Consider the following 57671-nt stretch of genomic DNA (forward strand, 5'->3'; position numbering starts at 1 on the left):
ATTGTCTTTCTTTGTGCAGACGCAGTTTGGCTAAGTAAAACGTATCAAAACCTTGTATTTCCTAGTAAGATTGCCAATCTTTTAACGAGCGATCCAAAATCTTACCGAAAGAATATTGAGAAGTTACACCATTTATCACAAACATCACCTGAGATTGAAATTGTACCAACTCATTGTGAACATACATGGGATAAAATTAAAGCAGGGGTGTACTATGAATAAACTTCGAATTCTCAAGCAATACTTGAAAACAAAATATGGCTCGAGATTTTCAAATCGTGAACAGTTGGAACAGTTTCATAAACGACAAATAGAAAAACAACTTTTGTTCACAATAGAGGCGTCTCCTTTTTATCGCCAGTTATATACGCCGTTTTTACGTGAAATTCAAAAGGGGAATTTGTCTGCACTCCCTATTATTGATAAAGAAGTAATGATGGAACATTTTGATACATTAAATACAGTTCATATTTCAAAGGAAGAAGCGTTTCATGTAGCATTTGAAGCAGAAAAGACCCGGAATTTCTCACCAACCATTCGCAATATAACTGTTGGTTTATCATCAGGAACTAGCGGAAATCGTGGGGTTTTTCTCGTTTCCGAGGAAGAACAAACGTTATGGGCTGGCTCGATTATTGGAAAGGTGCTTCCTTCTAGCATTCTACATAAACACACGATTGCTTTTTTCTTACGTGCAAATAGCAATTTATACGAAGCGACAAAAAATAAGCGAATCTCATTTCATTTTTTTGATTTACTAGATTCGTTTCAACAGCATATCACGCGATTAAATGAAATACAGCCATCTATTTTAATTGCACCTCCGTCTATGTTACGGAAAATCGTTTACTGGCAGCAAGAAGGGCTCATTACGATTTGTCCCCAAAAAATTATCTCTGTAGCAGAAGTGCTTGAAGATATTGATAGAGAGTTTATTTGTGCAACTTTCAAGCAGACAGTACACCAAGTTTACCAATGTACAGAAGGTTTTCTTGCTACCACCTGCAAGGAAGGGACGTTACACATGAATGAAGATCTCGTTCATATTGAAAAAGAATACTTAGATCAAGAGAAGGGGATATTCGTTCCTATTATTACTGATTTCATGAGGAAAACACAGCCGATTATACGCTATCGTCTCAATGACATATTAATTGAGAAAAAAACGCCGTGCAGCTGCGGCTCACCTTTCTTAGCATTAGAACGAATTGACGGTCGATGCGACGATATATTTATTGGAATAAGTGAATTGGATAATAAAGAAATATCTATTTTTCCTGATTTCATTAGAAGAGCAATTTTGTTTGCATCCAGTGACATTCAAGAATTTAAAGTGATACAACATAGCATAGACAAAATTGAAATTAAACTTAAAGCACTACCTGAAAATCTCGAATTATGTCAATCAAAGGTAAGGCAAGAATTGCATACACTGTGGGCTACTAAAAAGTGTGCGATACCACAGTTCTTCTTTTCGCATTACGATATTCAAGTATATGATAAAAAATTAAAAAGAATAGAAAGTCTTGTAAGGCTTGGTGAACATAAATGATTCAGCTACATGATGTTCATTCTTTGCATAGCATTGATTGGGAATCCAAAAAAGATGGAGCATATGTACGGGACAGTTTTCTGCCACTGTTTCAAAAGGGCGTTACAGCATTTATTGAAAATGTTAACACGCAGCTCTTTCTATTAGAAATTGATGATCTCATCTTGCCAGTTACTCTTAATAACGCAGAGTTCGAAAATTCATATGTATGTTCTCCTTATACACATTACGTATCTTATGCGTTAGAAGAGCTATGGGAGTTGAAAAAACCATGGCTAGAGAAGCTATTAACCTATCCAATTCATCTTATGGGAAGTTGGTTACGACGAACGAATTTGAATAGAGTAATTGTTGTAAATAATTGGATGCTTTCAACGAACCTTTATCACTCTATCAACGAGCAACAAATCGAACAAATTACGAATCTACTTGTTGAGAAATTTCCAGAGCATACCATTCTATTTCGCTCTTTAAATAACGAATTATATCCCGTAACGACAGAAGCGCTATCTACAGTAGGTTACAAGAAAATTATGTCTCGTTCTATATACTTATTTGATCCGAAACACTACAAAAAAATGAATCGGAAAAAACGAAAAGACTTATTAAACGATAAAAGTTTATTAGAGAAAAGCAATTATGAAATCATTACAAATGAAGAATTAACAAAGGAGGATATTTTACAAATTTCTGATTTATACAACCAACTATATATCGAAAAATATTCTGCACATAACCCAATGTTTACACCCGCTTATTTATGGAATGCTCTTCAGCATCGTTTATTTGAGATAAAGGCCATAAAAAAAGGGGATACAATTGATGGTGTTATTGCTTATTTTATAAGGGATGGAGTTATGACAACGCCGATTCTTGGCTATAATACAAACTCTGACCAGCAACAAGGTTTATACCGTATACTTTCCCTCCTTATTACAATGGATTCTATCGAAAAGGATTTAATTTGCCATTGTAGTGCTGGGGCTGGAGAGTTCAAACGAAATCGTGGTGCAACACAGCAAATCGAATACAGTTATGTATATAACGATCATCTACCACCTAGCCAACAAAAGGTATGGAAAGTATTAATGTGGATATTAAATACATATATAGAACCGATGGCAAAAAAACATCGCTTTTAAACAAAAAGACTTTTATGACTGCTTGTTACTTGGAACTCTTTATTTAAGTGTAGCTGCAATACCTACGTTATAGAGTTAATATAGTGTATTTTTTTATATGTATCGTTTGGATGAAAGAGAGAAGTGCTTGAAGAGTAGTTCTCTTTTTTATTAAGTTTTTGAAACAGCGCATTATGTACATATAGTAAAGGAGTAGAAGATTAGTAGGCATGGAGAGAAATCTTTATGTCCTTTTTTATGAGGATTTTTAATTTTTAAAATATATTGCAAGAAATAATTTACAATTTGTAAAAAATAAATTACAATTATCTAAAGAGGTGTTACTATTGTTGCATAATAAAATTGTAGTTTGTCGAGCAGAAAAAGGTTGGACCCAAGAAGAACTGGCAACAAGAGTGGGAGTTAGTCGTCAAACTATCGCTACTCTTGAAAAGAATAAATATAACCCTTCTCTAATTCTTGCCTTTAAAATCGCAAATGCATTTGAAAAGCCGTTAACCGACGTATTTGATTATCTAGAGGAGTGATACATATGTTGTTGTTAAAAATTTTATTATTTGGTTTAATAGTGATAAGTAAGATGTATGTAATAAAATTTCAATCAAGTGATGAAGCAAATGACGAACGAGGAAGAGAAATTCTATATAAAACAAATAATGTTTTGTACAATATTCTATATTTGGGTATCCTTGCTATTATTGTTTTACAATTAATTGATATTATTCCTTTGAAATTTCTACCTGACTTGTTATTATATTTTGCACTTTCATTAAGTGTGTTAGGCAGTATTTTTATATTTATCAACAGAAACAGTAAAAATTACTAATACGAGTTAAGTGTTTAATCTTGTTCTGTTAGTTGATTAAACAAAATGTTTTTTAGTAAGCTACATAAAATAATCAATCTTTTTCATAAAAATTTAAGGAAGCCAAAAGAACCCCACACATTTTAATCAAAATGTGTGGGGTTCTTCTTTTTATAGAATAAATATTTGTAGCAATACTTTGTTCAAATTCTAATTAAAACTAAAATCCACCTTTTCTATTATCAATTTTTTAAGTGTGAAATATCTCTATTTAATTAAACAAACTAGTACTTTAAGGGCTTTAATTTAAACAATCAATATAACCTTATATCATCTTGTTGATGAAATTCATTGTGAGCAGAGAAAAAGTAATTCCATTACATCAATTGTTATTGGAGCTATACTTAGTATATATTTGCTACTATTTGTAATTAGATTGTACAAAGGTAGAAGAACTTTCATTTTTAAGCAAGAGAAGAAATCCTACATCGGATTAGTAGTTAGTACATTTTTACTTATTATTACTGCTATCCTCGTTTTTTGTGTTGCCTATTTGTGGAGAGTTTTCAGCTTGAATTCCGGTAATACAATAAATTTTATTGGTATGGATTATAACATTATTAATTAGTGGATTTTTCCCGGAAATTAGAAGTAATAAAAAACAACGTATGAAAATAAAAGATTTAACATCAAAATTTACATGTATGTAATGTTAAAGGCTAGAAAGCTAGATTGGCGTGAATCGCTAATTGTGGTTTGCAAAAAACGACAAAATCTCTTAAAAAACAATTAACTTTTAACGTCATCTATCTTTACAATCCCTCCTTATAATGTGAAGTGGACAAGCACCTAAGAGAAAACAAAACATGTCAGTTTATACATTTTATTATTAAGGGGAGAATTTGTATGAAAAAGACAGTTGCTTCGTTAGCAGTTATGGCGGCATTATTGCCGACGTTTTCAGCACATGCGGAAGGGAAAGAGCAAGTTCGAAAATCAGCTACAACTTTTAACGTTATTAGTGATATTCAAGGGGATTTAGGAGACTTTGATCATGTGTTAAAAGATATGAACAAAGTGACACCACTTTCTAGAGCGCTTATTATGAATGGGGATATAACGCCAACTGGACAGCAGTCACAATACGATGATGTAAAGCGCGTACTAAACAAAAATAAGCATCCAGAGAATGTATGGTCAACTGTTGGGAATCATGAATTTTATGCTGGTAAATGGACAGCTGATGGGAAGCTATCTCAAAGTACATGGCCAAATGGTGTAACGGAAGAAACGCTATTCAACCGCTACTTGCAATTTAGCGGGCAAGAAAAGGTATATCATAAAAAAGAATTAGACGGTTATCCGCTTTTATTTTTAGGAACTGAAAAATATATGAAATACCATGATTCAAAAATGTGGGATGAAGTATTTATGAGTGATGAGCAACTAGGTTGGTTAAAACAAAATTTAGAAGAATATAGTCAAAAAGATAAAAATAAGCCAATCTTCATTTTCTCTCATCACGTTTTACCTGATACAGTATCTGGATCGAGACAATCACCGTACTTACAAGATTATTTAAACGTCGATAAGTTATACGATATATTAAAAGACTATCCGCAAGTTGTTTTCTTCACGAGTCACACGCATTGGGATTTAAACTTACCAGATTGGGCTGGTAAAAAGAAAATTGCAGGCGGAGATGAAAAAGGATTTACTGTTGTAAATACGGGCGGAATTGAAACGGGCTGGATGTCAGCCGGACCAAATGGTGGAGAGAAGACTGCTCCTGATGGCTATTCGTTTAAACAAGGTCTACAAGTGAAAGCATACGGTAATGATGTAATTGTAACAGCTTACGATTATAAACGTGATAAGGATATAAAGAAACTATTAATTAGTGATGCGAAGGCCGCACAAATGGCACCAAATGTAACGGCAGATGATAGTAAAAATATAATCGTCGGTGCAACGGAGTATATGGAGTACTCTATAGAAGGATCAAGTGAGTGGAATTCGTATAATCCAGGGAATCCACCAAAATTTGATGGGGACAAAATTGTATACGTACGACATAAAGGCGAAATGAATTTAGAACCAGGATTAACGCAGCTACTTCAATTTTCGACAAATAAGTGATTGGAAGATGGCCTACTTTTTAATGAGTGGGTCTTTTTATGATGTCGTTTTTGTCAGTAAGTCGATATGTTCTGTCGAATCGTCGATATATTGAAAAAATCGTTGATATATTTCAAGTTATGAACGATATATTTGAAAAACCGTCGATATAAATTTCATATACCGTAATATGGTTAAAATCATTATTATAATTTCATGTACCGTATTGAAGATAAAACCTTTAATACAATTCCATTCACCAAACCGAATTTCAATACATTTTTCCACCAGAAAGATGACTTCATCATTTTTACGTGTAATAATAGTATCGTTACATACATTGTGAAAGAAGTACAAAAGGAGCGTTATTCATGAATTTAGCTAAATTTCCGAGAAAAAAATATACAGAGTCATATACACCAATTGAAAAATTAAACAATTTTTCTGAGGCACTTGGCGGGCCGACTATTTATTTTAAACGAGATGATTTACTTGGTTTAACAGCTGGTGGTAATAAGACAAGAAAGTTAGAGTTTCTAGTTGCGGCTGCACAGGCAAAAGGTGCGGATACGTTAATTACAGCTGGTGGTATTCAGTCAAACCATTGCCGTCTAACACTTGCAGCTGCCGTAAAAGAAAAAATGAAATGTATTCTTGTATTAGAAGAAGGGCTTGAGCCAGAAGAGAAGCGAGACTTTAACGGAAACTATTTCTTATATCATTTACTAGGTGCTGAAAATGTAATTGTTGTACCGAACGGAGCAGATCTTATGGAAGAGATGCATAAAGTCGCGAAAGAAGTTAGTGAAAAAGGTAATACACCATATGTAATACCAGTTGGTGGATCAAATCCTACTGGTGCAATGGGATACGTTGCTTGTGCGCAAGAAATAATGACACAATCATTTGATCAAGGAATTGATTTCAGTTCAGTCGTTTGCGTAAGCGGTAGCGGCGGTATGCACGCTGGTTTAATTACTGGTTTTTCTGGAACACAAAGTAACATTCCTGTAATCGGAATTAACGTAAGTAGAGGAAAAGCAGAACAAGAAGAGAAAGTAGCAAAACTTGTAGAGGAAACGGCAGCTCACGTTGGTATTCCGAACTTTATCTCACGCGAAGCTGTTACATGCTTTGATGAATATGTAGGACCAGGTTACGCTTTACCAACGCCAGAAATGGTGGAAGCAGTTCAATTACTTGCGAAAACAGAAGGTATTTTACTCGATCCAGTGTATACAGGTAAAGCAGTAGCGGGACTAATCGACTTAATTAAAAAAGGTACATTTAATAAAGAAGACAACATTTTATTCGTACATTCAGGTGGTTCACCAGCTTTATATGCGAATACATCTTTATTTGCGTAAGTGTAAAAAAGCATTGGGTATCCAGTGCTTTTTTGTTATATAATGGAATTATTAGGGTGAGGGGGAAGTATATGAGTTCAACCTTACAATGGATTATATACACGGTACTCGGCATTTCTAGTTTACTAATTTCATTTGTGGCGTATGGGATTTATTTGTATTTCACTTAAGTGAAATGGTAACCAAACTAAAGGAAAAATAAAATGATTGCTGTGTTACATAGAGTAAAACATAAACCGATAATGGCTAACATTTTCTTCTCAGATCGGCTATAAAAAGAGAGGACTGCTAATATGATCGCTATAATAGCGGAAGCTAATATGAAGTAGGCGAAAGGCACAACATATTCTACCCCAACTCTGTCTAAAATAGGTGTGAAGAGAAAGAGATTAATAGTAACGAATATACTTACAATGAGAAACGTATAACTCTTCCAAGTGTATGTTTTTACCTGCATGTACCGCACTCCTTCCTCTTTACTGTTTATATTTCTAAGTTTAAATTGATTACCTTTATTTTACAAATTAAAATATTTTGTATTGAAAAGAGGGTATTTATATGAGAGTTAGAAATTGGTTTCTTGTTTTTATTTGCATCTGCATATTCATAATAACCGGCTGTTCAAATACAGTAGGAAATGAAGATCAAACAATCAAAGTGCAAAAACATGTAGATGATAAATATGAAGTTTTGAGGGAAGTTACAGATAATAACGAAGTGTTGCAAGTAAAAAAATATTAAACGATACTAATTTTGAAAATAAAATAGTGGAAATGTCTCGTTCAGCTGATTATCACTTTATTTTTCAATTTAAAAATCCGAAAATAGAGGCGAAAGCTGTGTTGTATCAAATTTGGGTAAGCCCTAATAAGGATAAAGCGGAAATCATCTCGGGGGATAATCAGTACGCTCAATTAGAAGGAAAACATGCAGCGACTTTGTTGCGGATTGTTACAGGGGAGAGGTTAGCTGAATAAACGTATATGGGTTATAGAAATTCAGTTCGTATTTTTCATTTTGAGAGATAATTAGTTTTCAACAATAATAACTATATATTTATATTGGAATAAATATTGAGAATCGGATAAAATGGAAATTGACTTGATGTGCATGAATCTGCCAATGGATAATAGAGCTAGGAAATATATTGTTTTTATAAAGATTCGATGTTATGTTTAATTTTCTTAATATAATATTTCGCTTATATAGGAGTGGCTATTTGAAGAAGTTAATAGTATTAGTTTTATTGGTTACATGCTGTCTCACTATAGCAGGATGTTCTAATAATAGGATTGCAACAAAGGATGAGTCTAAAACTTCAATACCTGTAAAGATTAAACGTATTAATAAAGCGTGGTACAAACATATATAATAGTTTAAAGAATCTTAAGATTGTTGATGATAAAGATTATAAGGTGAAATTAGTTAGGCCAATAGTAGAGCTTGTGAAACCTGGTGAAAAGCGGGAAGCATAGTTCGCATTTAAATTAATAAAATATTCACCAAAAAGAGTCTACATGTAGAACCTTTTTATGGATATTTTTCATAAATAGGAGGCATTCTATGTTGCCTGCCTTTAACTTGAACCTTCTAATAATTATTTTACTAAGTTAAATATCACCCTTCAAAATTCGGGAAATGCGGAGGCACGTAATAACTCGATTGGCGTGGTCTTTTTTCACTTTATCTACCATGTTTATATATCTTTTTATTAAAAAATCTAACTTTAATAGATTAAATGAGATGAAATCTGGAAAAAACAATGAAATTTCAGGGGAAATAAGGTACACTATTCAATGGTTTTGGTTTAAAATCAATTGACGTTTATGTATACGGGGGAAAGATTGATGAACAATAATTCAGTAAATGAATCTGTTGAAGAAGTTGAGAACAAACGGGTAAGATCAAAAAAACGTTTTACAAACTGGAAGCTAATCGCTGTGGGTGGCGGTGTAATTGCACTACTTATTGGGGGATTGAGTTATTATCAAGCAACTCACTTCAATTCAAATGTTACAATTAACGATACAAATGTTGGTGGTTTGAGCGCTGATCAGGCAATACAGAAATTAAAAACGTCTGGGCTAGCAAATAAAGTCTATATTGATCAACAAGAAATTTTAGATGAACAAGATACAAAAACGGAACTGACGGAAAAAGATTTGCCACAAGTTAAGAAACTATTAAAAAGCCAGTGGACATTTTTCCCTTCTGCAAAGGAAAAAGATTATTCCTTGCTGCCGAAAGAAGTAGATCAGTATCGTAGTGAAACGATGAAAAAACTTGTAGAAGAAAAGCTTGTTTCTATGAATGAAAAATTAAAAGCGCCTCAAGATGCTATGGCGAAGCTTGAACAAGGAAAAGTTGTTATTTCGAAGAGCGTTGATGGAAAACAGTATGACGTAACGAATCTATTAAAAGATTACGATAAACAGAAGCATAAAAGCGAAATTCATCTAAAGTCTGCATACATACAGCCTATTAAAGAAGATGATCCAATTATTAAAAAAGAAGAGAAAGCATTACAAAATCTTCTGACGCAGTCTGTTGATTATAAAGTGCAGGATGAAATGTATTCATTAAAAGCAAAAGATTTAATTCAAAATGCTACTATGTCAAAGGATATGAAAGTAACAATCGATGCGAGCGACATTAAGAATAAAGTTGCTGAAATTAATAAGGCAAAATCTACATTACATAAAGACTTCGCTTTTAAAACACATTCTGGCTCAGTTATTTCAGTCAAGGGACAAGGATACGGCTGGGCACTAGATGTGGAAAAAGAAACAAAACAAGTTCAACAAGCCTTTGAGAAAGGCGAAAAATCGATTGCTGCTTCTAATATTCACGGGAATGGTTGGGAGAAGGAAGGGATCGGTTATAAAACAACATCGAATAATGGCATCGGAGACACATATGCAGAAGTATCCATTGCAGATCAACAAATTTGGATTTATAAAGATGGGAAATTAGTTGTCACAACAAATGTAGTAACGGGTAAACATAGCACGGGTGAAGATACATCACCAGGTGTATGGTACGTATTATATAAACGAACTCCATACACGCTGAGAGGAAACGCAGTAGGGAAAGCTGATTATGCAGTGAAAGTAGATTACTGGGTTCCATTCACAAATAGCGGTCAAGGATTCCATGATGCCGGTTGGCGAAAAGACTGGGGAAATAATGCCTATTTAACAGGGGGATCTGGTGGGTGTGTAAACCTTATGCCTAACGTTGCAAAAACTGTGTATGATAGTTTGAACACGTATGATCCAGTTATTGTGTACTAAAATATAGCTACGTATCAAGAAATAAATAAAGCGAGAAATCTTACTTGATGGTATAGGAAAAAACACCTCTTGAATTTGCATAGAAGTATGTAAATTCAATGGAGGTGTTTTTATTTGAAAACAAGAGTTCATTGCTTATAAGAAACAAAGTAAGAAGAGGTTGAGATGAAGTAACAGGTATTCCAAAAGTCAATAAAATTGACATTGAATATCATTTTCACTTATTATGGAATCATTGCATTTAATTAGACATGACTTTTTATTCATATAATAGATTGCTAATAAGTGTCCCATTTAAGAATTAAAACGTAGGAAAGGGAATATAAAAATGAACTGGAAAAAAGGCGGATTATGGATTATTATTTTTTTCATTGTAAAAGGTACGATTTCTACATTGTTAATCGTCACAGGTGCTAAATATTTTGATTTATCATTTATGCAACTTTTCGTACTAATACTGGTCTTATTACTGATTTCTCTCATAAGCCGAAAATTGTTGTATAGACATAAACAAAACAAAAAGCAAAAAGAGCTAAATATATAATGAAGCCCCAGAGACCTTTGGATTTCTGGGGTTTTATTTATTCAATAGTGAGTTTTGGAACCGCGATACAAATGATACACGCCATCAGTTTTACTGGTTATAAATCAAAAATGTGATAATTTTATTGAATAAATAGAAAACACTGTTCTTTTTCTTTTATTTCATTTAATATCAATAAGGGCACCAAAAAAATAGATAGGGGTGCTAGAATGTACGGTATTATTAATTATGAAGTGTTTTTATTAACAGGGATTCTACTAAATCTAATTCCTGGTGCAGACACTATGTATATTGTGGGGAGAAGTATTTCGCAAGGTAGAAAAGCAGGTGTGTATTCTGTTTTTGGTATTATTACTGGTTCTTTAGTTCATACGTTATTGGTTGCTTTTGGTTTATCTATTATACTTACAAAATCCATTGTGTTATTTAACACCATTAAGGTTATAGGTGTTATTTATCTCGTATATTTAGGAATGAAAATGATACTTGATAAGACCAATGTAGTTTTTCAAGCCTCATCCAATAAATTGAACATTGGAAAGATATACTTACAAGGACTTTTAACAAGTCTTACAAATCCCAAAGTCTCTTTATTCTTTATTGCGTTTCTTCCGCAATTTATAGATACAAAGGCTTCAGGTCCTATGCCTTTTATCATTTTAGGAATTACTTTTACAGTAACTGGACTATTATGGTGTTTATTTGTTGCTTTTTTCTCTTCATATGTCACGAAAAAATTAAGAGGAAATCAAAAGGTAGGAATGATTCTAAATAAAGTAACAGGAATCATTTTTATTGGTATGGGGTTAAAATTGCTTCAAACGAAGGCTCCACAATAAACCTGAATCATATAAAAATGCCCCCCATTCAAGAGATGTTACCTCGGATGTAAGCTAATTTCTATATACTAACAAGTCCCTTCAAAATTGGAAGGGGCTTTTTGTTTTATTAAAAATTTATCCCACATCAACTGCCCGTAAAAGCCCGCTTGGTGAGGGATGATTAAAGTTTCACTTTATTTCATCGTGCAAGATCTATTTTTAATCAATTGTGATGTATTATATGTGTCCTCCAATGACAAGGTTAAATTCGTTCAGTTTTTCATCGTAACTTCGTTATCTTGCTGTTACATTCCAAAATACGTACAACAGCGTGCCTTCAAGGTTATACTGATGCTGGAGGTGATTCAAGGTGACATACGATTGGAAAATGAGTTCGAAATATTTTTCGGAATTTGATTTTTTCATTAGTCAGAAAGCTTTTGGGTCCTAATAGTAAACATCAATTCTTCATTTTGAAACTAAAATCGTTGTTATATTAGGTTTCAAATTTTATGTGGTACAGACATTAGTTGAAAGATAGGTTTTGCCTGCTCTGACTTATATCGTAAATTTAATAATTTATAAAGATGGATTTAACGGGGGGGATATTATGAAAGATAGCAAACATTTTAATTTTCATAAGCTTTGGCTAGGACAGTCTATAAGTTTGCTAGGTACTCAGTTCACAATAGTGGCTTTGCCACTTTTTGCATTAGAGGTACTACAAATAAGTGAGGCGAATGCTGCTATGCTTCGTGGGGTTATATTCGTCCCGTACCTAATTTTCGGGTTAGTAGCCGGTGCTTTAATAGACATTTTTCGTAGGAAAAATGTCTTGCTAATTTGTAGTATATGTCAAGGAGTATTGTTTTTATCAGTATTTATAATGACTGTAACAAATATTATAACGTTCCCCTTATTGGTATTTATCATGTTTTTAAATGGAATATTCACCACATTTTACAACATCGCCATTCCTTCTTTCTTACCAGAAATAGTAACAGATAAAGATCAGTTAAAAAAAGGAAATGCTCAACTAGCACTTTCGGAGTCTCTTTCTATAGTAATTGGTCCTATGCTAGCTGGAATCGTCATTACTTTAGTTGGATTGACAGGCTCATTCACTGTTGATGCAGTAACGTATTTTGTTTGTTTTATATTTGTATTATTCATCTCAAAGTTTAAACCGCATACAGAAGGTTCTTTAAAAGATGTAAATTTAAAATCCATATACCAAAATATACATGAAGGTTTGATATATTTCAAAAAACACCCTATATTGGAGCCGATTGTAACGTGTGGTGCTGTTTACGGTTTTTTTAAATACATATTAAATAGCATTTTAGTAATATTCCTTTATAAGGTAATGGGGCTATCTGAAATTGAAATAGGGTTTGTTGTAGGCTCAGCAGCAGTGGGATTTTTAATAGGTAATACGGTTCTCATGAAAAAAAGTCAACAAATTAATAATACAAAAATGCTTATTTATAGCGCTACTGTATCAGTTACCGGTTTGGCTTTTATACCGATAATGGGATATATGGGATCAGTTTACGGTATAGTAGCCGCAAGTATCATACATGGTATGGGGGAAGGTGTATTTGGCCCTTACGCTGCAACTATACGACAACTTGTCTCACCAAATCATATGCTAGGCCGAGTAAATGCTGTACAGCGCACGCTTAATTGGGGAGCTTGGGCATTAGGAAGTTTTGCTAGTGCATTTTTAATTTCTATATTTGGGCTCCAAACTACTTTATTTATAGGAGGTTTCGGAACAACATTGTGTTTAGTGGCGTTGTTAAGACGAGGTGTATCAAAAGGAACTGACATTGAATATACGAGTTCATTTTAGAGGAGATGATTATGATGCATAAGGTATTAAAAGGAACTGACATAGAAAATAAACCACACATTTTATTTATAGCGGGATGGACAAAGCCTATACAAGATGCATTAGACAGTGGATATACTGTTTCGTATATAGGATCTTACGCTAAACACATATATTTTGATGGGGCTATCTTAGAAAAATGTTTCTATAAAAAAGAAATAGACACAACAAACATACCTTTGTCTATATACTATGCTGAAGTATTATTTAAAGAGAAACCTTTTGATGTGGTTGTATCTTTCAACGAAACAGCATTAGATACGGCTTGCATAATTGCAAAGATTTTTAATGTTAAAGGGTCTTCTTATAATGCTAATATGATAACCCGAAATAAAGATATGATGCGTGAAATTCTAGCAGATAAAGACTTTTCGATAGATTCGATAGTTTGCAATAACATTGAAGACATTAATGAATTTTTGAACAAAAAAGATAGTGTTATAATAAAGCCGCCGATTGGGGCAGGTGGTAAAGGTGTATGTAAGCTAGACAAGGGTGATGACGTAGGGATATTTATCGAAGAAAATGGAATTCAACTACCTGTTTTAGCGGAAGAGTACATTGAAGGTGATGTAGTTTATACGGTTGAAACCGTTACTTATAACAAAAAACATTCTATATTAGCTATATCAGCTGAAGTATTTGAAGAAGATACATTTATAATAAACTATACGATTATGCCGGCACCTTTAGATGAATCTCAAAAACAGTTAATTATGGAAAAAGTAATGTTATTTTTGGACGACATGCAAATGGAAAATGGCATTACTCATACAGAAATAAAGGTAGATAAACATAATAAGCCAATAATCATAGAGTCTCAAGTTAGAATAGGTGGCGGCAACATCTGGAAGATGGTGGAACTAACAACCGGTATATCTCAATTCGGATACTATTATGAGGCGTTAGCTACTGAGACTTTAGATGAATTTAGATGTGTACCTTCAAAATGTCAAGCTATGTCTTTAAGTCTGATTCCAAAGCCAGGTTGCATAAAAGAAATCAAGTATAAAGAGTTAGCTAACACATCCGAGATCGTATTAATTGATCTATTAGTAAAAGAGGGCGATATCATACCAACTATTGTAGACAGTACTCAACGTAAGGGGAGTATATTATTTACGGCTAATGATTTAGAACATATGTATGAAGTTGCAGAGAAAATATGTGACAATATAACGTTTGTTTATCAGGATTTATCAGAATGGAAACCTTCTTTAAAAAATATATGTAAAAAGAAATGTAGAAAATGACTGGTCCATATAATAAAGGACAATTTAAAACACATGTGTATGTTAATCAACAATTGGATAAGAGTGAGGCTAATGTATTAGCTAAAGCTATATTTTTCGATGAAAATGGCAAGTTTATATAACGAGTCCTTCAATGGTAATTACAATTAGCCGAATTTTATCCTTAGTGGGATAAAACTCGGCTTTTTTGTATTGAAATATGCCTAGCGTGTTTTTTTTTCGTGGCGGTACCCCATGTCCATCAAGCTAATAGTTTGATGCCCCCAAAACAAAAAATTTGTCTCTTCACAGTTAGTTGTTTATGAAAATAAAGTTCATTTTTTGTGTTTGGATATTCGCTTTTCTTAGCTTGATGGCAATGTGGCTCTACCCCTTATAAACCGTACAAAAATCTTTCAAATAGCTTTAACTTGCACAATGCTTCCCGTTAATATAATACGCTGATTCTGTGAAAACCGTAAATACAACCTCTACTTCTGGAATTCCAAAATCCTTTACATATGTAGTAATGGCCTTGGCAAATCGATCACGAATTTCCTGTCCACGCTCGAACCATTTCACTTCAATAAGAGGAAACGCTTCTATTTCTTCTCCATTGAATACAAACGTAGAACTTGGTAGTTCGAACGTAAAATTATCCGTACCACACTCACAAATCTCTGCGAGCTCTTCTACTAATGGCTTGCTTATGCGTTTTAATTGTTCAGTAGTAATTCCACGAAATACAACATGTGGCATATGAATCCCTCCGTTAGATAGCTTTATATTTGCTCACATCATAACACAATTTATTTTACTGCACTAACATCTATTGGTATATTTCAATGACATTTTTAAGAACGATAATTTTGTGTTTTGTACAGCACCGAGGTTCATCCTGTTTTACCGATCCAGATGAAAAGTTAAGTTATACTTATGCAATGAACAAAGAGAACTTGCACTAAGAAAAGCTCTTATACGGTTGCCTCTGAAAAAATGAAAATACGTAAATAGTTGGAAATATTTTTATGCTGTAAGGTTTTTAACTATGAATATTGGAATAGATATTAAGTATTCAACAGTTCAAATAAAACGAGTCATCTTTTTATTTTAAGAAAAAGATGACTCGTTTTATGCTAAAATTCACTTATTGTATATTTTCGTTAAAATGTGGGTGGGCCCCCTTTTAGCAAAACCGGAGTGGAAATGATGAGTATAAACAGTTTTGTGGGATTGATAAAGGATGAATTATTAAAAGAGGTAAGCATAAGAAGTGAGGATGAATTCGAGCCTGTAGTAGTTCAAGATATTCCTAGACTTTGGAAGTGTTTAGGGATGGGTAATTATGCCGCAGTATTTATGCATCAAGAATACAAAGATTGGGTAGTGAAAGTTTACGCGCGAGAAGGAGAAGGAATTGAAAAAGAGTCAGAAGTATACCGAAGAATCGGAAACCATCCTTCTTATTCGAAGCTTATATATAAAGGAGAAAATTTCATAGTATTGAAACGGTTAAAAGAAATTACCTTATACGATGCTATTCATAAGGGGATTAAAATTCCTAAGCAGGTGATTCTTGATATTAATGAAGCTTTAGAGTATGCAAGAGAACAAGGATTAACTCCTTGTGACGTTCACGGGAAAAATGTGATGATGGAAAACGGAAGAGGGTATGTAGTCGATGTATCTGACTTCTTAAAAACAAAAGAAGATAGTAAGTGGAGAGACCTAGAAAAGGCATATTTTACATTTTATTTGCCTCTTATTTATAAATTTCCTTTCCCTATTAAAATACCATATTTTATGTTAAACATTGTTAGACATTCGTATAGAAAATATAAGAAGCTTAAAATGAAATTCAATTTGTAAAAGGACCACATACTTATCTTTAGGTTAGATAGGTGAACCACTAGTAAACAAAAGGACCGTACATTTTAGATATGTCTAATATGTACGGTCCTACTTTTATAACATCATGAAGTAATCAGTAAGCTTTACCTTTCTTTTTTCACGCAATTACTTATTTTCTTCCTCAAACCTTCTATTCTTTTTCTTGTTTATTTCGCAAGAATTGATGCGTTATTTGAGCTCTGTATGGTTATACAGTGTGGTTTTACTACTCCGGATTCTATTTGCTACACTCTTGAAGTTAATTATATTTTTCGACGTACAAAATAAAAAGCTAAGGACCCCATAATTACAGGTGCAACGAAGTCAAAGAAATGCGAAAAATTAAAAGGAAAAAGAACAAGAAATGGTATAATTGTATAGAGAACTGCTTGTCCTATAAATACAGGGATTCCAAATTGAAATTCTCTACATCGCTTGATTTTCCTGTATAACACTTCCCCGATTAGACAAGCTATAAGAGCTGGTATACTACCATAAGTGAAGATCGTTTTAATGAATTCTAGTACAACGTTCGGGTGAATAAAGCTAGGATGAGAAATATATGAAATCAAGAACCATCCAAAAATAAAAGCAAACAGACTTGCAGCATAACTAATTACAAATTTTATCAACGTAATCATCCTCACAGTTTTCTAATGATAACTCTATTATATGACATTAAATCCTATTATTGGTAGAAAGAAAAAAGCGGATCCCTACTCTAAAAAGCATCCACTCATCCTTCTATACTTGTTTTATTTTCTTTGCTCTAGCAAACTTCCAAAAAGCTGCAAGTAGTATGAGCAGCGGTATTCCCTGAATAAAGAGAAATCCTCCAAAAAAATAAAGTGCACGACTAACTAGAGGAGGGGCTGTTGCCGACTCACCCGCAAAATAAGCTCCATAATTAGCCGCCACACCTGCATAATCAGCTATCCCACCTATAAGAAAAGCCGCTGGACTTATGATTAAATTTATCCCTAAACAGATCATTATTGAAGATAGGTTTTTAGCCTTGATTTTTGGTGAAACAGACAAGAAAAATAAGAATATTGCAGTGCCGTTTATAAGAAGTAGTGTTATTACAAAAAAAATCCCCATAATATCCCTCCATGATTTTAATTGTACCATCAGCAGGACAACTTTGTGTAAATTTGGATGAATAGGGTCTTCATGTGAGGTTAACGAAACGTCTCATTAACAGTAGTCAATGATGCATATAATTTTCGTTTTTGCTTTCTTATCTGAGCTGGATAGCGGTGGGGTGAGTCATAAATTGTGAAACACACTCTTAAGTTATTTAATATGAAAAAATGAAATTCTCCTCCCGCAATTCATTCAAATTGGCCAATCATCGCATCTTTTGAATAAAATTAAGCAACACAATTAACCATCCTATGCAAGAAAGTTGGGCTAGTTAATCGCATATGTTTTATGGAAGGGATGTGATTGACTATGGAACGGCCGAATTGGGGAATTGGAGGATTAGTATTCGTTGGCTGCATGTTTCTTGGCGGAGGAGTAGGGTCTATGTTAGGGAATGCCCAAACAGGATGGCTAATAGGAATGGGAGCTGGATTTCTTGGGATGGCTTTAACGAGACTGATTAGAAAGTAATATAACCGGATTCTGCTTCCGGTAAATAAGGAAATATGTATGTAATACATGGCATAATAGCTTTATAAATTATAGTTAGAACCTTCTCTTTTCTAAATTTCTCCATACATAGATATGATTCTCGAGTTGGAGTATGGCACCTTAGGGTGTTTTTTTATGCTTTTTAAAAATGCCTTACCATATAATAGACTTCGTTAGATTCCGATAATCTTTTTTGTAATAGTATAGATTCATTACCGTTTCAGACTTAAGTATTCATTCATAACCTAACAGTAAAAGGGGGGATGATTCAAGATATGGCGTTTAATGATGAATTAATTTGTCAACAGTTTGCAAGAATTATCGGTGGTCAAGAAGGATTCGCCGGTGGGAAATGTGTGGCAACAATAAATCGGGATGAAATACAAGCAACTATTTTAGGAAAACGTTTTAGAGTAACAACTTCTTTCTCGTTTGAATCACGAGATAATAAAACTGGACGAGCATTATGTCTAGGACGTATAGCGCTCTTGCAGAAGGAAGTCAATGGATTTGTTGCTACAATTATTAAACAAGGAATAATCGTTTCGTCTATACACAATGAGTGGTTATGTGATGATCCAAATTTGATTTACGTTAATATTGAAGATGTTGATGATCCGCTAAGTTTTGCAAGGAAAGTTAGAAGAGCGTTATGTAGTTAACCGATTTTTTTAGTTAAATGTGCAATAGAAAAGGATCTTCAATCGAAAGATCCTTTTATGCATAAGATGAATGTTTTTCCTTTTGTTTCATTAATTAAGTCTAATTGACTAGCAAACGAACGTAATTTCTGTGCACGAATCGATATAATAATCTTCGCTTTTATCCCGCATTAACGGGCAGTAAGATTCCCGCCTTAAAATTCGGCTGGAGCAAAGAAGTCAGGTGGGAGATTAATTGCCCGTAAATGCCCGATTGGTTCAACTAATAATCAGTGGGGGATGAACAAAACCCCCGCTGATTAAAGTTTTACTTTATTATAGAGTCAGTCTTTTAGTAGAAATTACATATATACGACAAATTGTGACAAAGAAATACATATACTTTTGTTATGCTATGAAAGTTATTGATTTGTAATGTATATATAGGAGGATTTTTAAATGTTAAAGAAATTGTTATTATGTGTACTTATGAGCTTGTGTGTAATGGCTTTAAGTGCTTGTAAAGGTGATGAAGAAAAAGTAAAAGTAGCATCAGATGAGCAAAAAATAGATGAAGATAAAAAAGTAGCGGAGGAAGAAAAACGTAAGCAAGAAGAGCAACAAAGAGCAGAAGAAGAGAAGCGTAAGCAAGAAGAGCAACAAAGAGCAGAAGAAGAGAAGCGTAAGCAAGAAGAGCAACAAAGAGCAGAAGAAGAGAAGCGTAAGCAAGAAGAGCAGCAAAGAGTAGAAGAAAAACGTAAACAACAAGAGCAGAAGACGCAGCAACAACAGTCAATACAGCAAGAGAGAACACAAAAACAAGAAAAAACAACACAAGTAACTGGTGGGAAACCAACAAGATCACAAATTTCAGTTGGTTCACATGTAGTTATTCAATTAGATAATGATTATAGTAAAACTGTAAGTGGCGTTGTAAAAGACATTTTGACACATAGTGAAACACATACATATGGCATTAAAGTTCGATTACAGGATGGACAAATTGGCCGTGTTCAAAGTGTTAATTAGTGAAAAAAGATTTGACTACTTTTCAAAGAAATAAACACTACAAAAAACCGGTTCTTTCGTAAAGGAATCGGTTTTTTATCATTTGATAAGGAAGGGAAACGAACTTGGAGGGAGTACTGGAACCATACAATACATACATTGAGGGGCATGTTTGAGTTATGGATCTATCCTTCCGTTCTAATGAACTAAAAGAAGAACTTCCCCATACCGATTAGACTACTAAGCATTCCGATTCCATTCATGGTGCCTTTTCCTAATGTAAGTAAGTTTCCAAACATTCCTGGCTGACCGTTATTCCCCCATCCCATAGGACTTACCTGTCCTCCCCATCCTGGAGGATTTCCAAAAACACCCCAGTTATTATTGGTATTAAATTTAAAAGCTTTAGCTGGTGGCGATAGTAAAGCGGCGAGATGACCTTGTGCGAACATCCCTGCATGATTGAATGGTTGGGCCCAGGGTAAGGGAGGTTTTTGGAAATTACCTACATGGCCTTGTAATGGCGTCCAATTAGCGGGATGTCCTTGTGGCATCATCCCTGCATAATGGATTGGCTGACCTAAAGAGAAGGGAGGAGTTTGAGGATTGAAACCCGTATAATAGGCTGGCGAATCCCAACCAAATGGATAGCCTCGACAACTCCAATTCTTAGGAATCTTCAAATCATTCATTCCCTCAGCCTTAGTGATTTGGGGCTGTAAATATAATGATGAAATTGCAATTTGGTTCGTATATTGCTCACTGTTGCCCTGTAAATTCAAATACCAACATTGGTACATAAGTTTATTCCCCTCACTTTAAAAATGTAATGTTAGACTTAGCCTATGTAATATTCCTTTTTATGGATGGTTACATAACTAGATTTACAAGCCTGTATTTAAAGGAATAGGTGTATGGTCTTGTTGATTTATCCTACTATTTGTGGACAATAAGACAACTCCACCTTAAAATGTAACCTAATTTAATTTCCGTTAACAAACGCGTTTATGAGCGTTTGATCAATAAAAAAGATTTTCAGATGTAACGTTGAGCAAGTAGAATTGCTAAAAAGAGAATATCCAGTTGAAGAGTTTGGCAAAATACTGCAAGGACAATATATTCTTGTGCAGGTATGCAAACGATTTAAACAAATCAATGGAATTTACAATGAAGGGGCAAATGAATATATGAGTGAAACATTACATAAAAGACAACCACCATATTTAATGCTTGTAATCCTTTTTATTGGAGCATTTGTTTCATTTCTAAATAACTCGCTTTTAAATGTAGCCTTGCCATCAATAATGAAGGATTTAGACATTCAAGATTATTCAACGATCCAGTGGCTGTCTACAGGGTATATGCTTGTAAGTGGTATATTAATTCCGGCATCAGCATTTTTAATAACCCGTTTCTCGAATAGGAGCTTATTTATTACATCTATGTTGATTTTTATTCTTGGTACGGGCTTAGCGGCTTTAGCACCGAACTTTGGTTTATTATTGACTGGCCGAATGGTTCAAGCAGCAGGTTCTTCGGTCATGGGGCCTTTATTAATGAATATTATGCTAGTAAGTTTTCCGAGAGAAAAAAGGGGAACGGCAATGGGGATTTTTGGGTTAGTTATGATTACAGCCCCAGCAATTGGACCAACACTATCAGGCTATATTGTAGAGTATTATGACTGGCGTTTGCTTTTTGAAATGATATTACCGTTAGCAATCATTAGCTTACTGTTAGGGATTTGGAAATCGGAAAATGTCATGAAGCAAAATAAAAATGCAAAACTTGATTATCTCTCATTATTATTATCTTCTGTCGGTTTTGGCGGTTTGTTATATGGATTCAGTTCTGCAAGTTCCGATGGTTGGACGAATAAAGTTGTTTTAACAACTTTATTGGTAGGCGCTATTGCCCTAATTGCTTTCATTATACGTCAATTAAAAATGAATGAACCGCTATTGGATTTACGTGTTTACAAGTACCCAATGTTTGCACTTGCGTCTGTAATTGCAATTGTCAACGCAGTGGCCATGTTTTCGGGTATGATTTTAACACCAGCTTATGTACAAAATGTTCGCGGTATTTCACCGCTAAGCTCTGGGCTGATGATGCTTCCAGGTGCGGTAATAATGGGGATTATGTCACCAATTACAGGTAAACTATTTGATAAATATGGCCCTCGTATTCTTGGTATAGTAGGACTTTCCATTACAGCCGTTTCAACTTATATGCTGGCAAACCTGCAACTCGACTCTAGTCACACGCATATTATTCTTATTTATACACTGCGGATGTTTGGGATGGCAATGGTGATGATGCCGCTTATGACAAATGGCCTTAATCAATTGCCAACTCGCTTAAATCCGCACGGTACAGCTGTTAATAATACAGCTCAACAAGTATCCGGTTCAATCGGTACGGCTATTCTTGTTACGATTATGAATTCTGTAACAAAAACAAAAGCTGAAAGTCTAATGGCTGATGTAGATCCAACAACCTTCACAGAAGCTACGAAGGCAATGTTAACTCAGAAGGCTTTATTATCAGGAATTCAATATTCGTTCTATGTAGCGCTTGGCATGAATATTGTTGCACTACTATTAGTTTTTTTCGTTAAACGTGTAGATACAAGTGCGGAAGCTGTCGAGAGGTTAAATCGGTAGAGGAAAATAAATCTTTAGATCATGATTCTTATAAGTTTTTACTGTTTAGTTAGACTATGAAGAAATGCGAATTTCTGTTGCTAAGGCGCTGGTCTTTAAAGCTGGAAAAGAACCACTGAAATAATTATATATAGTAAAAAGGATCTGATATTCATATCAGATCCTTTTTCATTAGCAACACAGTATACTTATTTACCTTATTTGTTTGAATTGACATGAGAAACTACTGCTTTTTCTAATACTACAACCTTTAGCTTTCAATTTCTGATAAACATTATCATAATACACTTCATTTTCATTTAGTATTTTTTCTGCAAGTTATACATGTAATAACAACAAACAACTTAGATTACCGACCTTATAAGCAATATCATAATCATGAATAGTTAGGGGAAAGATAAATTAAGGTAATTAATTACATATTTTTATCCCAGGCGATTCATTGCTAGCTTCTTTTTATTGAATGGGATATTTTATCCCGCTTTAATGGGCAGTAAGACCCCCACCTCAAAATTTAGCGAAAGCAAAGAAGTTAGGTGGGGGGGCGGGCTGCCCATAAAAGCCCGATTGGTGTGGGCTAATAATCAGGGGGGGATGAAGAAAACCCCCACTGATTAAAGTTTCACTTTATTTCACGTTTTTTGAAAGGGTGTTTTTAATGGATAAAAAAGTATCTGCCATTCCTCAGCCGAAAACATATGGACCGCTGGGGAATCTCCCATTAATCGACAAAGATAAACCGACCTTATCTTTTATCAAGATAGCGGAAGAGTATGGTCCTATTTTTCAAATTCAAACTTTAAGTGATACCATCATTGTCGTTTCTGGACATGAGCTGGTAGCAGAAGTCTGTGATGAAACAAGATTTGATAAAAGTATAGAGGGTGCTTTAGCAAAGGTTCGTGCCTTTGCTGGAGACGGATTATTTACAAGCGAGACTCACGAGCCTAACTGGAAAAAAGCTCATAATATTTTGATGCCTACATTCAGCCAACGGGCAATGAAAGATTACCATGCCATGATGGTCGATATTGCTGTACAACTCGTTCAAAAATGGGCAAGGCTGAATCCGAATGAAAACGTAGATGTTCCAGAGGATATGACTCGCCTTACATTAGATACAATTGGTCTATGTGGTTTTAATTATCGATTTAATAGCTTTTATCGTGAGACGCCTCATCCTTTTATCACGAGCATGAGCCGTGCTCTAGATGAGGCGATGCACCAATTGCAGAGGCTGGATATAGAAGATAAACTCATGTGGAGAACGAAACGTCAATTTCAACATGATATCCAATCCATGTTTTCTTTAGTAGATAATATTATTGCTGAACGTAAAAATAGTGGGAATCAGGAAGAAAATGATTTACTTTCCCGTATGTTAAATGTGCCAGATCCGGAAACTGGTGAAAAATTAGATGATGAAAATATTCGTTTCCAAATTATTACCTTTTTAATAGCTGGGCATGAGACAACAAGTGGATTGTTATCTTTTGCAATCTATTTTTTATTAAAGAATCCAGATAAATTGAAAAAAGCCTATGAAGAAGTAGACCGTGTTTTGACAGATCCTACTCCAACATACCAACAAGTTATGAAACTTAAGTATATACGGATGATTTTAAATGAATCGTTACGTCTATGGCCTACTGCTCCAGCATTCAGTCTCTATGCAAAAGAAGATACAGTGATTGGTGGGAAATATCCAATTAAGAAAGGAGAAGATCGTATTTCTGTTCTTATTCCACAGTTACATAGAGATAAAGACGCGTGGGGAGACAACGTGGAAGAATTCCAACCTGAACGATTTGAAGAGCTGGATAAGGTTCCTCATCACGCTTATAAGCCATTTGGAAATGGTCAACGGGCATGTATCGGTATGCAGTTTGCACTTCATGAAGCCACACTCGTAATGGGAATGCTTCTTCAACATTTTGAATTCATTGATTATCAAGACTATCAGCTGGACGTAAAACAAACATTAACGTTAAAGCCTGGTGATTTTAAAATTAGGATTCTACCCCGAAATCAAACTATTAGCCATACTACTGTTCTTGCGCCTACAGAAGAGAAATTGAAAAACCATGAAACCAAGCAGCAAGTTCAGAAGACTCCTTCTATTATTGGGGCCGATAATCTTTCTCTTCTTGTTTTGTATGGATCGGATACAGGGGTAGCAGAAGGCATTGCAAGAGAACTAGCAGATACAGCTAGTTTAGAAGGTGTTCAAACGGAAGTGGTAGCTCTTAATGATCGAATTGGAAGTCTACCGAAAGAAGGAGCGGTTCTTATTGTAACTTCTTCTTATAATGGAAAGCCGCCAAGTAATGCAGGACAATTTGTGCAGTGGTTGGAAGAATTAAAACCGGATGAGCTAAAAGGTGTTCAATACGCAGTTTTTGGTTGTGGAGATCATAATTGGGCGAGTACTTATCAACGAATTCCAAGATACATTGATGAGCAAATGGCTCAAAAAGGGGCAACAAGATTTTCTAAACGCGGGGAAGCGGATGCAAGTGGTGATTTCGAGGAACAGCTCGAGCAATGGAAACAAAGTATGTGGTCTGATGCGATGAAGGCATTTGGATTGGAACTTAACAAAAACATGGAGAAAGAACGCAGTACTTTGAGTCTGCAATTTGTCAGCCGTCTTGGAGGTTCTCCTCTTGCGCGAACATATGAAGCAGTTTATGCATCTATACTAGAAAATCGTGAACTTCAATCATCTAGCAGTGAAAGAAGCACGCGACATATTGAGATATCTTTGCCAGAAGGCGCTACGTATAAAGAAGGAGACCACCTTGGGGTGCTACCAATTAATAGTGAGAAAAATGTCAACCGAATTTTAAAACGCTTTAGATTAAACGGAAAAGATCAAGTCATATTGAGCGCAAGTGGACGCAGTGTAAATCACATACCTTTAGACAGTCCTGTTAGTTTATTCGACCTTCTTAGTTATAGTGTAGAAGTGCAAGAAGCAGCCACTCGAGCACAAATACGAGAAATGGTGACATTCACAGCATGCCCTCCTCATAAAAAGGAATTGGAATCATTATTGGAAGAGGGAGTTTATCAAGAACAAATATTAAAGAAACGTATTTCAATGTTGGATCTTCTTGAAAAGTATGAGGCTTGTGAAATCCGATTTGAACGTTTTTTAGAACTTCTTCCTGCGCTTAAACCGCGTTACTATTCTATTTCAAGCTCGCCACTCATTGCACAGGATCGTCTGAGCATTACGGTTGGTGTTGTGAATGCGCCTGCATGGAGTGGAGAAGGGACATATGAAGGAGTTGCTTCTAATTATTTAGCTCAGCGTCATAATAAAGATGAGATTATTTGTTTCATTCGAACGCCACAATCAAACTTTCAATTACCTGAAAATCCAGAAACACCAATTATTATGGTTGGACCAGGTACTGGAATTGCACCATTCCGTGGATTCTTACAAGCGCGTCGCGTTCAAAAGCAAAAAGGTATGAAAGTAGGAGAAGCACATCTATACTTTGGTTGTCGTCATCCTGAAAAGGATTATCTCTATCGTACAGAACTAGAAAGTGATGAAAGAGATGGATTAATCTCTTTACACACAGCTTTTTCTCGCCTAGAAGGGCATCCAAAAACATATGTACAGCATATAATAAAACAAGATAGAATCAATTTAATTTCGTTATTAGATAATGGGGCCCATCTTTATATATGTGGTGATGGAAGTAAAATGGCTCCTGACGTAGAAGCTACCCTTTGTCAAGCCTATCAAGAAATTCATGAAGTCAGTGAACAAGAAGCAAGGAATTGGTTGGATCGTGTGCAAGATGAAGGGCGATATGGAAAAGATGTTTGGGCTGGTATATGAATGTTTCTTAATTAGATAAGTAATATGTAACGAATGAACTTCTTTCGAATAAGTGAATAATTTATTTATAAAAATCCCGTATTTTATATTCAATACGGGATTTTCTTATTTTTAATAAGCTGGACTCATACTGTAGAAAAATAATAGGTAATTCATTTGACAATTAAAATGACCTACTATAATATATATGCCATAGCATGTAATTAATGAAATGAATACATTTATCGTGAATAATTGACTGGTATGCTATACTCTTTTATATATTAATTTGTAGAGGTGATACATGAACTTACATGATTTAATAGGCTATCTTGTTCATCGTACTGATGTGAAAATGACGAATTATTTTACGAAGAAATTAAAGCCTTTTGGAGTTACGCCAGAGCAGTGGGGGATTATTAGTGTTCTTTGTAGCCAAAGAGCCACTACTCAAAAAGAGTTAGCAGAAGCGATTGATAAAGATCAAACGACTGTCGTAAGAATGATACAGTCGATGGAGAGAAAAGGGATTGTAAAGAAGGCTTTGAATGAGCAAGATCGACGTTCACACAACCTTTTTTTAACTGAAAAAGGTGACGAATTAAAGAAAACAATCTTGCCTGTAGTGACAGACGCTCACCATTTCGTTACAAGTAATTTGAGCGAAGAAGAGATTAAAGTATTACAATCATTATTAAACAAATTGTATGATACACGCTATTAATATTTGTTCCTTATTGATGCTATTCATAAGGAACAAACTTTGTTTTATGTATTATATATGCTATAGCATATATTTTTGTTTCGTGTAATGGTGGAGATAGCTTTATTTTGTATAATATTTGATTCAAGATCACTTTTTGTCTAGTACCAGTCAAATTTTTTGTATTATATATGCTATAGCATGTTAATTATTAAATAAATAAGAAAGATGTGATTGCTATTTTAATATTAATCAATGTAGTAAAAGTTGTATTGTTTCTATTCTTTTTAATGACAGGAACGAAAATTATATCTGGGAAAATGGCAGAGGAGTTTAAGCGATTTGGTTTACCTTCGTTTTTTAATTTCTTAACCGGAGCTTTTGAGATTGTAGGAGCGATTGGAATGTTGATAGGAATTTGGATTCCAACAGTAGCTTTATTAGCAGGATTGTTGTTAGGTGGTACGATGCTTGCAGCTGCATTAACTCTTGTTGTATTAGCGAGAGATCCTTTTAAGAAAGCGATACCTGCACTTGTTTTGTTCGTCCTTAGTATAGGAATAAGTTGTTATCATATTTTTTAAACATAACCGAAAACGGTTAAACTTTATGCGTTCAAGCTGATATCGTTTTGTAATTATTTTATAAAAGGGGTTGTGAAAATGTAGGTGAAATTTCAAATGAGTGCAGGAATAATAGAAGCGCTCATTTAAGATATTATCTGCATTCGAATTGAAAAATATTGAAAATAGGAGTGAGCGAAGATGGCATATTTATTACAAGTTGATTTTCCGTTTGAAGGTCCTTTTGGTAAAGAAATGGAAAAAGGATTTTGGGATTTAGCAAACAGTATTAACGAAGAAGAAGGATTCCACTGGAAAATATGGACTGAGAATGAAGAAACAAAGGAAGCTGGAGGCATTTATGTATTTGAAGAAAAACAAGATGCTGAAAAATACGCGGAAATGCACAAAAATAGACTTCAAACATTTGGTGTTAAAGATATTAGAGTAAGAATTTTCGCCATCAATGAAAAGTTAACGAAACTGAATCGTGGTTATAGTAAATAATGAGGGACTCAGAATTCAAAAAAGAAGGGGATAATCCCTTCTTTTTTGAATTGATGCTACAGAAAGAATAGCGTTTTTTTATTGTAGGGGCATCTCTTTTTGATAGTTTGATAGCAATGTAACAATACCCCATTATTGTTTTTCAGACTTCCCTTGTTCTAGAATGTATGCTTCTTCTTGTTCCGGTGTCGCTAATTCGTATGCTTGACCAGTGCTGTTATTTTCCCATTCCCATAATAAATTATGCTCTGCAACGGATTGAGAGAAATCGCCTTCATACCAACGAACCAAAATCTTGAGGTACTGTTCTTTATGTTGTAAGGTTCCACTATTACTTTCATCAATTACTCGACGTATTGCTTCGATGTTTTCTGGAGTCATTTTAATAAATCCTTGCTTTTCATGAGATAATACTTTTTGATGAGTCATTTTGTGCATGGCATTGATTATATGACGATCAGAATTGAGGTCAAGTATTACCTCTTCCCCTTTAATTTTATCAGTCTGCTTTTCCTTAACGTCTGAACCTGCATATGTACCGACTTTGTAACCAGTAAAAATACCAACTGCTATAGCAATAACTAAGCTTGCTGTGATTTTAATCCACTTTTTCAAACCTCGTACCCCCTTTTATTGAAGTGTACCATAAAAGAAGAGTTATATACTCCTATCTGTCTGTATGATCTACATAAAGCAGCATTATCAGCAAATCAATGATGCAGAAAATTTTCGTTTTGGGAGTAATTAAAATTCTTAGCTTGATGGCGCTACCCTATCGCTATCAAGCTAAGCTCATACAACGTCAATTATAGTAAAGTTTGTTTCGTTTTTCTAAAGGCTAGATGTAGGGAATTGAAAGATTTTCATACGAAATAAACCCTAATGGGTTTCATTTTTTGATTTAAGTCGCTTGATTATAAGACATGGTACAATTGTAAACGACACCTAATATATCAAAGACTAATTTCTTCTCATGCCTATGAGATTTTCGTCCGTTTTGCTGTAGGAGGTTAAACAGACGAAGGAGAAGCTTTGATAATTCTTGGGTGTCTTTCTGTATAGCTTGGAAAAGAAGAAGAAAGTAATCTTTAATCATATACATGGCCTTATATTCACTCAGTTCTCGTTCCTTTTTTATCCCGCTTTAATGGGCAGTAAGACCCCCACCTCAAAATGCAGCGAAAGCAAAGAATTTAGGTGGGGGTTCAACTGCCCATAAAAGTCCGATTGGTTCAACTAATAATCAGTGGGGGATGAAGAAAACCCCCACTGATTAAAGTTTCACTTTATAAGAAGTAATTGCCATATTTGCATGCCCATCAAGCTAAGAAAACAGATGAACCCCAAAACAAAAAAATCCTTCGCAAAATTTGTGAGAGAAAAGGAGAGATAAAGGTATTTTAACCTTATCTCTCTTTTTCTATATTCATTTATTTTCAGGTAAGGAGTTGATTAGTTATTACTATTTATAAGAACGTGAAAAAGTGTTGATGCCAGTTGGAACTGTTGGAAAGGTTGAGGGGGGGAATCCAAGGAAATATGAGAGATGTGCATGATGATTTGGCGCAGGGTTATGAATCCATCTTCTATGAAATTGTGGGATTATATAAGCATTTATTATCCTGGAGATTTTAAAATAAAACCTACTTAATTATAGAAGTGATTTGAACGTAAGGAAATTGTAAGAAATGCATAAGAAAAAAGAAATTTTTATTGTGTAGGATACAAATATAGAGAAGCGCAAAAGAGGGAGGATAAATAGGATTTATTTATACGAAAACCAAACTAGTAATAAGCGCATTCTAAATAAAAAATCATTTATGGTACGAACGTACATGTGAAAAAGAGAGGTTTTACCGTTTGTTACGACAGTATGGATAAAGCCAGAATAGTAGTTTATGTGATGTTTGTAATTGAACAAATAACAGATGAAATTAATCATTTATCTAAGGAGGCATTTATTTATGGAAAATAAATTATCTGGGGTGTTAGCCGCTACTTTGGCTCTAACGATGAGCCTGCCAACAGGAGCGATAGCGTCTTCTAGTAGTAAGGCTCCAGTTGTATCTAGCCAAGAAGTTGCTAGCAAAGATTTGGAGAAGATTGCTGCAGAGAACGCTGAACTACTCACGAAGTCCTATGAGACGACTAGCGTGCAGTATGCGCTGGTTGATAATGGTAAACTTATTTTGTCGGGGCAGACAGGTAAGAACGACATAGAAGGGAAAGAACCACTAACTAAAGATACTCTATACGGAATTGGTTCAACCAGTAAAGTATATACGGCTGCGGCTGTTATGAAACTAGTAGACGAAGGAAAAGTTGATTTGGATGCTCCTGTTGTCCGCTATATTCCTGATTTCAAAATGAAAGATAAACGATATAAGCGCATTACACCGCGTATGCTGTTGAATCATTCCTCGGGTTTGCAAGGTTCGACGTTCAATAATGCATTTTTATTTAAAGATAATGATGCTTATGCCCATGATATCTTGTTGCAACAATTGTCCAACCAAAACTTGAAGGCAGACCCTGGCGCGTTCTCAGTATACTGTAATGACGGTTTTACGCTGGCTGAGGTCTTGGTAGAAAGAGTCAGCGGTATGAGTTTTACTGAATTTCTACATCAAAAGTTTATAGAGCCATTAAAACTGAATCATACGATAACATCGCAAGACAAATGGGAAGACGAAAAGCGGGCTGGACAGTATTCTCCGACATACCAGGGACAGCTTCCAAGTGAAATGGTAAATCTGATTGGTACGGGAGGAATCTCTTCTACTGCAGAAGATGTGGTGCGATTCTCACAAATATTTATGGGACAGGGAAAAGAAATTCTCTCTAATAAAGCAGTCAAGGCGATGGAACAAGAAGAATATAAAAAAGGAATGTGGCCGGGAGATAGCGGAAATGTGTTCAACTATGGTCTTGGCTGGGATAGTGTGAAACTATACCCATTCAGTGAATATGGGATAAAAGCGTTGACTAAGGGTGGGGATACGATACTGCAACATGCTACATTGGTCGTGCTTCCAGAACAGAAGATGGCAACAGCTGTATTGTCCTCCGGCGGCAGCAGCATGACAAATCAACTGTTGGCAAACAAATTACTGCTAGCTAGGCTTAAAGAGAAAGGAACAATTAAGGATATAAAACCAGATAAATCTTTCGGCAAACCAGTCAAGGCTAAAGTGCCTCAAGACGTGGTAAAAAAAGCGGGTTTTTATGGAAATAGCCGCAGCCATTTCAAAATAGAAATTACGAAGAAGGGAGAACTGTTTTTACCAACTAAACCGGAAGAAAAATATGTATATACGGCGGATGGAAGCTTTATAAATGAGAAGGGTACTTCCAAGCTTAACTTCGTTACTGAGAAGAATGGAAAAGTTTATTTGAGAGAGAGCACATATGAATTATCGCCGGGATTGGGGCAAACTGTGCTGACTCAATATTTAGCCCAAAAATTAGAAAACAATGTGTTACCGAAGAAAACAGCTGCTGCATGGGCGAAGCGTGAGGGTGGCAAGTTCTACCTCGTTAACGAAAAATTTAATTCTATGAACTATCTAGGACAACTAATACCTCTTAACACACAAATTACGATCAAGGATGGGTATTGGGACGGCAAAAAAATTACAGGTCCGAATACGGCGACGCATCAAATTCAGATTCCTGTGATGTATGGGCGGGATACGACGGAAGCTCATTTTTATACAGAGAATGATACTGAATATATGGAGATGGCCAGCTTTTTATACGTCAGTGAATCTAACGTAAAATCCCTTGATGCAAGTCAATTATCGAAAGTTACACTGCAAAAAAATGGGCATGCGAAATGGTTTACGATTCCGCAAGAGGTAGCAGGGAAAACGATGAATGTGGAGTTGCCATCAGGAAGTTCATTCGCGGTGTATGATGAGAATGAAGTATGCGTCAATTTTAGCGTTGTTAGTAATAATAACAAAGTGAAACTACCAGAGAACGGAACGGTTGTATTTGCTGGCGCACCGAACTCCGAATTTACAGTTGCATTGAACTAGCTACAACTCGGGATAGACTTCAATAAAACAGTGCGACATGGAAAAGATATTTTATTTGTATCTTAAGTATTCCCTTAAATGCTATTACACTTAAATTCTTAGCTTAACAGCAATGGGATAGCACCACATGCCTATCAACTTAAGAAAATAAATCAATCCCATGTCCATCAAGCTAGTAAAAATAAATACCTAAAAAATAGTAAAATTGACATCCCTAGAGTAAAAATGTAAAAAATTATTGTTTAGGGACAGCATAAAACCTTAGTTTGATAACGATATGATGCTACTAATAAAAAAGAAATAGGAGAGAATATCCTATTTCTTTTTATTGATATAATAAAATGTAATGAATAGATCTAAAGTAATGATAATAATTAGAAGTAACAAGTGTATAAGTGCATCAGTTTTTCCGTTTAGTAAAGACTTTACAAAGAAATCCCATTCTGTTTCATAGGGAGGTTCTACCCAATTTCGTTGCAGTCCTAACATCATTCCATTTATGAAATAGACAATGCTTAATAGAATCCTTCCAACAAATAAAGCAGCTACTTTTATATTCCACTTCTTTATTAGGATTATATAAAGAAGTGGAAATAGTATAAGTGCCCAAAAAATGATAATAAAAACTGTATTCATCAGTTTCTACTCCTTTTGTGGATAATAAAGTTATGATCCCGCTATTTGTGGGCTGATTAAAGTTTCACTTTATCTCTCCGTCTCGAAAAACTCAATCCATTCTCCATCAGGACCAGCGAAGAATATGTAACGTGTTCCATCTGGTAATGTTTCGATTTCTTCTCCTAGTAAAAAGGTTACTTTATGTTTCCTTAGTCTTTCGATTTCATCCTCTAATGAATCTACCTTAAAGCAAATGTGATGTACTTTTCCTTCTGCCGGAAGAGAAGAGTTGTAGCCTTCAATTAATTCGAGTATCGTTTCCTTCGATTCTTCCACACCTAAAAAAGCGAGTTTTAAGTCTGGATTCGGGTGCCCCATACGTTTAATGAGATGTAAGCCAACTACTTCTTCATAAAATGAAATAGATGTTTCTAAGTTTGCAACCATAAGTCCAACGTGTTCAATTCTTCTAACTGGCATGTAGATTCCTTCTTTCTGAAAATTATATACAATATGTTATTGAAAATTAAGAAAATAAGCAAGATAAAAACCTTACAAATTTTAGCGTGTTATATGGTATAGTGAGAAAGTATGTTTGGGGAGAAGGAAGGAGATTATACGATGAATATACCTACTCAAACTCCTTCATTATCGGAAACGATGAAAGAGTGGCATTATGCATTAGCGTATGAAATTAAACATTGGAAAACGATAGGTGGTAGTAAAATTTCTATCATGAACGGTCGTTTTTTATATACAGATTATGAAAGTACAGTATACGTATTTCAGCTTATTTCGGAAGTAAGCTTACCGGAAGGTTCACCAATTCGAATTGAGTTAGATGGTGAGGAAGCGACAGGAGAAGTATTATCTGTACATGGATTAGAAATAGAATTGAAATTAAATGATTATATACAAGGTGAAATACGAGAAGCGGTTTTATATAGTGAACCGTGGCAATTGTTAGAGCAACTACAGGAGCGATTAAAAGAAGCGCGTAAAGATAAGCTAAAACGTAATCGTATAAAGCGTCTTGTTGATGGGACGAGCAGTCCGAAACATATTGAGAAGATGAAAAATCTGAAAAATGAATTGGCGTATCGTTCATTTTACAATCCGACAACGTACGTATGGGGACCACCTGGAACAGGGAAGTCTTACAATTTATCACGTATTATTTCGGCGCATTATCAAAAAGGAAAGTCGGTACTTGTGTTAGCTCATAGTAATGCAGCAGTAGACGTATTAATGAGTGAAGTAACGAAGCAAATTGAAAAGAAAAAGAAATGGACGCCTGGTGAAATTGTTCGTTACGGTTATAGTCAACATGAACATATACGAAATCATGAAACGTTACTTGCATCTAAGTTAGTTGAAACGACGAACGGATCTTGGGGAGAAGAAAGACTCTATTTAGAAGAAACACGTCAGGATCTTCGTGAAAAGATTTTATCATATAAAGCGACTTCTACTGATAAGAAGCGCATACAAGAGATTGAAAGTGATCTTCGAAAGCAAAAAGCGAAAATTAAAGAAGTTGAAAAAGAATATATTGAAAATGCGAAAGTAATCGGGGCGACTTTATCGAAATGTGCGATTGATTCGCTTATTTATGAGCGTACATTTGATTTAGTTGTTGTAGATGAAGTAAGTATGGCATATGTTCCGCAAATTGCATTAGCTGCTTCACTTGGAAAACGCATCGTCGTTTGTGGTGATTTTTTACAGTTACCTCCAATTGCGATGGCAAACCATGAACTCGTTCGCAAATGGCTCGGCGAAGATATGTTTTACCATGCTGGGATTGTGGAGTCTGTTAATAAATCAGAAGCACATCCGAACCTGTTTATGTTGCAGGAACAAAGACGTATGCATGCGGATATATCGAAGTTTACAAACTCATTTATTTATAAAAATAGAGTATATGACCATGCATCTGTTTCAGAACGTAAAGAACTTGCGAAACTACAACCGTTCGCAAATGAAGCGAGTGTTTTATTTGATACGAGTTTAATGGGGGCATTTTCGCTAAAAGATGCTGCATCTGGTTCTCGTTTTAACATTATGTCTGGTTTAGTAGCGATGCAAATGATGTTAATCGGACTGTTAGATGGTGTTCAATCGATCGGTGTTGTTACACCTTACAGGGCACAATCCCGCTTTTTATCAACTTGTATTAGAGAAATGTTGCAGAGAACGAAATATCAAAACATACCAGTTTTAGCGGCGACAGTTCATAAGTTCCAAGGTTCTGAAAGAGATATGATGATCTTTGATACGGTTGACAGTTATCCGCAAGAACGACCTGGCGTATTATTCTTTGACCATAAAAACCATCGCCTCGTCAATGTAGCAGTGACAAGGGCGAGAGGGAAGTTCATTCAATTATCAGATTGCCATTATATGCGTAAAAACCTTTCGAGAAAACAAGCGTTATCACAATTAACAGCTCATATAGAACGTCACGGAGATGTGTATGATCGTACGACATCAAGACAATTATGGGAACGAAAAATTTCGAAACGTTTACGCTGGTTTATGGAAATGAATCTTGAAGAGCCAAAAGGGCTATTGAAAGATATTTTAGCCGCAAAACGAAAAATTATTATTTCACTTCCAAGTACAAAACATGTGGATAAGCGAGTATGGCAAGCGTTAATGCGTACAAATGCGCAAATAACAGTGTATAGTGATGGACCAGTTCCATTAAAAAATGTAAAGTTACAAAGGCAAAATAAAGCATTCCCATTTATCGTAATCGATGATGAAATTTTCTGGGCAGGCGCACCGCTCACATCTCAAATGATATTTGAAGGTAGTACGGAATTTCCGTACGTATGTGCAAGACTGCAAGCACCAGAAACAATTGGTGTATTAAAAGGATTTTTAGATATCCGGTAAATTCGGATAGGAATTCCTTGACTTTTAATCAAAATGAACTTAGAATGAATGTAATTTAATATAATTTTATGAAAATTCTTATCACGAGAGGTTGAGGGACTGGCCCTATGACACCTCGGCAGCGGATTCGTTATGAATACTGTGCCAATTCCAGCAAGGTAACTTGAAAGATAAGAAAGAAGCTCATTTTGACTGTATATGCAGAAGCCTCTTTCTATCTTTTAGAAAGAGGCTTTTTTACGTGAAAATATAAGGGGGAAGAAAAATGGGAGCGACTGGAGTAACGTCACAAAGAAAAACAATTGAAGAGAGTATTGAAAGAAATAAGGAAAAGTACATAGAAACAAGCCATGATATTCATGCGAATCCGGAGATTGGTAACCAAGAGTTTTATGCATCAAGAACGTTAAGTTTATTGCTAGGGAGTGCAGGATTTCAGTTGCAGCACAATATAGCTGGACATGAAACGGGATTTATCGCACGAAAAAGCTCTGGAAAGCAAGGACCAGCAATCGCATTTTTAGCGGAGTATGATGCTTTACCAGGACTAGGTCATGCGTGTGGTCACAATTTAATTGGCACAATTAGCGTTGCGGCAGCAATCGCATTATCAGAAACGCTTGAAGAAATTGGCGGGGAAGTTGTCGTGTTTGGTACGCCGGCTGAAGAAGGAGGACCGAACGGTAGCGCAAAATCGAGTTATGTAAAGGCAGGTTTATTTAAAAACATTGATGCGGCGCTTATGATTCATCCGAGCGGAAAGACAGCAACAACGAGTCCTTCATTAGCAGTCGATCCACTTGATTTTCACTTTTACGGAAAAACAGCTCATGCTGCAGCTTCTCCGGAAGAAGGAATTAACGCATTAGATGCGGTCATTCAGCTGTATAACAGCATTAACGCACTTCGTCAACAACTTCCGTCAGATGTGAAAATTCATGGCGTTATTACTGAGGGCGGAAAAGCACCTAACATTATTCCAGACTACGCAGCGGCAAGGTTCTTCATCCGCGCAGCAACGAGAAAAAGATGTGCGGAAGTTACAGAGAAAGTAAGAAATATTGCACAGGGAGCAGCATTAGCAACAGGCACAAAAGTGAAAATTCATCAATTCCAAAATGAAATTGATGAACTACTCGTAACAAAAACATATAACGACATCGTAGCCGAAGAACTAGAATTACTAGGTGAGGACGTAAATCGGAAAGAAAGATTTGGCATCGGCTCAACCGACGCAGGAAACGTAAGCCAAGTCGTACCGACCATTCATCCGTACATTAAAATCGGACCAGATGACTTAATTGCGCATACGAATGAATTTAGAGAAGCAGCCCGTTCAGAATTAGGAGATAAAGCGTTAATTACATCAGCAAAAGCATTAGCAAATACGGCGTATCGATTAATTACGGAAGAAGGGTTGTTAGAGAAGGTGAAGGAGGAATTTAGAGAGGCGCAGAGGAATCAGGGGTAAGTGGTTAAAGGGAGTGGATGATCCACTCCCTTTTCTTTTTTGAGGAAATTTGATGCCAATTCTCTTATTCCTTTATCAGAACGACAATTTCTCCTCGAACTCACTCTTTAATACAATTAAAGGAGACGATAATCCAAATTGCATTAAAGAGTCTAAAAATGCAGCGAGAGAATCCATCGAATCACTCATGACCTTCATCATATAATTAAACTCCCCACTAATTCGATATAAATCGGTTACTTCAGGAGCGGCATTACAATATTGGATAAAATCAGAGCATTGGCTCGTTTTAAACATGATGAATGCTTGAATGTTTTTATTAATTTTAGAAGGCTCAAATTTCGTTCGGTAAGCCGCTATAACTCCTTGATCTTCAAGTTTATTCATACGCTCTTTTACAGCAGGCTGCGTCATGGATATGATCCGTCCTATTTCTGAAACGGAAATTCTCGCATTTTCATATAACAGGTTCATAATTTTATGATCGATTTCATCTAGTTTTACTGTGTTTTGCATTGTGTTGCCTCCTTATTTTATTTTCTAAAGTGAATTATAAATTATAACTATAATATCATAAGTGAATGAACTGAATTACCTATAAATCTATATTTAAAATTATTTGTGTTTACATGAAAATATAAGTATAGCATTTATCAAACGGAATTTAGGAAGGATGGAAAAAATGAAGAATCTTGATGGGAAAGTAGCATTAGTAACAGGAGCGAGTCGCGGTATTGGTCGTGCGATTGCGATGAGATTGGCAAATGACGGTGCATTAGTTGTGATTCACTACGGCCGAAATAAGGTAGCTGCAGATGAAACAATTAGTGAGATTGAATCTAATGGAGGAAAGGCGTTCTTAATTGAAGCAGATTTCAATTCAATGGATGGTGTCAAAAAGCTAGTAGAACAATTGAAGAATGAATTACAAATAAGAGTTGGTACAACAGAGATTGATATTTTAGTAAACAATGCAGGGATAGGTACACAAGGAACAATTGAAAATACGACAGAAGGGATTTTTGATGAAATTATGGCCGTAAATATTAAGGCGCCGTTCTTCTTGATTCAGCAAACATTACCATTACTGCGAGCAGAAGGACGCATTATCAACATTTCATCAGCTGAAGTAAGACTTGGTTTTACAGGGTCCATTGCATACGGCTTAAGTAAAGGTGCACTAAATACGATGACACTTCCTCTAGCTAAACAACTTGGAGAAAGAGGGATAACAGTGAATACAATTATGCCTGGATATACGAAGACAGATATAAATGCGAAATTGCTAGATAATCCGGAAATACGAAATTTTGCTACGAATTCATCTGTGTTCGGACGAATAGGGCAAGTTGAAGATGTTGCAGATGCAGTCGCATTCCTTGCTTCCTCTGATAGTCGCTGGGTAACAGGGCAAATTTTAGATGTTTCTGGAGGGTTTTGCTTATAGGGGCACTACTACTCCATACCCATTAAGCTAATCAAGTAAATTACTAGATATGAGACGATCCTCGCTTCATATCTGGTGATGTATAGAAAGGTAGGGATGCCGAAGAAGCCTATTCAAACGTGATTTTTTCGCTAGGCAATTTGAATAAGGAGGCTATTTTTCATTATTCGTAATCTAAAATAATCAAATTTTATTTTACAGTAACATTAAAACAAAATTATTGACCGTTTGGTACAAAAAAGGGTATTCTATTCATGTTATCTTTAAAATGAGAGGAGGATACGATTGAATAAACGCGGCAGACCTCGAGAGTTTGATTATTCCTCAATTGTAGATGTTGCAATGAAAACATTTTGGTTAAGAGGATATGAAGGGTGTTCTACACAAGATTTATGCAGTGATACAGGACTTGGAAAAGGAAGTTTATACAATACTTTCGGTAGTAAACATGAACTGTATAAACAAGTATTAGAACGCTACCATGAAATTGGGATTAGGGAACAAAGGAAATTGTTACATACTCCAATTCCAGTTAAAGAACGATTAAGTAATTTTTTTGAATGGGCATTGAAAGAAGACTTTGAGAATATGGATCAAAAAGGATGTTTATTGATTAATGCCAGTATAGAACGTGCTAAAAATGATTTAATGGTACAAGAAATTTTCTCGAAGCATGTTGAACTTCTTAAACAAGCTATTGAAACAGTGATGGAGGAAGGATTGCAAACAGGTGAAATTTCAAAGAAGCAATCAGCTGAGGAATTAGCCAGTCTGCTTTTAAGTAGTTATTACGGATTCCGCGTTCTTAATGTATCGATGCAAAATCGGATGTTGTCTGAACAAGTTATCAAAGGAGCAGTGGAGTCTATTTGTGGCGCTTAGTGCGCTCTTTTTTCGCACTATTTTTGTACCGATCATTACAATAATGAATAAGGAGTGTTTTTATGCCATTGATTATTTATTTATTTATTTATTTATTTATTAGCTTTAGCAATCTTTTGTATGACTACATCAGAATTTATGGTTGCAGGTATGATGAATGGACTTGCTCTTGCATTCCAGGTTTCTGTATCATCTATTGGGTATTTAATTTCAGCTTATGCAGGAGCAATGGTAATAGGAGGCCCCATTTTAACTGCAATCCTCTTACGGATGCGCAGCAAACAAGCATTATTGTTTTTAATGTTCGTATTTTTAATTGGTCAATCGCTCGGAGCTATTGCTTGGAACTATGATATTATGATGATTTCACGTATTATAACTGGTATTGCTTCAGCTTCAGCTTTTGGAGTTGCGATTTCCTTTTCTGCAACATTGGTTCACTCTGATTCAAGGGGAAAAGCTGCATCAATTGTACTTGCAGGTTTAATGTTCGCAACTGTATTAGGTTTACCTATAACGACCGTTATTTCGCAATCTTTTGGCTGGCGTATTAGTTTTGGGGCAGTTTCGGTTCTTGTGCTAGTATCAGGGATTATGATTCAACGGTTGTTACCATCATCTTCAAATAAAGAGCAATTAAATTGGAAAGACGAACTTCTGCGATTTAAGAATATTCATCTTTGGGCAGCGTACGTAACAAGTATGTTCATTATTGGTGGTACGTTTGCAGCATTTAGTTATTTCACTCCTATCTTTACAAATGTTACAGGCTTTTCAAGTACAAGTATTCCATATTTACTTGCTCTCTATGGCAGTGCGACGGTAATTGGGAATATAATAATTGGCAAGTTCGCTGATAAATTTACAATGAAAATACTTATGGGTGGATTAATTATATTAATCATAGCATTGTCTTTATTTGCTTTAAGTGCAGAGAATAAATACATTGTAGTTATTTCTACGATTTTTATTGGTTTAACTGGTGTAGCGTTGAATCCAGCTATGGTTGCGAGGGTGATGAAAACAGCTAGTAATGGAATAATGATAAATACCGTTCATAGTTCTTTTATTACGTTAGGTATTGTTATTGGTTCGTCACTAGGTGGTCTTGGGATCAGTAAAGGATATGGTTTTGTATCTCCGCTATGGATTGGAGCTTGTTTAGCTATCCTTGGGGTAATTTCATTATTCCCATATTTACATAAAGGAAAGGTAGATTAAGATGTTTGAAATTTCTTTATATGGGGTACCGCCACATCATCATCAAGCTAATACTTTCATATCTCCTTAAATTAAAATTTTCTTTCTCTACAGATAGTTATTCTGAGAAGCTGCTCATTTTTTCGTTTTTGAGGCATTTCTTTTTCTTAAGTTGATGGGTATGTATGGTGACCTCTATTAGACGATAGTGAATGAACAATTTTGGGGGGCAGTTCAACTTTATTCAAAATAAGATTTTTTTGCAGTAAAATCAATGTTAGTGGAATTTTTTTATCAAACTTTTTTCTAAATGAACATAAATACTTGCGATATTTAAACTAGTACTATATAGTTCTAGTTATGACAAAGGTAAAATTAATGAATCAAAAACGTGTGATTGAAGTAGCTGCAACATTATTTTTAGAAAAAGGGTTTGCTTATACAAGTATGGATGAATTAGTACGTGTAAGCAAAGTTTCAAAGTCTAATGTGTATTATCACTTTTCTAATAAGGAAGTATTATTAGAAGGGGTCGTTGATTATTGGATTGAAATGTATCAATCTGCAATTGATGACGTACTTTCTCAGAACCAATTTTTAGTTGAAGATCGTATCCAACGGTTTTTAAAGCAATTATCACAAGGAGTTCAGTCGAGAGAGTATAAGGGGAGCTGTCCATTTATTACTCTTTATATTCAAAGTCCTACACAGGCCACGCAAATAAAAGAAAAAATAGGTCTTTTTTTTACAGGATTAGAAAAGAAAGTTTCTCTATTACTTAAACAAGGGGTAGAGAATGGAGAATTCAGAAATACGATTCATATTGATGAGGTTGCATCCCTTTTTATTACAAATCTTGAAGGAGCGTTATTTATTTCAGAAACATTGAAGGATGCAACTGTAATCACGAAAACAGCAGATCATTTTTTAAAATTGCTTCGATAAAAGAAGCATTTTTTTTACATCAAATTAGTACTAAATAGTACTAAAAAGGGGTCTTATATGAGAACAGTATTTTTAATTGGTGGAACAGGCTTTATTGGAAAGCAATTAGTGAAAGAATTAGCCGAAGAGGATGTTAAAATTTTTCTTTTAGTGAGGTCGAAAAGTAAAGCAATACGCATCTTTCAAGAAAGAGGCATCTTAAAAAAGGCAGTTATGGACTTTATTGAAGGTGATTTGACGAAAATAGATTTAGGTCTAAGTGCTGAAGATAAGGAAAGGGTATTGAAAACGGATGTGATTATTCACGCAGGAGGCCCCATGGATATTCAAGCGACAAGTAAAGAGGCAGCTTCCGTATTTTTAAATGGCGCGAAACATATTAGTGAATTAGCTAAAAGTATTCATCAATTGAAGGGCTTGCAACAATTTATTCATGTTGTAGGTTATATGAGTCCCTTTGATGATAAAAATAGCAAGATTGCAATTGATGTGTTTAAAGAAGGAAACAATTATTCGAAAATAAAAAATCCATATGAGAGAACAAAATTTTTAGCAGATCTTTATATCCGTCACCAGGCATCAGCAATAGGTTATCCGCTTTCTGTAATTAATCCGCCAACTGTAGTCGGTAGTAGTAAAACAGGGAGTACAGAGCAGATAGCAGGATTAGGTTTGCTTGTAATGAGTATGCGAAGAGGGCTCATGCCAGTGATTCCTGGAGGTAAGGGATATAGGTTACCACTTATTTCAAACGATGAGCTTGCGAAGTTTATTGTGCAGGTTTTCAGATTGGAGCAACCGACTATTCAAACATATACACTTGTTGAAGACAAACCGCACGATCAGAACATTGCTGAATTATTAAGTATTATGTCGGAAAGTATGAATATGAGGGCACCCAAAATCTCTGTCCCAATGCCACTTATGAAAGCAATTATGAATAGTGGAGTAAGTAAAATAACAAAAATTCCTTCTGATGGACTAAATTTTATTACAAAACGAAAATTTTCAAATGTTTCAGCGAAAAAAATTATGGGAGGAGATTGGTTTAAGAAGACGAGTGTAATGAAATTTTTCCCTGCCGTAGTAGCTGATCTGGATTATCGAATGATGTATCAAAATGCCCAGCATAGTCATTTATTTAAACGAACATTATGCGATAACAATACCCTTTACCAATTACAAGGAGAGGGTAAACCGTTTATTTTATTACATGGTTTATTGAGTGATGGAGAGGATTTATTTCCTTTAGCACAAGAGCTTCATGAAAAAACTGGTCAACCTGTATGGATCTTGGATCTTCCAGGTTTGGGACGTTCTCCTTTTAAACAAGAGAAAAATCTTCTAGATATCTATTTGAATGTAGTGAAAAAGTTATTGGAGAAAGCTACGAATGGGGCACATCTAATTGGCCATTCATTCGGTGCGTTTATTCTTCTGGAAGCATTGGTACAAGAGTACATAGATAAGAAGTATGCAATCACTTTACTTCAGCCACCTGTTGTTAAAAAAAATGCTAAATTGCTAAATGTTCCTCAATTTATGAACAAATGGACATTAAAACTGGCAACTACTAATTTGATAGGGCGTTATTTATTAAGTAATGGTTTGTTTGAAAGTATGGAGAGCATCCCTGAACATTATATTGAAAAAACAAAGAACAGTTTTACTTCTCCTAGAATTTTAAATACTACGGTTCAGCTTAACAGTTTACTACTGAAAAACAATCAAGGTGATTTCAATGAAGTAACAAAGTATAATCTTCACATTATTTGGGGGGGGTATGACAGAGGCTATTCTGCTCCATCGCATCTTGGTAAAGTTGATTTTGTTCCATATGGCCATCATTTTCCTCTTAGCCATCCGAGTGAAACGGCAACATTAGTAATAAAAAATAGTAATACTAGCAGATGAGAGTGTGGGATAAATAAAAAGCGTGTAGTAAGATCGTTGTGTTTTTGAAATAAAATCGTACTGTTTGGGGTCCCGCCCCATGCCCATCAAGCTAACATTTTGAAGTGCCCCCAAAACAAAAAATTGTACATTTTCACCTAGAGATGCTAATTTTATCGTTTTGGGGTATTTGCTTTTCTTAGGTTGCTCGACTTAAACTAGCAATCGTACCTGTCGAACCGCCAAAAACTGCTAATAATTAAAAAACTTTTTACATAACAATTTAACCCTTTGTAGAAAACTACGAGGGGTTAAATTGTTCAAAGAGTATTCCATTTGAGGTCTAATTAATTTAAGTTCTTAAATGAAAATTTGAGGAAAACATTCACGAACACCAGAATTTCTTAATGAATTAAATAATGCTGCACTGATTCTTAATAGGACGTTGTTATCAGTTCCATCTTCTAAATCGTATATTACAAAGTATGAATTATCGACTGTGAAAATACATTTTCGTTCTAATTTAAATTCAGGTGGTACAGTTGGAAGTGTATCAACTGGTTCAATTACAGGTGTATCTCCTTCATCTCTGATAAAATCGAAAGTTTGCTCGTCAATTTCATAGATATTAACTGGATCAATTTCTACACCTTTATCTGGAATTGTAATTTCATCTTCAACTAATAAGAAAAAGCGTTCGTTTCGAAAGTTAAAAAGAGATCTTGCTCCAATTTCAAATGATGCCATTTTATATTCGCCTCCTTTGCAACTTTTTATCGATTTAAAGTTACATTTATATGGTATGTCAGATTAATAGGTTTAGTTACAGCTTGTACTACACAAATTACTAAATTAGAAGTTTTCTCCTATGTCTATCAGTTTAAAATTAAAGAATACCCCAGAACGAAAATCTGGGGATCCCTCCCTCACATGCTTGTTCCCATTTAAAAGCTGGATTAGATTAAACCTAGTTGATTTAAACGTGTTTCTTATCCCTTATCTTTCTAATTTATTGATTATTAAAATGTAGACTGATCATTACGTTCTATATTATAAATAGTTTTTATTAAAATAAAGTATTAGACTCAATAGTAGCTATCCAATTATTATACAGTTAATAAGGACAATTCTGAGAAGATGTACGTAGTAATAAAAAGGGAGAGGAATAATTTGAATCAAAATAAATCGATAGAAACAGAAGAAAAAATATCTATCATACAAAAAATGAAAAAATGGGCTAGAAACTTAAAAAAACAACTTCTTGTACTTTATTTGGCATATCGAGATGAAAGAGTCCCTTGGTATGCTAAATTATTTACAATGCTTGTTGTTGCGTATGCTTTTAGTCCTATAGATTTAATCCCAGACTTCATTCCAATCTTGGGGTATCTTGATGATTTGATTCTTGTACCATTAGGTGTATACTTAGCATTAAAACTTATTCCTAAAGAAGTGTTGGAGGATTGTAAAAGAAAGGTAGAGGAAAGACAGACAATAAGCAAACCAAAGAATTGGATAACAGGCATTATTATCATTACTCTCTGGATCCTTGTCTTTGTATGGGCTGTAAAAATTGCAAACCTGATTATTTTCAGGATGGAAGAATAAAGAAAGGTACAGAGTATATACAGCTAGATATGGAGGTATTAATGAGCTCTCTCCAAACAGGACAAACATATGGAATATCCGATGCCTATGTAGGTATGACTGATAAAGTACTAACCCGTGTAATTTTTATAAATTAATATATGTATTATCTTATAAAAAAAACTCATCAGGATTCATTCTGATGAGTTTTTTTGTTTATATAATTTATCATAATTATTCTTTTTTCTCCGGCTGATAGGAAAGAATAACGACACCTGAACTGGTCGTTCTTGTTTCTATAAGTTTTAATGCTTTTGTATTGTTCTGGTCTTTAAAGAGACGCTTTCCGCTCCCTACGATAACGGGATTGACTATAAAGTGATATTCATCAATAAGGTCATGTTGCATTAATGTTTGTGTAAGATCACTGCTGCCATAGATTAAAAGGTTCTGACCGGACTGTTCCTTCAGTTTTGATATTTCTTCTACAATATTACCCTTGATAAGATTTGCATTCCATTCGGTTTTTTCCAAAGTTGTTGAAGCAACAAACTTAGGCATGCTGTTCATCTTATCAGCAAAACCTTCTTCATCAGTCATAGAAGGCCAGGCAGCTGCAAAACCTTGATAGGTTACTCGCCCTAGTAGAAGAGCTTCACTTTCAAACAGTAAATCGGATTGAAACTTTGCTACTTCTTCATTGAAATATGGAGCAGTCCAAGCTGGTTCCTCCATGACACCATCTAGTGAGAGGTACATCGATACAATTATTTGTCCCATTTTGTTCTCCTTTAGTTTTAAATTGAGATTTTTACATATTGGTAACACAATTATTAATTCTCCAACTAGAGAAATTCTCCCTTTTTAATAGTTTCGACAAAATGTATTTATGTATGTTTTGGAATAATCTAATATATATTAATAACTTTGAAATATTGTATAACTTCTAATTTTTATGCATCATTGATTAGCATTGCTTATTGTGCTAACGAATCAGGATAGTGTGGCGACCGACTAAATTTTTGCTTATCCTCAATTATTAGAAGGGAAGTTCTATCATTTCGCGAATTAATTAGACATAGACGAGTGCTATAATTTTCTATATATACATAAAGAGGTGACTACGCATGAATCAAAGACCGTCAGAAGAAGAATACGCTGGGAGCTCCGGCGAATATATCCGTTTGGTGCCAGACGGTAACATCATCGACATTCTGCTCGCTCAGGAAAAGCAAATGACCGAGCTCCTGGCATCGTTGACTGAAAGCCAGGCCGCATATCGGTATGCGGAAGGAAAATGGACACTGAAAGAAGTTGTGGGCCACATTACAGACGCGGAACGCGTCATGACCTACCGCCTGCTCCGGTTCGCAAGAGGGGACCAGACGCCTTTGACCGGTTTCGATCAGGAATTATTCATACCTCCTTTCGGAAGCTGGACAACCGCGCAATTGGCCGAAGACTACCGGGCCGTACGGCAATCAACGATTACATTGCTGCGCGGGCTACCAGCGGAGGCGTGGACCCGTAAGGGCACAGCCAACAACCTAAGCATTACGGCGCGCGCCCTCGCGTACGGCATTGCAGGACACGAGCTTCATCACATGGGGGTTATCCGAAACCGGTACTTGAGTTAATCGTCTGCTGAGGCCTTTGGAATGGAACTAACACCACTCATACAACCTTAGATACCGTTCTTATTAGGGTCCCGCCCCACAACCATCAACTTAAGGATTTAGACTATTTTTATGAATATGCACCAAAAACAAGAGTTATATCGCTTTTTCTCATTTTGGGGTATTTGTTTTTTCTTAGATTGAGGGTGACGGGGCACTACTCTATAATGATCAAATTAAAATTAAAAATAGTTATAGAGACTCCATTTCTCGGAAATGTTGTAACTATTAAGTTGTAAAAAGAACCATAGTTTTTCATTTTTGAAAAGGCTATGGTCTTTTTTAGTTGTAGCAAAGTTATGATGCGAGGAAGTTTTTTTGATTAACTAGTTGCATAAAGAACTAAACAGTGTATATACTATAAACATCAAAAAAAGTTGATGAAGGGAAGTGAACTACAGTGGTACAAGATTTTCAGCTCTATGAGAAAAAGTTTAAAGCGTTGGCGGATCAAAAACGTTTAGAAATCATGTATGAGCTTTGCCAGCGAGGCCAGACTTGTGTATGTGATTTAACAGAGATTTTTGAAATGACGCAATCTAAGTTGTCCTATCATTTAAAGATTTTATTAGATGCAGGTTTAATTGTAAAAGAAACAAAAGGTACGTGGAGTTATTATGATTTAAATGATGCGGAAGTAAATAATTTATTATCAGAAGAATTATGTTGTATCTTTAGAAAAACAGGCAAAGGTAGCTGTTGTTAAAATTTTGCACTATTAATCAAAAAAAATTGATTAATAACAAATAAAGAGGAGGAATAAGCTATGAGATATGTTCACGTTGGTATAAACGTTACGAATTTAGAGAAGTCTATTGAATTTTACGAAAAGGTATTTGGTGTGTCACCAGTTAAGGTGAAAGTAGATTATGCAAAATTTTTATTAGAGACGCCAGGACTTAATTTCACGCTGAACGTACGAGATGAAGTGAACGGAAATCAGGTAAATCATTTCGGTTTCCAAGTGGATACAGCTGAAGAAATTACATTTCATAAAGAAAGATTAGAAAAAGAAGGGTTCTTTGCGCGTGATGAGATGGATACGACTTGTTGCTATGCAGTTCAAGATAAGTTTTGGGTAACAGATCCTGATGGGAACGAGTGGGAATTCTTTTATACAAAAGCACAGAGTGATGTTCATAAAATTGAAGATACATCTTGTTGCACGACTTCTAACGTAGTAGAACAAAATTCTTGTTGTTAATAGGAGATGGAAAATAAAATGAAACGTTTATCTTTTCTAGATCGATATTTAACACTATGGATTTTTCTAGCTATGGCTGTTGGGATTGGTTTAGGGTTTGTGTTTCCTAGTGTAGTAGACGGACTGAATACATTACAAGTTGGAACAACGTCTATCCCGCTTGCTGTTGGTTTAATTGTCATGATGTATCCACCGTTGGCAAAAGTTCGCTACGAGGAAATGGGCCGAGTATTTAAAGATGTAAAAGTATTGGTTTTATCTTTAGTACAAAACTGGATTATTGGACCTGTACTTATGTTTGTTTTAGCAATTATTTTTCTTCCTGATAAGCCAGAATACATGGTCGGACTCATTATGATTGGTTTAGCACGTTGTATTGCAATGGTAATTGTTTGGAACGACCTTGCAGATGGGGATAAAGAGTATGCTGCAGGTTTAGTGGCTTTTAACTCGGTATTTCAAATGTTATTCTTCTCTGTTTATGCATACGTGTTTGTAACAGTCATTCCAGAATGGTTAGGAATTGAAGGGGCTATTGTCGACATTACAATGGTAGAAGTAGCGAAATCCGTATTTATCTATTTGGGAATTCCTTTTATAGCAGGTATGTTAACACGTTTTGTACTTGTTAAGTTAAAAGGAAGACAATGGTATGAAAAAGTATTTATACCGAAGATTAGTCCACTTACATTGCTGGCACTACTATTTACAATCATCATTATGTTCTCATTAAAAGGGGAAATGATTGTTAGCGTACCATTAGATGTAGTAAGAATAGCGATTCCGTTATTGATCTATTTTATTGTCATGTTTTTTGTTTCTTTCTTTATGGGAAGAAAAATTGGTGCAAACTATTCGGTAACTACAACGTTAGCATTTACAGCAGGTAGTAATAACTTTGAGTTAGCAATTGCTGTAGCAGTTGGTGTGTTTGGTATTCATTCAGGCGCAGCATTTGCAGCTGTTATCGGACCGTTAGTGGAAGTACCTGTAATGATTGCACTTGTAAACGTCGCTTTTTGGTTTAAGCGTAAATATTTTAATGATCAATCAACTTAAAAATAAAGGCGGAAAACAACATGGAAAACAAAAAGACAATTTATTTCTTATGTACAGGAAATTCATGCCGAAGCCAAATGGCAGAAGCATGGGGCAAACAATATTTAGGTGATAAGTGGAATGTATATTCTGCAGGAATTGAAGCACACGGAGTAAATCCGAATGCTATTAAAGCGATGAAAGAAGTAAATATTGATATAACAAATCAAACTTCGGATATAATTGATGTAAATATTTTAAATAACGCTGATTTAGTCGTTACCCTTTGTAGTCATGCGGATTCTGTATGTCCGTCGACACCTCCGCACGTAAATCGTGTTCACTGGGGATTCGATGATCCGGCAGGAAAAGAGTGGTCTGAATTTCAACGTGTTCGTGATGAAATTGGTGAACGTATAAAGAGATTTTCTGAAACAGGGGAGTAAATAAAGGAAAGAGCCAATCTTCTATTTTATAGGGGGTTGGCTCTTTTTTCTATAGATAGTCACTATTACATTGGTTTACAATAACTATCTCAACAAATGTAGAATATTATGTAAGAATGATATAGTTAGAATAGTCATCCCCTTTTATTAAATTTATACATATAAAACACTATTGATAGTTAATAATGAATAAAATTTGTTTTTTATAATAATCGAGGTAGTGGTTATAAAAAGTAGTTTGTAATAAAAAAAATTTCACATGAAAGGAAAAAAGGGTGAAACATATAATTAAAGATGTATTAATGAACTATTTTAAAGAAATCCATACATTAGTAGTGGGACAAGAACTACATAAGAATAGCTGGCATACAGATCTACACTATAAAATCATCGTAAATGGAGATCCGTACTCAGCACGGTTTATAAATAGCGAACGAACAATCAATCCAGCTTTTGGGCCGTTATCAAATGAACAATTGAAAGAGCAAGTACGGTTTACGTATTATTTACGAGAGCATGGAATCCCATTTATGCAGATTAAGGAGAATAGGGCGGGAGAGTCATTTACATGTGTGACTTTGAATGAGGAACAGTACCGGTTTGTATTGTCTACTTGGATGGAAGGGGAACATATTACTTATTGTACAAAAACGCTTGCAGAAGTCTTTGGAAAGGAAGCAAGAAAAATACATGATATTTCTAGTGCGTTTCAAAGCTCGACTTTTCAAAAGAAATCTCATTTAGATGGATATGGTGAGTTTATTAAGCTATTAGAAAATAAGGGTGGTACAAGTAAGGAATTGAGAGGTTATATAGATTACGCTAAGTACCATATAGAATACGCGCATAAGAGTAATTTAGAGTTTATTGTACAAACTGATTTAAATCCTTTAAATGTCTTATGGGATTCAAATCAGTCTGTAAAAGGAATTGTAGATTTTGAATCGATTGGATATATTGATCGTATTGAAGGGCTAGCTTTTTTAATAAAGTGGTATTCCCGGACAGAAGGAATAGAGTCACATGTAGTATGTTCGGAAGTTGCTAGTGCATTTTTAAATGGGTATGGAGCTAATAACATTTTAACTCCAAATGATTATAAAAGACTTTCTTCGTTGCTATGGTTATCAGGTAGTCTAAATTGGAACTTCGTTAAAAAAACGATGAGTCTAGTAGATGACGAGAGTGAATTAGTAGAACATTTGAGAGTTTATAAAATAAGAGGAGAAAGACTATCGTCATTGTTAATTTGTAGATAACATTTCTTTTCCTAATCTTGAATACGAAAAAGAAACCCTAAGTAATCCTTCCTAAAATCAGCAGATTTATTATTGGTTAGCGTTTGGATATTAACCCCGTCTATAAAAACATCGCCATCTGTAGGTGTGTCGATAGTGGATAAAATATTTAATAAAGTCGTTTTTCCGGATCCAGAGGCTCCCATAATCCCCACAAACTCACCCGCTTGAATATCAAAAGAAACTTTATTAAGCCCTGGTAATTGGTTCTTGTTATAAATTTTTGTCACATTCCTTGCAGATACTAATGCATTCATTTTATTTACTCCTTTTCATCTATTTATATATGAAGTGTATCTTTTGATATAAAAAGAAGCATGAGTAAAAAGCGCAATCTTGTGCTCATATGCTGTTACTTTGTATTACGAAATTGTGTAACTGATAAAAAATATAGATACATTATGATAGGGGTATGAATAAAAGAAGCATCACCTTCCAAACTCCCATTACCTATAAAATGAGGTAACTTCAACATAATGGACATAAACGATGCTTATACATGTAAAGTAAGAGTTCATGAAAATGAATAAAGACTGCTAATTTTCGTGCGATTTGATTATGTAGAAATAGGGGGAAGTGACATGGGAGACAATACTCCTAAGAAGATTTTATTTATTCAATCGGGAATTTCTTTTTATTATCCAATGATCGAAGCAGCAATTTTGAATAGTTTACAAAAGGTAAACAGCGATACAAGTATGGTGAGTCCAGAAAAAGCTATAAAAACCGCGTTAAAAATGAAACCAGATTTTATTTTGGTACTGAGCGGTTTAAGTGAAGAATTTAATCATATTATGCCATTCTTAAAAAAGGCAGGGTTTACTACTGGGCTTTGGCTAACAGACGATCCTTATTATACGGATGTAACACAAAACGTTGTTCCGTTTTATGACTACATATTTACGCAAGATTTAAATTGTATCAAGTTTTATAGGGAGATAGGATGTAAGAATGTATTTCATCTCCCATTAGCAGCAAATCAAGAGGTATTTAAACCTTCCCCTAAAGAAGATACATATAAGTATGATCTTAGTTTTATAGGTACAGCATTTGAAAATAGAATTCACTTTGTTGATTCGATTGCAGAGTATTTAGTAGGGAAGAACATAAAAATTGTAGGATTCGGTTGGGAGAAGTTAAAGAATTATGAAAGATTAAAGGATAACATACAACTCTTGCCACTTGCAAAGTATGAAGATGCGTTACATTTTTACGTATCTACTAAAATCAATATAAATTTGCATCGTTCACTAATTGATCAGGAATTGAATTGTAACTCTGCAAATATTCAAGCGTATTCAGTAAATAATAGGACGTTTGAAATTAATGCCGTAGGTTCTTTTCAATTAACTGATATACGTCCAGATGTAGCAAAGCATTACATACCTGGTGTTGAAATAGAAACTTTTAATAGCGCATCGGAGTTTATACAAAAAGCGGAGTATTATTTGGAACATGTACAAGAAAGAAAACGTATAGCAAAAAATGGGCTGGATAGGACCTTGAAACACCACACATATGATAAACGAATCATACAATTATTAAACTATATTAATTTAAGGGGCGTGAAGATGTAGTCTAATCATTAACTTAAATGAATTAACATCGGTATACATGAAGTTAAGCATTTGGTGCTTTTAACTAGAGTTGACGCTCGCATTCTATAAAAATCATTTACGAAAAAGGGATTTGGATAATTTTTTTGAATTTATTTATTCTGAAAAAACAATTTTGCATTGGAACTAATTTATCCTGCTTTAATGGGCAGTAAGACCCCCACCTCAAAATTCAGCGAAAGCAAAGAAGTTAGGTGGGGGGCGGGCTGCCCATAAAAGTCCGATTGGTGAGGGCTAATAATCAGTGGGGGATGAAGAAAACCCCCACTGATTAAAGTTTCACTTTATATCTGATAATTAGAGGAGATTAAAAATGAATCACTTTTTTGTAGAATTTGGTGAATATAAGGCAAGTGTTTGTGAATGGGGGGATAAAAGTAACCCTCAAATCATTTGTTTTCATGGTTTAGGAAGTACAAAATTAAGTTTTATAGAAATAGTGGAATTTTTAAAGGATAAATATCATATTGTATCGTTTGATCTACCGGGACATGGGAAAACACCAATTTTTGAGAAGGATGAAGATTACGGTGCATCTCATTTAACAAATTGGGTAGTAGCATTACTTGAGCATATAGGAAAAGAAACATTTCATATAGTAGCACATTCATGGGGCGCAAGCGTTGCACTTCACTATGTAGCAGAACGTCCAGAAAAAGTGAATAAAATGGTTTTGTTAGATGGCGGTTATCATCATGGGAAAATGAATGCAGACTATTTTGCGAAGCCATATAAAGATGCGAAAGAGGGAGAGTGTCCACCGCGATCATTAAAAGAAGAAATCATTCATTACGAAAAAGATTTTGATGAATATATTTTTGATAGCAAAGAAGCATTCCTCCAATCAGAAAAAATGGTTTACAGTAGGTGGTCACCATTAATAGAACGTGCGGTTTATGACTTAATGCGAGAAGAAGATAGTAAAGTAAAATGGCACGCTAATGGCGATACCGCTAGAGGTGTAATTAAGTTTCAATATACGGTGTATAAAACATTGAAATCGCATAAAATTAAAAGTGATATTTTATTGTTGTATTGTGATCTTCCCGATAATTATTTAGAAATAAGAGAATTGCAGATTGCGGAATTTAAGAAGCATATTGATATTACGACTAAGCTGTATAAAGATACAGGGCATTTAATGCACTGGGATAGACCAGAAGAGATTGCTGAAGATGTTTTAAAATGGTTCATATAAAGAAAGTCCGTTGTTCGAATGTAAGCGACGGATTTTCTCTTGAAAAACTTAATGTAGTTGTCATAGCCAGTTCCTTTTAAATAGACGCAATAAAACCTAGTTATAAGTTCAAAAGGAAAAAAGTGATGAGAATAAAGAATTAACAAAGCAAGCCAATGCATTGCAAGTTAAGATTCAACAAGAATTTTTAGCTACATTTAATGAGTTGAACATGAATGATATTACTGGCGATGTAAAAGAATCCCGTAAATCTTTAGATGATCTTATGGCTTGGAGCAGGTTGAGAGTAGTAAGCTTGACAGATTGTTCTGTAGTCGTTTAAATGAGTTATCAACTACAGAAAGAAGTGAAGAGAATGAATGAAGTTATCATTGAAGAAGGATTTAAAAAAGAAATAATGGAATGCAAGCAATGCGGATGGGAGGCAGAATTTATTACTTCCAAAAATGCTGCAATTTTGAAAAATGAACGACGGATTGCAGTAGAAAAGGTCACGTACCGATGCCGAATCCTTAGTTTTTCTGCAAAATCGGAATATTACTTTAATCGATCGTAATTAAGCGCCAAGCATCCATAACGGGTGCTTTTTTCTTTGTTATATAGAAATTACACATTAAACGTATTTAAATAATGTTTTAGGTATAACATGAATTGACTCACCCAATGGTACAGATAACGGATATTTTTCTATTTAGATTAGATGTTAAATGTACCGTGAAACTCTTGGAAATACAATGCTGGAAAAATATAATGATATTGATATATTACAGAAGAAGGCGCAATTGTAGGAGTAAAGGGGATATGCCCAGGTTGCATACCATATTGACCATATGAAGGATGGTGAAGTAAATGTTGCCAAGTCGAAGTTGGAGCTACAAAAATCCTCATCGGGAAAGGATTCATAATATAATCACTCCTAAAGTAGCATTCATGTAATAGGGTATGCACTTACTGAATATAGATGTGCATAATCTAGGTTTATAAACATAATAATCAACGGACAGAAAATAGGATTACTAATCTTATGATGTGTTCATTATGGGTGTTTTATTTTACTATGTAGATAGAACAAACATGTGTATAGCAATTATCGTAGGCGCTGCCGTGATCTGGTGGTGTCTTGCTCGTTGTCAAGCAAAGATAAGGGGTAAATAAAAAAAGAGAGCTAATGCCCTCTTTTTTTGATCTGGTAATTAATCGCAGATTGGTATTCCAAGCACTCTTAGAGCTAATGCAACTTGAAGAGAAATCTCTAATCTAGCAATTTCAATACCAGCTACTGAAAGAACTAAAAAAGGTTGTCCATTTACAAACACAACGCAACTATCCATGGTTACGCCTCCTTTCTAGTAATCTAATATAGTATATGAATCAATCATTAATATGTAATAGTTAGATTAATTGTTTTTATAGAATTGATAGATTTGCCCATTTAAACAAAACAAACGAACACAACGATTGAAAAATAGAGGGGGGGAAGATAGACTCGCAAATTGAAATATTATTAGTCTAAAACACAAAACATAGACTAGTAAACAAGCTGTTTTCCCTTTTTAAACATAGAATATGATGAATTCTATTTTTAGAGGAGGGAATCATATCTATGGGATGGAATAATAATTTTGGGCATTCTCGAGATCGTAATAACTTTTGGGATGATTTAGTATTTTGCGGATGCGGTCGTAGACGTAGAAGAAACGATTTTAACGATTGTCATTGTAGACGTGACTGTGATTGTGATGAGTGTCGTCGCAGACGTAATCATGACCGCGACCACGATCGTGAACATAATCATGATCATGGTAATCATCGAGATTGGTAAAATGTTTTGAAAGAGTGCACATCTTAATCGCACTCTTTTTTATTATGTTTTTATGAATACTTATTAACTCGAAGGATACAGTTTTAATTTGATTTAACATCTGACAAAATGAACGAACACAATGAACAAAAATAGAGGTGAAGAATCATGAAGTCTAACGTTACATTTTCCATGCAAATGAATGGAGAAAGCAAAGATGCTACGGCTTATGTTAGTGGTATTGCAAATATATCTGCATTTCTGTTAGCTAACGCAGATAGACATATAGTTGATAAGTTGATAGCTCAAGTTGACATAGAAGAGAAGATGTTCATCAAAGCTACTTTAGCAGGATTAAAACATCATTCTCAATAAGTAAAGTGTCTCAAAAAACATTTTATTAATTAGCATGATATACCATCACATCATCAGAAAGACTAATATACATTAGTATCCATACAATAAAAAACGTCATCATTTCTAATCTGGCCTGTTTAGAAATGATGACGTTTTTTTGTATTTAAAGGTATTAAAATTTCTTAAGTTGATGGGCATGTGGGGGATCCCTATTTTCAGCTTGTTTCAATTCCTTTCTTACTAGATATCCACTCATTTGCCCATGTATTGACGGAAAAATTCTATTTGTTCGTTGTTAAGTATTGTTGCTTCGTCTTTTCTTAAGTCAAGGTGGAATACATGACCGATAGCTTTGTCATTATGACCATATTCCTTGTAAATATAATGAAGACCTGCGGATTCTAATTTACTAAGGAAAACAGGTTGAATCCCAACCAATCCATCATTAACACTACAAGTCACAAAGGACGGAGGAAAAGATGACGTAATGTTTGACTGAAAATCCATTTCCTTTTCATATTTATAAATTTCTGTTCCAAGGTAGTCCTTCATCAAAGCATTTAAAAGACTCCTGTACCATTCTTTCGTTTCTTTGTTTTTTATTCTATCGAGAGGATCATACATTCCGTGGTTTAATCCCATTGCTTTTATTTTTATATCAGGCATTTTGAAGTCAAACAGATTTGCATACTTTAAATTAGTTATAATTGTTGCATATGGAATAAGGAATGATTATTTGTTCCTTTCCCATAGCTTTCTATAGTCACCTTTAGGGAGGCATATTAATTTGGATAATGTAGTATCATTAGATTCTTTAAGATCACTAAAACTCTCTTGCGTTGTTAAAAACAAGGAAATCGTTTTAAATATGGGCTTATCGTTGTATATCCGCATTTTCCTGATGGTATCCCATGCTCATCAACTCAAGAATTTTATAACATCTCCAGGATGAAAATTCCATGTATTTTTGACAGACAACGGCTTATTTTTTCGTTTTGGGGGTATTTGCTTTTCTTAGCTTGATGGCGATGGGGTACTACCCCATATTAGAAAAAATGATATTTTGATGCAAAGTTATGGTGCAAGCAAAAGCATTACAGTTCTATCACCAATTCATTTTTTGATATAATAGATGCGTGGCAGGAAATAGATAGAAAGATACTGCTAGCAATTTATACTTAAAATGTTGGGAGATTGAACAGTGTTATGGGGACAGAAAAAGAAATTAGTTCCGCTAAATTAATATGGAAGATGACGCGCCCGCATACGTTAACGGCGACGTTTTCTCCTGTAATTTTAGGAACAGTGGCATCACTTTATGTTGCCAAAATTGATTGGCTTTTATTTATTGCGATGATGTGCGCATGTTTAGCATTGCAAATAGCAACGAACTTATTTAATGAGTACTATGATTTCAAACGTGGATTAGATACCGCTGATTCTGTTGGTATCGGTGGTGGAATTGTCCGTCATGGATTGAAACCGAAAAATGTGTTAACAGTTGCGCTTTTATTGTATGTAGTAGCAGCAATTATTGGATTTTATATTTGTATGAATAGCAGCTGGTGGTTAGTCGTTATCGGTTTAATCGGGATGGCGGTTGGCTATTTATATACAGGTGGTCCATTACCAATTGCGTACACTCCGTTTGGAGAATTAGTTTCTGGATTGTTAATGGGGACATGTTTTGTACTCATCGCTTTCTTTATTCAAACGAATACGATAACAATTGAAAGTGTATTGATATCCGTTCCAATTGGAATTTTAGTCGGTGCAATCAACATGTCGAATAACATCCGAGATATTGAAGAAGATATTAAAGGTGGAAGAAAGA

The 57671-nt window shown here is 34.9% G+C and carries 56 protein-coding genes, 5 pseudogenes and 1 riboswitch (2 of these 62 only partly in view); of the genes and pseudogenes, 45 read left to right on the forward strand and 16 right to left on the reverse strand.

The features are described 5' to 3' along the window. The 8 genes and pseudogenes from Q9B79_RS02720 to cuyA form a co-directional block, all read left to right on the forward strand. Positions 1–222 carry the 3' portion of an MBL fold metallo-hydrolase gene (locus tag Q9B79_RS02720; protein ID WP_060631502.1) on the forward strand. It extends 630 nt beyond the left edge of the window, so 222 of the gene's 852 nt are visible here — the last part of the coding sequence; its start codon lies off the left edge, out of view; it ends in the stop codon at positions 220–222. After that, positions 215–1552 (forward strand): F390 synthetase-related protein, encoded by a 1338-nt coding sequence (locus Q9B79_RS02725; protein WP_306182526.1) that lies wholly within the window; start codon positions 215–217, stop codon positions 1550–1552. The genes Q9B79_RS02720 and Q9B79_RS02725 overlap by 8 nt, the downstream gene beginning before the upstream one ends. After that, a complete protein-coding gene (locus Q9B79_RS02730) occupies positions 1549–2694 on the forward strand; it encodes a hypothetical protein (RefSeq protein WP_306182527.1) in 1146 nt (381 codons plus the stop codon). Before Q9B79_RS02725 ends, Q9B79_RS02730 begins: the two co-directional genes overlap by 4 nt. Before the next feature lie 326 nt (positions 2695–3020). Further along, positions 3021–3221: a helix-turn-helix transcriptional regulator gene (locus Q9B79_RS02735; protein WP_000903048.1), complete on the forward strand. Its 201-nt coding sequence runs from the start codon at positions 3021–3023 to the stop codon at positions 3219–3221. 5 nt (positions 3222–3226) lie between these two features. Next, positions 3227–3520: a hypothetical protein gene (locus Q9B79_RS02740; protein WP_000925448.1), complete on the forward strand. Its 294-nt coding sequence runs from the start codon at positions 3227–3229 to the stop codon at positions 3518–3520. A 334-nt stretch (positions 3521–3854) separates the two neighbouring features. Beyond that, positions 3855–4209 (forward strand): annotated as a pseudogene (locus Q9B79_RS02745) (penicillin-binding protein); the annotation flags it as partial. Between the two features lie 196 nt (positions 4210–4405). After that, a complete protein-coding gene (locus Q9B79_RS02750; protein ID WP_306182528.1) occupies positions 4406–5638 on the forward strand; it encodes a DUF4073 domain-containing protein in 1233 nt (410 codons plus the stop codon). A 350-nt stretch (positions 5639–5988) separates the two neighbouring features. Next, a complete protein-coding gene (cuyA, locus tag Q9B79_RS02755; protein WP_306182529.1) occupies positions 5989–6984 on the forward strand; it encodes a D-cysteate sulfo-lyase in 996 nt (331 codons plus the stop codon). A gap of 187 nt (positions 6985–7171) precedes the next feature. Here the strand turns inward: cuyA and Q9B79_RS02760 are convergent, their stop codons facing one another. Then, the gene (locus Q9B79_RS02760; RefSeq protein ID WP_306182530.1) at positions 7172–7441 is read right to left on the reverse strand and encodes a hypothetical protein; all 270 of its coding nucleotides are present in this window, start codon (positions 7439–7441) and stop codon (positions 7172–7174) included. Positions 7442–7542: 101 nt separating this feature from the next. On the opposite strand from Q9B79_RS02760, the pseudogene Q9B79_RS02765 reads away from it, so the two are divergent. The 6 genes and pseudogenes from Q9B79_RS02765 (at position 7543) to Q9B79_RS02790 (ending at position 14789) form a co-directional block, all read left to right on the forward strand. Continuing rightward, positions 7543–7961 (forward strand): annotated as a pseudogene (locus tag Q9B79_RS02765) (hypothetical protein). An 870-nt stretch (positions 7962–8831) separates the two neighbouring features. Next, the gene (locus tag Q9B79_RS02770; protein ID WP_306182531.1) at positions 8832–10277 is read left to right on the forward strand and encodes a L,D-transpeptidase family protein; all 1446 of its coding nucleotides are present in this window, start codon (positions 8832–8834) and stop codon (positions 10275–10277) included. Between the two features lie 328 nt (positions 10278–10605). Continuing rightward, positions 10606–10821, forward strand: coding sequence for a hypothetical protein (locus Q9B79_RS02775; RefSeq protein WP_098671258.1), 216 nt, complete (start codon positions 10606–10608; stop codon positions 10819–10821). Between the two features lie 209 nt (positions 10822–11030). After that, a complete protein-coding gene (locus tag Q9B79_RS02780) occupies positions 11031–11660 on the forward strand; it encodes a LysE family translocator (RefSeq protein WP_306182532.1) in 630 nt (209 codons plus the stop codon). A gap of 592 nt (positions 11661–12252) precedes the next feature. Then, on the forward strand, positions 12253–13497 hold the full coding sequence (locus tag Q9B79_RS02785) for an MFS transporter (protein ID WP_306182533.1): 1245 nt from the start codon (positions 12253–12255) through the stop codon (positions 13495–13497). 5 nt (positions 13498–13502) lie between these two features. Then, positions 13503–14789, forward strand: a complete 1287-nt coding sequence (locus tag Q9B79_RS02790; RefSeq protein WP_306182534.1) for an ATP-grasp domain-containing protein — start codon at positions 13503–13505, stop codon at positions 14787–14789. Positions 14790–15194: 405 nt separating this feature from the next. Here Q9B79_RS02790 and Q9B79_RS02795 read toward each other — a convergent pair whose 3' ends face one another. Beyond that, on the reverse strand, positions 15195–15527 hold the full coding sequence (locus Q9B79_RS02795; RefSeq protein ID WP_306182535.1) for a DUF1904 family protein: 333 nt from the start codon (positions 15525–15527) through the stop codon (positions 15195–15197). Positions 15528–15977: 450 nt separating this feature from the next. On the opposite strand from Q9B79_RS02795, the gene Q9B79_RS02800 reads away from it, so the two are divergent. After that, positions 15978–16637 (forward strand): protein kinase family protein, encoded by a 660-nt coding sequence (locus Q9B79_RS02800; protein WP_306182536.1) that lies wholly within the window; start codon positions 15978–15980, stop codon positions 16635–16637. Positions 16638–16921: 284 nt separating this feature from the next. On the opposite strand, the gene Q9B79_RS02805 is transcribed toward Q9B79_RS02800, so the two are convergent. Both Q9B79_RS02805 and Q9B79_RS02810 read right to left on the reverse strand, forming a co-directional pair. Continuing rightward, entirely contained in the window at positions 16922–17299 is a 378-nt protein-coding gene (locus Q9B79_RS02805) for a hypothetical protein (RefSeq protein WP_306182537.1), read from the reverse strand. A 103-nt stretch (positions 17300–17402) separates the two neighbouring features. After that, the gene (locus Q9B79_RS02810) at positions 17403–17759 is read right to left on the reverse strand and encodes a hypothetical protein (protein ID WP_242267947.1); all 357 of its coding nucleotides are present in this window, start codon (positions 17757–17759) and stop codon (positions 17403–17405) included. A 354-nt stretch (positions 17760–18113) separates the two neighbouring features. Between Q9B79_RS02810 and Q9B79_RS02815 the strand changes: the two genes are divergently transcribed. The 3 genes from Q9B79_RS02815 to Q9B79_RS02825 all read left to right on the forward strand — a co-directional run bounded on the left by Q9B79_RS02815 (position 18114) and on the right by Q9B79_RS02825 (position 19966). Continuing rightward, positions 18114–18275, forward strand: coding sequence for a hypothetical protein (locus Q9B79_RS02815; RefSeq protein WP_029442740.1), 162 nt, complete (start codon positions 18114–18116; stop codon positions 18273–18275). Positions 18276–18571: 296 nt separating this feature from the next. After that, positions 18572–18958 (forward strand): DUF1259 domain-containing protein, encoded by a 387-nt coding sequence (locus tag Q9B79_RS02820; RefSeq protein WP_306183312.1) that lies wholly within the window; start codon positions 18572–18574, stop codon positions 18956–18958. A 438-nt stretch (positions 18959–19396) separates the two neighbouring features. After that, a complete protein-coding gene (locus tag Q9B79_RS02825; RefSeq protein ID WP_306182538.1) occupies positions 19397–19966 on the forward strand; it encodes a YwbE family protein in 570 nt (189 codons plus the stop codon). A 185-nt stretch (positions 19967–20151) separates the two neighbouring features. Here the strand turns inward: Q9B79_RS02825 and Q9B79_RS02830 are convergent, their stop codons facing one another. Next, on the reverse strand, positions 20152–20745 hold the full coding sequence (locus Q9B79_RS02830) for a hypothetical protein (RefSeq protein WP_306182539.1): 594 nt from the start codon (positions 20743–20745) through the stop codon (positions 20152–20154). Positions 20746–21132: 387 nt separating this feature from the next. On the opposite strand from Q9B79_RS02830, the gene Q9B79_RS02835 reads away from it, so the two are divergent. The 5 genes from Q9B79_RS02835 to Q9B79_RS02855 all read left to right on the forward strand — a co-directional run bounded on the left by Q9B79_RS02835 (position 21133) and on the right by Q9B79_RS02855 (position 28219). Continuing rightward, positions 21133–22611, forward strand: coding sequence for a DHA2 family efflux MFS transporter permease subunit (locus Q9B79_RS02835; protein ID WP_306183313.1), 1479 nt, complete (start codon positions 21133–21135; stop codon positions 22609–22611). Between the two features lie 658 nt (positions 22612–23269). Further along, complete coding sequence (gene cypD / locus Q9B79_RS02840) at positions 23270–26467, forward strand: bifunctional P-450/NADPH--P450 reductase (RefSeq protein ID WP_306182540.1); 3198 nt, start codon at positions 23270–23272, stop codon at positions 26465–26467. 283 nt (positions 26468–26750) lie between these two features. Next, positions 26751–27170 (forward strand): MarR family winged helix-turn-helix transcriptional regulator, encoded by a 420-nt coding sequence (locus tag Q9B79_RS02845; RefSeq protein ID WP_001048553.1) that lies wholly within the window; start codon positions 26751–26753, stop codon positions 27168–27170. A 212-nt stretch (positions 27171–27382) separates the two neighbouring features. Continuing rightward, positions 27383–27733 carry a DoxX family protein gene (locus Q9B79_RS02850; protein ID WP_306183314.1) on the forward strand — a complete coding sequence of 117 codons (351 nt, stop codon included), beginning with the start codon at positions 27383–27385 and terminating at the stop codon, positions 27731–27733. A 180-nt stretch (positions 27734–27913) separates the two neighbouring features. After that, positions 27914–28219 carry a monooxygenase gene (locus tag Q9B79_RS02855; RefSeq protein WP_306182541.1) on the forward strand — a complete coding sequence of 102 codons (306 nt, stop codon included), beginning with the start codon at positions 27914–27916 and terminating at the stop codon, positions 28217–28219. A 132-nt stretch (positions 28220–28351) separates the two neighbouring features. Here the strand turns inward: Q9B79_RS02855 and Q9B79_RS02860 are convergent, their stop codons facing one another. Both Q9B79_RS02860 and Q9B79_RS02865 read right to left on the reverse strand, forming a co-directional pair. Next, positions 28352–28834: a PRK06770 family protein gene (locus tag Q9B79_RS02860; protein ID WP_306182542.1), complete on the reverse strand. Its 483-nt coding sequence runs from the start codon at positions 28832–28834 to the stop codon at positions 28352–28354. Positions 28835–29120: 286 nt separating this feature from the next. Beyond that, positions 29121–29357 (reverse strand): annotated as a pseudogene (locus Q9B79_RS02865) (IS4 family transposase); the annotation flags it as partial. A gap of 826 nt (positions 29358–30183) precedes the next feature. Here Q9B79_RS02865 and Q9B79_RS02870 point away from each other — a divergent pair. Further along, positions 30184–32259, forward strand: coding sequence for a serine hydrolase domain-containing protein (locus Q9B79_RS02870; RefSeq protein WP_306182543.1), 2076 nt, complete (start codon positions 30184–30186; stop codon positions 32257–32259). Between the two features lie 315 nt (positions 32260–32574). Here the strand turns inward: Q9B79_RS02870 and Q9B79_RS02875 are convergent, their stop codons facing one another. Further along, complete coding sequence (locus Q9B79_RS02875; protein WP_306182544.1) at positions 32575–32895, reverse strand: hypothetical protein; 321 nt, start codon at positions 32893–32895, stop codon at positions 32575–32577. Between the two features lie 69 nt (positions 32896–32964). Continuing rightward, complete coding sequence (locus tag Q9B79_RS02880) at positions 32965–33357, reverse strand: VOC family protein (protein WP_306182545.1); 393 nt, start codon at positions 33355–33357, stop codon at positions 32965–32967. 111 nt (positions 33358–33468) lie between these two features. Between Q9B79_RS02880 and Q9B79_RS02885 the strand changes: the two genes are divergently transcribed. Both Q9B79_RS02885 and Q9B79_RS02890 read left to right on the forward strand, forming a co-directional pair. After that, complete coding sequence (locus Q9B79_RS02885) at positions 33469–35778, forward strand: AAA domain-containing protein (RefSeq protein ID WP_306182546.1); 2310 nt, start codon at positions 33469–33471, stop codon at positions 35776–35778. Positions 35779–35853: 75 nt separating this feature from the next. Continuing rightward, positions 35854–35955: riboswitch (SAM riboswitch) on the forward strand. An 88-nt stretch (positions 35956–36043) separates the two neighbouring features. Next, positions 36044–37249, forward strand: a complete 1206-nt coding sequence (locus Q9B79_RS02890) for a M20 family metallopeptidase (protein ID WP_306182547.1) — start codon at positions 36044–36046, stop codon at positions 37247–37249. A gap of 75 nt (positions 37250–37324) precedes the next feature. Here Q9B79_RS02890 and Q9B79_RS02895 read toward each other — a convergent pair whose 3' ends face one another. Further along, entirely contained in the window at positions 37325–37765 is a 441-nt protein-coding gene (locus tag Q9B79_RS02895; protein WP_306182548.1) for an Lrp/AsnC family transcriptional regulator, read from the reverse strand. A 166-nt stretch (positions 37766–37931) separates the two neighbouring features. Between Q9B79_RS02895 and Q9B79_RS02900 the strand changes: the two genes are divergently transcribed. The 5 genes from Q9B79_RS02900 to Q9B79_RS02920 all read left to right on the forward strand — a co-directional run bounded on the left by Q9B79_RS02900 (position 37932) and on the right by Q9B79_RS02920 (position 43637). After that, the gene (locus Q9B79_RS02900) at positions 37932–38696 is read left to right on the forward strand and encodes an SDR family oxidoreductase (RefSeq protein ID WP_306182549.1); all 765 of its coding nucleotides are present in this window, start codon (positions 37932–37934) and stop codon (positions 38694–38696) included. 285 nt (positions 38697–38981) lie between these two features. After that, entirely contained in the window at positions 38982–39578 is a 597-nt protein-coding gene (locus Q9B79_RS02905) for a TetR/AcrR family transcriptional regulator (RefSeq protein ID WP_306182550.1), read from the forward strand. 120 nt (positions 39579–39698) lie between these two features. Continuing rightward, complete coding sequence (locus Q9B79_RS02910) at positions 39699–40799, forward strand: MFS transporter (protein ID WP_372339534.1); 1101 nt, start codon at positions 39699–39701, stop codon at positions 40797–40799. A gap of 357 nt (positions 40800–41156) precedes the next feature. Next, positions 41157–41723, forward strand: coding sequence for a TetR/AcrR family transcriptional regulator (locus Q9B79_RS02915; protein WP_306182551.1), 567 nt, complete (start codon positions 41157–41159; stop codon positions 41721–41723). Between the two features lie 57 nt (positions 41724–41780). Next, positions 41781–43637 carry an alpha/beta fold hydrolase gene (locus Q9B79_RS02920; protein ID WP_306182552.1) on the forward strand — a complete coding sequence of 619 codons (1857 nt, stop codon included), beginning with the start codon at positions 41781–41783 and terminating at the stop codon, positions 43635–43637. Between the two features lie 339 nt (positions 43638–43976). Here Q9B79_RS02920 and Q9B79_RS02925 read toward each other — a convergent pair whose 3' ends face one another. After that, complete coding sequence (locus Q9B79_RS02925) at positions 43977–44363, reverse strand: type 1 periplasmic-binding domain-containing protein (protein ID WP_000135751.1); 387 nt, start codon at positions 44361–44363, stop codon at positions 43977–43979. A 423-nt stretch (positions 44364–44786) separates the two neighbouring features. On the opposite strand from Q9B79_RS02925, the gene Q9B79_RS02930 reads away from it, so the two are divergent. Further along, on the forward strand, positions 44787–45224 hold the full coding sequence (locus tag Q9B79_RS02930) for a YkvA family protein (protein ID WP_306182553.1): 438 nt from the start codon (positions 44787–44789) through the stop codon (positions 45222–45224). After that, positions 45185–45349: pseudogene (locus Q9B79_RS02935) on the forward strand (IS4 family transposase); the annotation flags it as partial. The gene Q9B79_RS02930 and the pseudogene Q9B79_RS02935, both read left to right, overlap by 40 nt. An 88-nt stretch (positions 45350–45437) precedes the next feature. Here the strand turns inward: Q9B79_RS02935 and Q9B79_RS02940 are convergent. Continuing rightward, complete coding sequence (locus Q9B79_RS02940) at positions 45438–45983, reverse strand: dihydrofolate reductase family protein (RefSeq protein WP_306182554.1); 546 nt, start codon at positions 45981–45983, stop codon at positions 45438–45440. A gap of 347 nt (positions 45984–46330) precedes the next feature. On the opposite strand from Q9B79_RS02940, the gene Q9B79_RS02945 reads away from it, so the two are divergent. From Q9B79_RS02945 to Q9B79_RS02970, 6 genes are all read left to right on the forward strand, one after another. Further along, a complete protein-coding gene (locus Q9B79_RS02945) occupies positions 46331–46840 on the forward strand; it encodes a DinB family protein (protein ID WP_074568200.1) in 510 nt (169 codons plus the stop codon). 439 nt (positions 46841–47279) lie between these two features. Continuing rightward, the gene (arsR, locus tag Q9B79_RS02950) at positions 47280–47585 is read left to right on the forward strand and encodes an arsenical resistance operon transcriptional regulator ArsR (protein WP_002163599.1); all 306 of its coding nucleotides are present in this window, start codon (positions 47280–47282) and stop codon (positions 47583–47585) included. 60 nt (positions 47586–47645) lie between these two features. Beyond that, positions 47646–48083, forward strand: coding sequence for an ArsI/CadI family heavy metal resistance metalloenzyme (locus Q9B79_RS02955; RefSeq protein ID WP_306182555.1), 438 nt, complete (start codon positions 47646–47648; stop codon positions 48081–48083). An 18-nt stretch (positions 48084–48101) separates the two neighbouring features. Next, a complete protein-coding gene (arsB, locus tag Q9B79_RS02960) occupies positions 48102–49142 on the forward strand; it encodes an ACR3 family arsenite efflux transporter (RefSeq protein ID WP_306182556.1) in 1041 nt (346 codons plus the stop codon). A gap of 20 nt (positions 49143–49162) precedes the next feature. Then, positions 49163–49567, forward strand: a complete 405-nt coding sequence (gene arsC, locus Q9B79_RS02965; protein ID WP_074568203.1) for an arsenate reductase (thioredoxin) — start codon at positions 49163–49165, stop codon at positions 49565–49567. Positions 49568–49842: 275 nt separating this feature from the next. Beyond that, a complete protein-coding gene (locus tag Q9B79_RS02970; RefSeq protein WP_306182557.1) occupies positions 49843–50826 on the forward strand; it encodes a phosphotransferase enzyme family protein in 984 nt (327 codons plus the stop codon). A gap of 23 nt (positions 50827–50849) precedes the next feature. Here Q9B79_RS02970 and Q9B79_RS02975 read toward each other — a convergent pair. Next, positions 50850–51122: pseudogene (locus Q9B79_RS02975) on the reverse strand (ATP-binding cassette domain-containing protein); the annotation flags it as partial. 324 nt (positions 51123–51446) lie between these two features. On the opposite strand from Q9B79_RS02975, the gene Q9B79_RS02980 reads away from it, so the two are divergent. The 3 genes from Q9B79_RS02980 (at position 51447) to Q9B79_RS02990 (ending at position 54235) form a co-directional block, all read left to right on the forward strand. Then, positions 51447–52442: a CgeB family protein gene (locus Q9B79_RS02980; RefSeq protein WP_306182558.1), complete on the forward strand. Its 996-nt coding sequence runs from the start codon at positions 51447–51449 to the stop codon at positions 52440–52442. Positions 52443–52794: 352 nt separating this feature from the next. Next, positions 52795–53679 (forward strand): alpha/beta fold hydrolase, encoded by an 885-nt coding sequence (locus Q9B79_RS02985; protein ID WP_306182559.1) that lies wholly within the window; start codon positions 52795–52797, stop codon positions 53677–53679. A gap of 322 nt (positions 53680–54001) precedes the next feature. Beyond that, positions 54002–54235: a hypothetical protein gene (locus tag Q9B79_RS02990; protein WP_306182560.1), complete on the forward strand. Its 234-nt coding sequence runs from the start codon at positions 54002–54004 to the stop codon at positions 54233–54235. Positions 54236–54375: 140 nt separating this feature from the next. Here the strand turns inward: Q9B79_RS02990 and Q9B79_RS02995 are convergent, their stop codons facing one another. Continuing rightward, positions 54376–54582, reverse strand: a complete 207-nt coding sequence (locus Q9B79_RS02995; protein ID WP_029438876.1) for a hypothetical protein — start codon at positions 54580–54582, stop codon at positions 54376–54378. Between the two features lie 290 nt (positions 54583–54872). Further along, positions 54873–55010 carry a DUF3956 domain-containing protein gene (locus Q9B79_RS03000; protein ID WP_000376554.1) on the reverse strand — a complete coding sequence of 46 codons (138 nt, stop codon included), beginning with the start codon at positions 55008–55010 and terminating at the stop codon, positions 54873–54875. Between the two features lie 272 nt (positions 55011–55282). Here Q9B79_RS03000 and Q9B79_RS03005 point away from each other — a divergent pair, with 272 nt between their 5' ends. Next, positions 55283–55501: a hypothetical protein gene (locus tag Q9B79_RS03005; RefSeq protein ID WP_079995778.1), complete on the forward strand. Its 219-nt coding sequence runs from the start codon at positions 55283–55285 to the stop codon at positions 55499–55501. A gap of 147 nt (positions 55502–55648) precedes the next feature. Further along, the gene (locus Q9B79_RS03010; RefSeq protein WP_306182561.1) at positions 55649–55855 is read left to right on the forward strand and encodes a hypothetical protein; all 207 of its coding nucleotides are present in this window, start codon (positions 55649–55651) and stop codon (positions 55853–55855) included. A gap of 234 nt (positions 55856–56089) precedes the next feature. Here the strand turns inward: Q9B79_RS03010 and Q9B79_RS03015 are convergent, their stop codons facing one another. After that, a complete protein-coding gene (locus Q9B79_RS03015; protein WP_306182562.1) occupies positions 56090–56503 on the reverse strand; it encodes a hypothetical protein in 414 nt (137 codons plus the stop codon). 540 nt (positions 56504–57043) lie between these two features. Between Q9B79_RS03015 and menA the strand changes: the two genes are divergently transcribed. Continuing rightward, a protein-coding gene (gene menA / locus Q9B79_RS03020) for a 1,4-dihydroxy-2-naphthoate polyprenyltransferase (RefSeq protein WP_306182563.1) crosses the window boundary here: on the forward strand, positions 57044–57671 show its 5' portion. Its footprint extends 284 nt past the window's final position; the window shows 628 of its 912 coding nt (coding positions 1–628); the start codon lies at positions 57044–57046; its stop codon lies beyond the right edge, outside the window.

It is taken from the genome of Bacillus sp. MHSD_36, assembly GCF_030757775.1.
GTDB lineage: Bacteria > Bacillota > Bacilli > Bacillales > Bacillaceae_G > Bacillus_A.

Excerpts from the sequence above, each read along its gene's own strand:
- Q9B79_RS02915 (WP_306182551.1), top strand. The coding sequence starts at position 41,157 with ATGAATCAAAAACGTGTGATTGAAGTAGCTGCAACATTATTTTTAGAA.
- Q9B79_RS02835 (WP_306183313.1), top strand. The coding sequence starts at position 21,133 with ATGAGTGAAACATTACATAAAAGACAACCACCATATTTAATGCTTGTA.
- Q9B79_RS02995 (WP_029438876.1), bottom strand. The coding sequence starts at position 54,582 with ATGAATCCTTTCCCGATGAGGATTTTTGTAGCTCCAACTTCGACTTGG.
- Q9B79_RS02790 (WP_306182534.1), top strand. The coding sequence starts at position 13,503 with ATGATTATGATGCATAAGGTATTAAAAGGAACTGACATAGAAAATAAA.
- Q9B79_RS02895 (WP_306182548.1), bottom strand. The coding sequence starts at position 37,765 with ATGCAAAACACAGTAAAACTAGATGAAATCGATCATAAAATTATGAAC.
- Q9B79_RS02900 (WP_306182549.1), top strand. The coding sequence starts at position 37,932 with ATGAAGAATCTTGATGGGAAAGTAGCATTAGTAACAGGAGCGAGTCGC.
- Q9B79_RS02730 (WP_306182527.1), top strand. The coding sequence starts at position 1,549 with ATGATTCAGCTACATGATGTTCATTCTTTGCATAGCATTGATTGGGAA.
- Q9B79_RS02855 (WP_306182541.1), top strand. The coding sequence starts at position 27,914 with ATGGCATATTTATTACAAGTTGATTTTCCGTTTGAAGGTCCTTTTGGT.
- Q9B79_RS02870 (WP_306182543.1), top strand. The coding sequence starts at position 30,184 with ATGGAAAATAAATTATCTGGGGTGTTAGCCGCTACTTTGGCTCTAACG.
- Q9B79_RS03015 (WP_306182562.1), bottom strand. The coding sequence starts at position 56,503 with ATGCCTGATATAAAAATAAAAGCAATGGGATTAAACCACGGAATGTAT.
- Q9B79_RS02985 (WP_306182559.1), top strand. The coding sequence starts at position 52,795 with ATGAATCACTTTTTTGTAGAATTTGGTGAATATAAGGCAAGTGTTTGT.
- Q9B79_RS02890 (WP_306182547.1), top strand. The coding sequence starts at position 36,044 with ATGGGAGCGACTGGAGTAACGTCACAAAGAAAAACAATTGAAGAGAGT.
- Q9B79_RS02830 (WP_306182539.1), bottom strand. The coding sequence starts at position 20,745 with ATGTACCAATGTTGGTATTTGAATTTACAGGGCAACAGTGAGCAATAT.
- Q9B79_RS02815 (WP_029442740.1), top strand. The coding sequence starts at position 18,114 with ATGGAACGGCCGAATTGGGGAATTGGAGGATTAGTATTCGTTGGCTGC.
- Q9B79_RS02880 (WP_306182545.1), bottom strand. The coding sequence starts at position 33,357 with ATGCCAGTTAGAAGAATTGAACACGTTGGACTTATGGTTGCAAACTTA.
- Q9B79_RS02980 (WP_306182558.1), top strand. The coding sequence starts at position 51,447 with ATGGGAGACAATACTCCTAAGAAGATTTTATTTATTCAATCGGGAATT.
- cypD (WP_306182540.1), top strand. The coding sequence starts at position 23,270 with ATGGATAAAAAAGTATCTGCCATTCCTCAGCCGAAAACATATGGACCG.
- Q9B79_RS02885 (WP_306182546.1), top strand. The coding sequence starts at position 33,469 with ATGTTTGGGGAGAAGGAAGGAGATTATACGATGAATATACCTACTCAA.
- Q9B79_RS02725 (WP_306182526.1), top strand. The coding sequence starts at position 215 with ATGAATAAACTTCGAATTCTCAAGCAATACTTGAAAACAAAATATGGC.
- Q9B79_RS02805 (WP_306182537.1), bottom strand. The coding sequence starts at position 17,299 with ATGATTACGTTGATAAAATTTGTAATTAGTTATGCTGCAAGTCTGTTT.
- Q9B79_RS02920 (WP_306182552.1), top strand. The coding sequence starts at position 41,781 with ATGAGAACAGTATTTTTAATTGGTGGAACAGGCTTTATTGGAAAGCAA.
- Q9B79_RS02760 (WP_306182530.1), bottom strand. The coding sequence starts at position 7,441 with ATGCAGGTAAAAACATACACTTGGAAGAGTTATACGTTTCTCATTGTA.
- arsC (WP_074568203.1), top strand. The coding sequence starts at position 49,163 with ATGGAAAACAAAAAGACAATTTATTTCTTATGTACAGGAAATTCATGC.
- Q9B79_RS02800 (WP_306182536.1), top strand. The coding sequence starts at position 15,978 with ATGAGTATAAACAGTTTTGTGGGATTGATAAAGGATGAATTATTAAAA.
- Q9B79_RS02925 (WP_000135751.1), bottom strand. The coding sequence starts at position 44,363 with ATGGCATCATTTGAAATTGGAGCAAGATCTCTTTTTAACTTTCGAAAC.
- Q9B79_RS02820 (WP_306183312.1), top strand. The coding sequence starts at position 18,572 with ATGGCGTTTAATGATGAATTAATTTGTCAACAGTTTGCAAGAATTATC.
- Q9B79_RS03000 (WP_000376554.1), bottom strand. The coding sequence starts at position 55,010 with ATGGATAGTTGCGTTGTGTTTGTAAATGGACAACCTTTTTTAGTTCTT.
- Q9B79_RS03010 (WP_306182561.1), top strand. The coding sequence starts at position 55,649 with ATGAAGTCTAACGTTACATTTTCCATGCAAATGAATGGAGAAAGCAAA.
- Q9B79_RS02775 (WP_098671258.1), top strand. The coding sequence starts at position 10,606 with ATGAACTGGAAAAAAGGCGGATTATGGATTATTATTTTTTTCATTGTA.
- Q9B79_RS02875 (WP_306182544.1), bottom strand. The coding sequence starts at position 32,895 with ATGAATACAGTTTTTATTATCATTTTTTGGGCACTTATACTATTTCCA.
- Q9B79_RS02785 (WP_306182533.1), top strand. The coding sequence starts at position 12,253 with ATGAAAGATAGCAAACATTTTAATTTTCATAAGCTTTGGCTAGGACAG.
- arsB (WP_306182556.1), top strand. The coding sequence starts at position 48,102 with ATGAAACGTTTATCTTTTCTAGATCGATATTTAACACTATGGATTTTT.
- Q9B79_RS02810 (WP_242267947.1), bottom strand. The coding sequence starts at position 17,759 with ATGGGGATTTTTTTTGTAATAACACTACTTCTTATAAACGGCACTGCA.
- Q9B79_RS02795 (WP_306182535.1), bottom strand. The coding sequence starts at position 15,527 with ATGCCACATGTTGTATTTCGTGGAATTACTACTGAACAATTAAAACGC.
- cuyA (WP_306182529.1), top strand. The coding sequence starts at position 5,989 with ATGAATTTAGCTAAATTTCCGAGAAAAAAATATACAGAGTCATATACA.
- Q9B79_RS02910 (WP_372339534.1), top strand. The coding sequence starts at position 39,699 with ATGACTACATCAGAATTTATGGTTGCAGGTATGATGAATGGACTTGCT.
- Q9B79_RS02770 (WP_306182531.1), top strand. The coding sequence starts at position 8,832 with ATGAACAATAATTCAGTAAATGAATCTGTTGAAGAAGTTGAGAACAAA.
- Q9B79_RS02740 (WP_000925448.1), top strand. The coding sequence starts at position 3,227 with ATGTTGTTGTTAAAAATTTTATTATTTGGTTTAATAGTGATAAGTAAG.
- Q9B79_RS02955 (WP_306182555.1), top strand. The coding sequence starts at position 47,646 with ATGAGATATGTTCACGTTGGTATAAACGTTACGAATTTAGAGAAGTCT.
- Q9B79_RS02780 (WP_306182532.1), top strand. The coding sequence starts at position 11,031 with ATGTACGGTATTATTAATTATGAAGTGTTTTTATTAACAGGGATTCTA.
- Q9B79_RS02945 (WP_074568200.1), top strand. The coding sequence starts at position 46,331 with ATGAATCAAAGACCGTCAGAAGAAGAATACGCTGGGAGCTCCGGCGAA.
- Q9B79_RS03005 (WP_079995778.1), top strand. The coding sequence starts at position 55,283 with ATGGGATGGAATAATAATTTTGGGCATTCTCGAGATCGTAATAACTTT.
- Q9B79_RS02845 (WP_001048553.1), top strand. The coding sequence starts at position 26,751 with ATGAACTTACATGATTTAATAGGCTATCTTGTTCATCGTACTGATGTG.
- Q9B79_RS02825 (WP_306182538.1), top strand. The coding sequence starts at position 19,397 with ATGTTAAAGAAATTGTTATTATGTGTACTTATGAGCTTGTGTGTAATG.
- Q9B79_RS02990 (WP_306182560.1), top strand. The coding sequence starts at position 54,002 with ATGAGTTATCAACTACAGAAAGAAGTGAAGAGAATGAATGAAGTTATC.
- Q9B79_RS02940 (WP_306182554.1), bottom strand. The coding sequence starts at position 45,983 with ATGGGACAAATAATTGTATCGATGTACCTCTCACTAGATGGTGTCATG.
- Q9B79_RS02750 (WP_306182528.1), top strand. The coding sequence starts at position 4,406 with ATGAAAAAGACAGTTGCTTCGTTAGCAGTTATGGCGGCATTATTGCCG.